Source organism: Pseudomonas sp. NFX71 (assembly GCF_048079215.1).
GTDB lineage: Bacteria > Pseudomonadota > Gammaproteobacteria > Pseudomonadales > Pseudomonadaceae > Aquipseudomonas > Aquipseudomonas fluorescens_B.
On sequence record NZ_CP182230.1, the window covers coordinates 4,135,394 to 4,192,349 of the forward strand.

52 protein-coding genes and 4 tRNA genes (1 of these 56 only partly in view) are annotated in these 56,956 nt (G+C 60.2%); 42 read left to right on the forward strand and 14 right to left on the reverse strand.

The window, feature by feature from the left end:
- Positions 1-68: 68 nt before the first annotated feature.
- Both ACM1ZW_RS19170 and ACM1ZW_RS19175 read right to left on the reverse strand, forming a co-directional pair.
- Complete coding sequence (locus ACM1ZW_RS19170) at positions 69-3,347, reverse strand: PAS domain S-box protein (RefSeq protein ID WP_017337627.1); 3,279 nt, start codon at positions 3,345-3,347, stop codon at positions 69-71.
- Positions 3,348-3,413: 66 nt separating this feature from the next.
- On the reverse strand, positions 3,414-4,304 hold the full coding sequence (locus ACM1ZW_RS19175; protein WP_017337628.1) for a LysR family transcriptional regulator: 891 nt from the start codon (positions 4,302-4,304) through the stop codon (positions 3,414-3,416).
- Positions 4,305-4,451: 147 nt separating this feature from the next.
- Here ACM1ZW_RS19175 and leuC point away from each other — a divergent pair, with 147 nt between their 5' ends.
- The 22 genes from leuC to ACM1ZW_RS19285 all read left to right on the forward strand — a co-directional run bounded on the left by leuC (position 4,452) and on the right by ACM1ZW_RS19285 (position 27,680).
- Positions 4,452-5,870 carry a 3-isopropylmalate dehydratase large subunit gene (leuC, locus tag ACM1ZW_RS19180; RefSeq protein ID WP_414878700.1) on the forward strand — a complete coding sequence of 473 codons (1,419 nt, stop codon included), beginning with the start codon at positions 4,452-4,454 and terminating at the stop codon, positions 5,868-5,870.
- A 10-nt stretch (positions 5,871-5,880) separates the two neighbouring features.
- A complete protein-coding gene (gene leuD / locus ACM1ZW_RS19185; protein WP_414884669.1) occupies positions 5,881-6,525 on the forward strand; it encodes a 3-isopropylmalate dehydratase small subunit in 645 nt (214 codons plus the stop codon).
- Positions 6,526-6,660: 135 nt separating this feature from the next.
- Entirely contained in the window at positions 6,661-7,428 is a 768-nt protein-coding gene (locus tag ACM1ZW_RS19190; protein ID WP_017337631.1) for a class I SAM-dependent methyltransferase, read from the forward strand.
- 51 nt (positions 7,429-7,479) lie between these two features.
- A complete protein-coding gene (gene leuB, locus ACM1ZW_RS19195; protein WP_017337632.1) occupies positions 7,480-8,562 on the forward strand; it encodes a 3-isopropylmalate dehydrogenase in 1,083 nt (360 codons plus the stop codon).
- A gap of 68 nt (positions 8,563-8,630) precedes the next feature.
- Positions 8,631-9,743 (forward strand): aspartate-semialdehyde dehydrogenase, encoded by a 1,113-nt coding sequence (gene asd, locus ACM1ZW_RS19200; RefSeq protein WP_414878702.1) that lies wholly within the window; start codon positions 8,631-8,633, stop codon positions 9,741-9,743.
- A gap of 244 nt (positions 9,744-9,987) precedes the next feature.
- Positions 9,988-10,998: an aspartate-semialdehyde dehydrogenase gene (locus ACM1ZW_RS19205; protein ID WP_017337634.1), complete on the forward strand. Its 1,011-nt coding sequence runs from the start codon at positions 9,988-9,990 to the stop codon at positions 10,996-10,998.
- A 206-nt stretch (positions 10,999-11,204) separates the two neighbouring features.
- Entirely contained in the window at positions 11,205-13,841 is a 2,637-nt protein-coding gene (locus ACM1ZW_RS19210; protein ID WP_416739036.1) for a FimV/HubP family polar landmark protein, read from the forward strand.
- Positions 13,842-14,150: 309 nt separating this feature from the next.
- A complete protein-coding gene (truA, locus tag ACM1ZW_RS19215; protein ID WP_031318628.1) occupies positions 14,151-14,975 on the forward strand; it encodes a tRNA pseudouridine(38-40) synthase TruA in 825 nt (274 codons plus the stop codon).
- A 63-nt stretch (positions 14,976-15,038) separates the two neighbouring features.
- Positions 15,039-15,662, forward strand: a complete 624-nt coding sequence (locus ACM1ZW_RS19220; protein WP_416739037.1) for a phosphoribosylanthranilate isomerase — start codon at positions 15,039-15,041, stop codon at positions 15,660-15,662.
- A 209-nt stretch (positions 15,663-15,871) separates the two neighbouring features.
- Positions 15,872-16,792: an acetyl-CoA carboxylase, carboxyltransferase subunit beta gene (gene accD / locus ACM1ZW_RS19225; RefSeq protein ID WP_008028281.1), complete on the forward strand. Its 921-nt coding sequence runs from the start codon at positions 15,872-15,874 to the stop codon at positions 16,790-16,792.
- Entirely contained in the window at positions 16,789-18,096 is a 1,308-nt protein-coding gene (gene folC, locus ACM1ZW_RS19230) for a bifunctional tetrahydrofolate synthase/dihydrofolate synthase (protein ID WP_416739038.1), read from the forward strand. Before accD ends, folC begins: the two co-directional genes overlap by 4 nt.
- Positions 18,080-18,751: an SPOR domain-containing protein gene (locus ACM1ZW_RS19235; protein WP_414878705.1), complete on the forward strand. Its 672-nt coding sequence runs from the start codon at positions 18,080-18,082 to the stop codon at positions 18,749-18,751. The genes folC and ACM1ZW_RS19235 overlap by 17 nt, the downstream gene beginning before the upstream one ends.
- A 99-nt stretch (positions 18,752-18,850) precedes the next feature.
- Positions 18,851-19,411, forward strand: a complete 561-nt coding sequence (locus tag ACM1ZW_RS19240) for a CvpA family protein (protein ID WP_017337640.1) — start codon at positions 18,851-18,853, stop codon at positions 19,409-19,411.
- A gap of 41 nt (positions 19,412-19,452) precedes the next feature.
- Positions 19,453-20,958, forward strand: coding sequence for an amidophosphoribosyltransferase (gene purF / locus ACM1ZW_RS19245; RefSeq protein WP_007905939.1), 1,506 nt, complete (start codon positions 19,453-19,455; stop codon positions 20,956-20,958).
- A gap of 64 nt (positions 20,959-21,022) precedes the next feature.
- Positions 21,023-22,234: an O-succinylhomoserine sulfhydrylase gene (locus ACM1ZW_RS19250; protein ID WP_017337641.1), complete on the forward strand. Its 1,212-nt coding sequence runs from the start codon at positions 21,023-21,025 to the stop codon at positions 22,232-22,234.
- Positions 22,231-23,007 carry an SDR family oxidoreductase gene (locus ACM1ZW_RS19255; protein ID WP_017337642.1) on the forward strand — a complete coding sequence of 259 codons (777 nt, stop codon included), beginning with the start codon at positions 22,231-22,233 and terminating at the stop codon, positions 23,005-23,007. The genes ACM1ZW_RS19250 and ACM1ZW_RS19255 overlap by 4 nt, the downstream gene beginning before the upstream one ends.
- Positions 23,008-23,122: 115 nt before the next feature.
- Positions 23,123-23,198: transfer RNA gene (locus ACM1ZW_RS19260), tRNA-Val, on the forward strand.
- A gap of 54 nt (positions 23,199-23,252) precedes the next feature.
- Positions 23,253-23,329 (forward strand) — tRNA-Asp (locus ACM1ZW_RS19265).
- A gap of 88 nt (positions 23,330-23,417) precedes the next feature.
- Positions 23,418-23,494 (forward strand) — tRNA-Asp (locus ACM1ZW_RS19270).
- Positions 23,495-23,744: 250 nt separating this feature from the next.
- Positions 23,745-24,254 carry a sigma-70 family RNA polymerase sigma factor gene (locus ACM1ZW_RS19275; protein ID WP_017337643.1) on the forward strand — a complete coding sequence of 170 codons (510 nt, stop codon included), beginning with the start codon at positions 23,745-23,747 and terminating at the stop codon, positions 24,252-24,254.
- Positions 24,251-25,195 carry a FecR domain-containing protein gene (locus ACM1ZW_RS19280; protein WP_416739039.1) on the forward strand — a complete coding sequence of 315 codons (945 nt, stop codon included), beginning with the start codon at positions 24,251-24,253 and terminating at the stop codon, positions 25,193-25,195. Before ACM1ZW_RS19275 ends, ACM1ZW_RS19280 begins: the two co-directional genes overlap by 4 nt.
- A 67-nt stretch (positions 25,196-25,262) precedes the next feature.
- The gene (locus ACM1ZW_RS19285; RefSeq protein ID WP_416739040.1) at positions 25,263-27,680 is read left to right on the forward strand and encodes a TonB-dependent siderophore receptor; all 2,418 of its coding nucleotides are present in this window, start codon (positions 25,263-25,265) and stop codon (positions 27,678-27,680) included.
- 118 nt (positions 27,681-27,798) lie between these two features.
- On the opposite strand, the gene aldA is transcribed toward ACM1ZW_RS19285, so the two are convergent.
- The 4 genes from aldA to ACM1ZW_RS19305 are packed head-to-tail and all read right to left on the reverse strand — an operon-like array spanning position 27,799 to position 32,552.
- The gene (aldA, locus tag ACM1ZW_RS19290; RefSeq protein ID WP_416739041.1) at positions 27,799-29,223 is read right to left on the reverse strand and encodes an aldehyde dehydrogenase; all 1,425 of its coding nucleotides are present in this window, start codon (positions 29,221-29,223) and stop codon (positions 27,799-27,801) included.
- Between the two features lie 16 nt (positions 29,224-29,239).
- Entirely contained in the window at positions 29,240-30,040 is an 801-nt protein-coding gene (locus tag ACM1ZW_RS19295; protein ID WP_416739042.1) for an aldolase/citrate lyase family protein, read from the reverse strand.
- Positions 30,041-30,054: 14 nt separating this feature from the next.
- Positions 30,055-31,239 (reverse strand): L-rhamnonate dehydratase, encoded by a 1,185-nt coding sequence (rhmD, locus tag ACM1ZW_RS19300; protein ID WP_414878710.1) that lies wholly within the window; start codon positions 31,237-31,239, stop codon positions 30,055-30,057.
- A 17-nt stretch (positions 31,240-31,256) separates the two neighbouring features.
- A complete protein-coding gene (locus tag ACM1ZW_RS19305; protein ID WP_017337648.1) occupies positions 31,257-32,552 on the reverse strand; it encodes an MFS transporter in 1,296 nt (431 codons plus the stop codon).
- A 124-nt stretch (positions 32,553-32,676) separates the two neighbouring features.
- Here ACM1ZW_RS19305 and ACM1ZW_RS19310 point away from each other — a divergent pair, with 124 nt between their 5' ends.
- From ACM1ZW_RS19310 to ACM1ZW_RS19330, 5 genes are all read left to right on the forward strand, one after another.
- Positions 32,677-33,618: a LysR family transcriptional regulator gene (locus ACM1ZW_RS19310; protein ID WP_414878711.1), complete on the forward strand. Its 942-nt coding sequence runs from the start codon at positions 32,677-32,679 to the stop codon at positions 33,616-33,618.
- 184 nt (positions 33,619-33,802) lie between these two features.
- On the forward strand, positions 33,803-36,634 hold the full coding sequence (locus ACM1ZW_RS19315) for a xanthine dehydrogenase family protein molybdopterin-binding subunit (RefSeq protein ID WP_416739043.1): 2,832 nt from the start codon (positions 33,803-33,805) through the stop codon (positions 36,632-36,634).
- A complete protein-coding gene (locus ACM1ZW_RS19320) occupies positions 36,627-37,166 on the forward strand; it encodes a (2Fe-2S)-binding protein (RefSeq protein ID WP_414878713.1) in 540 nt (179 codons plus the stop codon). Before ACM1ZW_RS19315 ends, ACM1ZW_RS19320 begins: the two co-directional genes overlap by 8 nt.
- Before the next feature lie 2 nt (positions 37,167-37,168).
- Complete coding sequence (locus ACM1ZW_RS19325) at positions 37,169-38,404, forward strand: c-type cytochrome (RefSeq protein ID WP_414878714.1); 1,236 nt, start codon at positions 37,169-37,171, stop codon at positions 38,402-38,404.
- Between the two features lies 1 nt (position 38,405).
- Positions 38,406-39,377 (forward strand): XdhC family protein, encoded by a 972-nt coding sequence (locus tag ACM1ZW_RS19330; RefSeq protein WP_416739044.1) that lies wholly within the window; start codon positions 38,406-38,408, stop codon positions 39,375-39,377.
- A 119-nt stretch (positions 39,378-39,496) separates the two neighbouring features.
- On the opposite strand, the gene ACM1ZW_RS19335 is transcribed toward ACM1ZW_RS19330, so the two are convergent.
- The gene (locus ACM1ZW_RS19335; RefSeq protein WP_416739045.1) at positions 39,497-40,780 is read right to left on the reverse strand and encodes an NAD(P)/FAD-dependent oxidoreductase; all 1,284 of its coding nucleotides are present in this window, start codon (positions 40,778-40,780) and stop codon (positions 39,497-39,499) included.
- 183 nt (positions 40,781-40,963) lie between these two features.
- On the opposite strand from ACM1ZW_RS19335, the gene ACM1ZW_RS19340 reads away from it, so the two are divergent.
- The 3 genes from ACM1ZW_RS19340 (at position 40,964) to ACM1ZW_RS19350 (ending at position 42,272) form a co-directional block, all read left to right on the forward strand.
- Positions 40,964-41,040 (forward strand) — tRNA-Val (locus ACM1ZW_RS19340).
- 262 nt (positions 41,041-41,302) lie between these two features.
- Positions 41,303-41,638 (forward strand): hypothetical protein, encoded by a 336-nt coding sequence (locus ACM1ZW_RS19345; protein ID WP_416739046.1) that lies wholly within the window; start codon positions 41,303-41,305, stop codon positions 41,636-41,638.
- 178 nt (positions 41,639-41,816) lie between these two features.
- Positions 41,817-42,272: a DUF2214 family protein gene (locus ACM1ZW_RS19350; protein WP_414878721.1), complete on the forward strand. Its 456-nt coding sequence runs from the start codon at positions 41,817-41,819 to the stop codon at positions 42,270-42,272.
- Between the two features lie 177 nt (positions 42,273-42,449).
- Here ACM1ZW_RS19350 and csrA read toward each other — a convergent pair whose 3' ends face one another.
- Positions 42,450-42,641, reverse strand: coding sequence for a carbon storage regulator CsrA (csrA, locus tag ACM1ZW_RS19355; protein ID WP_017337657.1), 192 nt, complete (start codon positions 42,639-42,641; stop codon positions 42,450-42,452).
- Positions 42,642-42,891: 250 nt separating this feature from the next.
- Between csrA and ACM1ZW_RS19360 the strand changes: the two genes are divergently transcribed.
- Positions 42,892-43,257 (forward strand): SPOR domain-containing protein, encoded by a 366-nt coding sequence (locus ACM1ZW_RS19360; protein ID WP_416739047.1) that lies wholly within the window; start codon positions 42,892-42,894, stop codon positions 43,255-43,257.
- 93 nt (positions 43,258-43,350) lie between these two features.
- On the opposite strand, the gene ACM1ZW_RS19365 is transcribed toward ACM1ZW_RS19360, so the two are convergent.
- The 3 genes from ACM1ZW_RS19365 to ACM1ZW_RS19375 form a co-directional block, all read right to left on the reverse strand.
- Positions 43,351-44,040 carry an endonuclease gene (locus tag ACM1ZW_RS19365; protein ID WP_017337659.1) on the reverse strand — a complete coding sequence of 230 codons (690 nt, stop codon included), beginning with the start codon at positions 44,038-44,040 and terminating at the stop codon, positions 43,351-43,353.
- A gap of 4 nt (positions 44,041-44,044) precedes the next feature.
- Positions 44,045-44,314 carry a DUF1654 domain-containing protein gene (locus tag ACM1ZW_RS19370; protein WP_416739048.1) on the reverse strand — a complete coding sequence of 90 codons (270 nt, stop codon included), beginning with the start codon at positions 44,312-44,314 and terminating at the stop codon, positions 44,045-44,047.
- A gap of 176 nt (positions 44,315-44,490) precedes the next feature.
- On the reverse strand, positions 44,491-45,579 hold the full coding sequence (locus ACM1ZW_RS19375) for an asparaginase (protein ID WP_414884597.1): 1,089 nt from the start codon (positions 45,577-45,579) through the stop codon (positions 44,491-44,493).
- Positions 45,580-45,930: 351 nt separating this feature from the next.
- On the opposite strand from ACM1ZW_RS19375, the gene ACM1ZW_RS19380 reads away from it, so the two are divergent.
- The 8 genes from ACM1ZW_RS19380 (at position 45,931) to ACM1ZW_RS19415 (ending at position 53,576) form a co-directional block, all read left to right on the forward strand.
- Entirely contained in the window at positions 45,931-46,380 is a 450-nt protein-coding gene (locus ACM1ZW_RS19380; RefSeq protein WP_017337662.1) for a hypothetical protein, read from the forward strand.
- A 184-nt stretch (positions 46,381-46,564) separates the two neighbouring features.
- Positions 46,565-47,521: a sugar ABC transporter substrate-binding protein gene (locus ACM1ZW_RS19385; protein ID WP_084317971.1), complete on the forward strand. Its 957-nt coding sequence runs from the start codon at positions 46,565-46,567 to the stop codon at positions 47,519-47,521.
- Between the two features lie 55 nt (positions 47,522-47,576).
- Complete coding sequence (locus ACM1ZW_RS19390; protein WP_416739049.1) at positions 47,577-49,130, forward strand: sugar ABC transporter ATP-binding protein; 1,554 nt, start codon at positions 47,577-47,579, stop codon at positions 49,128-49,130.
- Positions 49,127-50,104 (forward strand): ABC transporter permease, encoded by a 978-nt coding sequence (locus ACM1ZW_RS19395; protein ID WP_416739050.1) that lies wholly within the window; start codon positions 49,127-49,129, stop codon positions 50,102-50,104. The genes ACM1ZW_RS19390 and ACM1ZW_RS19395 overlap by 4 nt, the downstream gene beginning before the upstream one ends.
- A gap of 3 nt (positions 50,105-50,107) precedes the next feature.
- Positions 50,108-51,127 (forward strand): LacI family DNA-binding transcriptional regulator, encoded by a 1,020-nt coding sequence (locus tag ACM1ZW_RS19400; protein ID WP_017337665.1) that lies wholly within the window; start codon positions 50,108-50,110, stop codon positions 51,125-51,127.
- Between the two features lie 58 nt (positions 51,128-51,185).
- The gene (gene rbsK, locus ACM1ZW_RS19405; RefSeq protein ID WP_416739051.1) at positions 51,186-52,103 is read left to right on the forward strand and encodes a ribokinase; all 918 of its coding nucleotides are present in this window, start codon (positions 51,186-51,188) and stop codon (positions 52,101-52,103) included.
- Positions 52,100-52,504 (forward strand): D-ribose pyranase, encoded by a 405-nt coding sequence (gene rbsD / locus ACM1ZW_RS19410; RefSeq protein WP_017337667.1) that lies wholly within the window; start codon positions 52,100-52,102, stop codon positions 52,502-52,504. Before rbsK ends, rbsD begins: the two co-directional genes overlap by 4 nt.
- A 43-nt stretch (positions 52,505-52,547) precedes the next feature.
- Positions 52,548-53,576 (forward strand): nucleoside hydrolase, encoded by a 1,029-nt coding sequence (locus ACM1ZW_RS19415; RefSeq protein ID WP_414884594.1) that lies wholly within the window; start codon positions 52,548-52,550, stop codon positions 53,574-53,576.
- Between the two features lie 32 nt (positions 53,577-53,608).
- On the opposite strand, the gene ACM1ZW_RS19420 is transcribed toward ACM1ZW_RS19415, so the two are convergent.
- Entirely contained in the window at positions 53,609-53,821 is a 213-nt protein-coding gene (locus ACM1ZW_RS19420; protein ID WP_017337669.1) for a hypothetical protein, read from the reverse strand.
- A 131-nt stretch (positions 53,822-53,952) separates the two neighbouring features.
- Between ACM1ZW_RS19420 and ACM1ZW_RS19425 the strand changes: the two genes are divergently transcribed.
- Both ACM1ZW_RS19425 and ACM1ZW_RS19430 read left to right on the forward strand, forming a co-directional pair.
- On the forward strand, positions 53,953-54,258 hold the full coding sequence (locus tag ACM1ZW_RS19425; protein WP_017337670.1) for a hypothetical protein: 306 nt from the start codon (positions 53,953-53,955) through the stop codon (positions 54,256-54,258).
- Between the two features lie 165 nt (positions 54,259-54,423).
- Positions 54,424-54,744: an I78 family peptidase inhibitor gene (locus ACM1ZW_RS19430; protein WP_416739052.1), complete on the forward strand. Its 321-nt coding sequence runs from the start codon at positions 54,424-54,426 to the stop codon at positions 54,742-54,744.
- Positions 54,745-54,816: 72 nt separating this feature from the next.
- Here the strand turns inward: ACM1ZW_RS19430 and ACM1ZW_RS19435 are convergent, their stop codons facing one another.
- On the reverse strand, positions 54,817-55,029 hold the full coding sequence (locus tag ACM1ZW_RS19435; RefSeq protein WP_003179963.1) for a cold-shock protein: 213 nt from the start codon (positions 55,027-55,029) through the stop codon (positions 54,817-54,819).
- A gap of 291 nt (positions 55,030-55,320) precedes the next feature.
- Positions 55,321-55,623: a hypothetical protein gene (locus ACM1ZW_RS19440; protein ID WP_416739053.1), complete on the reverse strand. Its 303-nt coding sequence runs from the start codon at positions 55,621-55,623 to the stop codon at positions 55,321-55,323.
- Positions 55,624-55,995: 372 nt separating this feature from the next.
- Here ACM1ZW_RS19440 and thrS point away from each other — a divergent pair, with 372 nt between their 5' ends.
- Positions 55,996-56,956, forward strand: partial view of a threonine--tRNA ligase gene (gene thrS / locus ACM1ZW_RS19445; RefSeq protein ID WP_008023971.1) — the start only. Its footprint extends 962 nt past the window's final position; 961 of the gene's 1,923 nt are visible here — the first part of the coding sequence; the start codon lies at positions 55,996-55,998; its stop codon lies off the right edge, out of view.

The window sequence follows — 56,956 nt, forward strand, 5'->3', positions numbered from 1 at the left end:
GCCAATGGCGCCCTTTTTTTTCTTTTTCCATGTAGGAGCTGCCGAAGGCAGCTCCTACACCGTCCGCTTTATTTCAGAAGCTTCTGAAACGCCTCCACCGGCAGCGGCGAACTGTGCAAATACCCTTGATAAAAATGGCAACCCAGCCCCTGCAAGAACTCAAGCTGCTCCGGGGTTTCCACCCCTTCGGCAATCACTTTCAATTGCAGGCTGCGAGCCATGGCGACGATGGCGCGGATGATTTCGGCATCGTTGGGGTCGGTGGTGGCGTCGCGGATGAATGACTGGTCGATTTTCAGCGTGTCCACCGGCAGTCGCTTGAGGTAGGTCAGCGAGGAATAACCGGTGCCGAAGTCGTCCATGGCGAAGCTCACGCCGATTTTTTTCAAGCGACGCATTTTGCTGATGGTGTCTTCCAGATTCTGGATGACGATGCCTTCGGTGATTTCCAGTTTCAGCAGCGAGCAGGGGAGGCCGTGGCTGAAGAGGCTGTGCTCGATGCGCTCGACGAAGTCGTTCTGGCGGAATTGCCGCGGGCTGATGTTCACGCACAGGCTGAAATTCAATGGGTCGATCAGGCCCTTGGCGATCAACTTTTTAAAGGCCGCGCACACTTCGTCGACGATCCAGGTGCCGACCTCCAGAATCAACCCGCTGTCTTCCAGCACCTTGATGAATTCGGTCGGCGATTGGGCGCCGAGTTCCGGGTGGCACCAGCGCACCAGCGCTTCGGCGCCGACGATACGGTTGTCGCGAGCATCCACTTGAGGCTGGTAATGCACCTCGAACTCGCCCCGGGAAAGGGCCAGGCGCAAGTCGGTTTCCATGCGCAGGCGTTCACTGGCGGCCTTCTGCATGGTGTTGTGGTACATCTGCGTGGTGTTGCGCCCGGAATCCTTGGCCCGATAAAGCGCAATGTCGGCGCGTTTGAGCAGGTCGGTCGGGGTCGAGCCGTGATCGGGAATCAGCGCGATGCCGATACTCGGCGTCACTTGCAGGCGTTGACCATCAAGGAACATCGGTTCGGACAACAGCTCGCGCAAGGTGTCCGCGAGGTCACGGACCTGGGCGCTGACTTCATTACGCGAGCCTTCCAGGCCGCTGAGCAACACCACGAATTCGTCGCCGCCCAGCCGGGCGACGGTGTCTTCCATGCGCACGCTGGCTTCAAGGCGGGCGGTGATGATCTTCAGCACCGTGTCGCCCACCGGGTGGCCGAGCGAATCGTTGATGTGCTTGAAGTGGTCGAGATCGAGAAACATAAGGGCGCCACGCAGGTTGTGGCGTTTGAGTAGGGCGATCTGCTGGCTCAGGCGGTCCATCAACAGTGCGCGGTTCGGCAGGTTGGTCAGCGGGTCGTGGTAGGCCAGGTGACGGATCTGCGCTTCGGCGTTTTTCAGCAGGCTGACGTCCCGCGCGGTCAGCAGCAGGCAAGCGGTTTCGTTGAGCGTGATCGGTTCCACCGACACTTCGACGGTCAGCAGTTCGCCGCGCTTGTTGCGGCCGAGCATTTCCTGGTGATGCACCCGGCCCTTGATCTGTAGCTCGGCCAGCAGCGCCGAGCGTTGTTTTTCTTCGGCCCAGATGCCGACCTGGTAGACCGTGCGGCCGACCACTTCATCGGCGCGATAGCCGGTCAGTCGGCAGAAACCATCATTGACCTCCAGATAACGCCCGGTGTCGCGCTCGGTGATGGTGATGGCGTCAGGGCTGGAGTGGAAGGCCTTGGCGAACTTCTCTTCGCTGGCCTTGAGCGCCGCTTCCGAACGTTGTTGCTGGGTGATGTCGCGCAAGGTGGTGACGATGCACGGCTGGTCGCCGACGCTGATCTGTCGACTGGATATCACGCAGGTCAGCGATTGACCGTCCTTGTGCTGAACGAGGATGGCCACGTTGTTCAGGCCCTGTTCGCGGATGACTTGCTCGATCCGGCGCAGGCTTTTTGCCGACGCGTCCCACAGGCCGATTTCGTCGGCGCTGCGGCCAATCACCTCGACGGTGCTCCAGCCGAAGGTCTGGGTAAAACTGGAGTTGATCTCGATGAACTGGCCGGTGTCCTGGCGAGTGACGCAGATCGGGTCCGGACTGACCTGGAACAGGGTGGCAAACTTTTCTTCGGAGGCGACCAGTTTCTGTTCGCGCTCGACCTGATCGGTGATGTCCAGCAAGGTGCCGGCCATGCGCAATGGGGCGCCGTTTTCATCGCGATAGAGGCGGGCGCGGCTTTCCAGGTAGCGCGAAGTGCCGTCCTCAAGTTGCACGCGGTAGGTCAGCTGATAGTTGCCCGCCGGGCCTTCGCGCAGGCTGCGGTAGGCATCGCGCATGCTGTCGCGCTCTTCGCCGGGCACGCCTTCGAAAAACGCTTCGAACGACTCATGGAACGGTATGGGATCCAGCCCGTGCAGTTGCGCGGCCCGGGCCGAGCCGTAAAGCATGCCGCTGGGAATGTGCCAGTCCCAAGTGCCGAGTTGTGCCGAGTCCAGCGCCAGATCAAGGCGTTCCTGGCTGTCTTTCAGGGCGAGCTCGGCGATCTTGCGCTCAGTGGTGTCGAGGAAGGTGCTGAGCAGAAAGGGCTGGCCCTCGAGTTCGACTTTCTGCGCGCTGAGGATGCCGTCGTGGACCTGGCCATTGCTGGCCCGAAACTGCACTTCCATACTGACCAATTCGCCTTTGGCCTTGGTCGCCTTGACCAGTTTCTCCCGTTGCTCAGGGTGAACCCACAAACCCAGTTCAATGGTGGTGCGGCCAATCGCGTTTTGCACCGGCCAGCCGAACAGGCTTTCGAAATACTGGTTGGCTTCGGTGATCAGGCCGTCTTCCTGGCGGGTCAGCAGCACCATGTTCGGACACAGGTGAAACAGCGTCGCGAAACGTTTTTCCGAGCTGCTCAGGGCCTGTTCACGCTGGCGCTGATGGGTGATTTCGCGGATCACCCCGATCATGCGCGGCCGACCGTGTTTATCCGGTAGCAAACTGCCATTGATCTCCAGCCAGTGCAGGCTGCCATCGGGCCAGCGGATGCGGTGGTGCATCGCCTGCTCCAGCGGGGCGCCGGCAATCACCGCGTGGAACGCGCGAATGGTTTTGGCCCGATCTTCGGGCGGCAGCAGGTCGAGGTATTCCAGGTCGGCCGGCAACGGCTGCCGGGGATCGAAGCCGAACAAAGCCTGCGTGCCCCGCGACCAGCTGATCTGCCCGCGCTCAATGTCCCAATACCAGGCGCCCAGCCGTGCGCCGTTGAGGGCGGCCAGCAACTGCGGCGCGCTTTCCCAGCTCTGCTCGGACCGTTTCGGGTCAAGCGCCTGTATACGTGGCATCGGCGGAATACGGTCAACAGATTTCGGCATTGGCAGGCCTTGGGCTGAATTGGGCGTTAGGCACAGGAATTCGCGGCTCTATAGGCGTAGCACAAGTTAGCCTGGAGTCCCTGGCAAATCGATTTGTGCATCCAGCAAGGCCATGAAGGCCCGTGCTGCGTTCGACAGCGTCCGTTCGGTGTGCAAGATATAGCCTAGCTGGCGAGACAGTTGTATGCCCGGCAAAGGTATTCGTGCAACTTGATCGTCGAGCATGGTGCGCGGCAACACGCTCCAGGCCAGGCCGATCGAGACCATCATCTTGATGGTTTCCAGATAATTCGTGCTCATGGCGATATTCGGCGTCAGGCCTTGCGCTTCGAACAGGCGCTGGACGATGTGGTGAGTAAAGGTGTTGCCGCCGGGGAATACGGCCGGGTGCAGGGCAATGTCCGCCAGGGTCACCGCGCCATTGCTGATCAATGAATGCTCCGGGGCGACCACGAAATCCAGCGGGTCGTCCCACACCGGCGTGGCCTTGACCAGCGCGTGGGGCTCCGGCGCGAGGGTGATGACCGCCAGTTCGGCACGGCCGTGGAGAATTTCTTCGTAGGCCACTTCCGAATCGAGGAACTGAATATCCAGCGCGACTTGCGGGTAACGGCGGGTGAATTCCCTTAATAAGGGCGGCAAACGGTGCAGGCCGATGTGGTGACTGGTGGCCAGGGTCAGGCGGCCGCTGACTTCGCCGGTCAGGTTGGTCAGGGCGCGGCGGGTGTCGTCCAGCACGTTCAGAATCTGATAAGCCCGTGGCAGCAGGGCTCGACCGGCCTCGGTCAGCCCGACTTCGCGGCCCAGGCGGTCAAACAGGCGCACCTTCAACTGCTGCTCCAGCCCGGCAATGCGTTTGCTGATCGCCGGCTGTGTCAGGTGCAGCCGTTCACCGGCGCCGGAGAAGCTTCCGGTCTCGGCGATGGCAATAAAGGCATTGAGGTTGGCGAGGTCCATTGCTGTATTCCAGTTGGTTATCCAAAGCATAAAAAATATGAATTTGAGTTATTTAATGTAACCCCCTAGGATCGACCTCACAAGCCAAAGGGTTATTGAAATTCTCAAGACCCGGGGCATAGAAACAAGCTGATGAGGAACCGTCTGATGGCCGGCAAAACGCTCTACGACAAGCTCTGGGATTCGCATTTGGTCAAGCAGCGCGACGATGGCTCTGCGCTGATCTACATCGATCGTCACATCATCCACGAAGTGACCTCGCCGCAAGCCTTTGAAGGCCTGCGTCTGGCCGGGCGCAAGCCTTGGCGCATCGATGCCAACATCGCGACCCCGGACCACAACGTACCGACCACGCCGGAGCGCAAGGGCGGCATTGACGCCATTGTCGACCAGGTCTCGCGTTTGCAGGTCCAGACCCTCGACGACAACTGCGATGAATATGGCATCGTCGAATTCAAGATGAATGATGTGCGTCAAGGCATCGTGCACGTGATCGGCCCGGAGCAGGGCGCGACCTTGCCGGGCATGACCGTGGTTTGCGGCGACTCCCACACCTCGACCCACGGCGCATTCGGTGCTCTGGCTCACGGTATCGGCACTTCCGAGGTCGAGCACGTACTCGCCACCCAGTGCCTGGTCGCCAAGAAAATGAAGAACATGCTGGTGTCCGTCGAAGGCAAATTGCCGTTCGGCGTGACGGCCAAGGACATCGTTCTCGCGGTCATTGGCAAGATCGGCACCGCCGGCGGTAACGGCCATGCGATCGAGTTCGCCGGTAGCGCGATTCGCGATCTGTCGGTCGAAGGCCGCATGACCATCTGCAACATGTCCATCGAGGCCGGCGCTCGCGTAGGCCTGGTGGCAGCGGATGAAAAAACCGTGGCTTATGTGAAGGGTCGTCCATTTGCCCCGAAAGGCGCGGAATGGGACTTGGCTGTCGAAGCCTGGAAAGACCTGGTGACGGATAAAGACGCCACGTTCGACACCATCGTCGAGCTCGACGCGACCCAGATCAAGCCGCAAGTCAGCTGGGGCACCTCGCCCGAGATGGTGTTGGCCGTTGACCAGAACGTTCCCGATCCTGCGAAGGAAATGGACCTGGTCAAGCGTGGCTCCATCGAACGCGCTTTGAAATACATGGGTTTGACCGCCAATCAGGCGATCACCGACATCCAGCTCGACCGTGTTTTCATTGGCTCCTGCACCAACTCGCGGATCGAAGACCTGCGCGCTGCAGCTGTCATCGCCAAGGGCCGCAAAGTGGCTTCGACCATCAAGCAGGCCATTGTGGTGCCGGGTTCGGGCCTGGTGAAGGCGCAGGCCGAGTCGGAAGGCCTGGACAAGATTTTCCTCGACGCCGGTTTTGAATGGCGCGAGCCGGGTTGCTCGATGTGCCTGGCGATGAACCCGGACCGTTTGGAGTCGGGCGAGCATTGCGCATCGACCTCCAACCGTAACTTTGAAGGCCGTCAGGGCGCCGGTGGTCGTACCCACCTCGTGAGCCCGGCCATGGCCGCCGCCGCCGCTGTGAACGGTCGTTTTGTCGACGTCCGTGAATTGATCTAAGGAGCGCAGCATGAAAGCTTTTACCCAGCACACTGGTCTTGTCGCGCCTCTGGATCGTGCCAACGTCGACACCGACCAGATCATTCCGAAGCAGTTCCTGAAGTCGATCAAGCGCACCGGTTTTGGCCCGAACCTGTTCGATGAGTGGCGTTATCTGGATGTGGGCCAGCCGTATCAGGACAACTCCAAGCGTCCGCTGAACAAGGACTTTGTCCTCAATGCCGAGCGTTATCAAGGCGCCAGCGTGTTGCTGGCCCGCGAAAACTTCGGTTGCGGTTCCAGTCGTGAACACGCGCCGTGGGCGCTGGAAGAGTACGGTTTCCGCAGCATCATTGCGCCGAGCTACGCCGACATCTTCTTCAACAACAGCTTCAAGAACGGCTTGCTGCCGATCATCTTGAGCGACGCTGAGGTGGATGAGCTGTTCCAGCAGGTTGAAGCGAATCCTGGCTACCAGTTGCAGGTGGATCTCGAAGCTCAGACCGTGACCCGGCCAGATGGCAAAGTGTTGAGCTTCGAAATCGACGCATTCCGTAAGCATTGCCTGCTCAATGGCCTGGACGACATTGGTTTGACCTTGCAGGACCACGAGGCGATTGCGACGTTTGAAGCCAAGCACCGGGCGAGCCAGCCCTGGTTGTTTCGCGACGCGTAAGTTTGCGTAAGGCGTGATGACGCCATCGCCAGCAGGCTGGCCCCACATTGATTTGCGGCGTTCACAAAACCCTGTGGGAACGAGCTTTCTGGCGATGACGACAGTTCAGACAACACACATATCAAGGATATGACTATGACCAGCACCGCCCAGCACACTCAGGTTGTACAAAAGCAATTCGGTGAACAGGCCGCAGCCTATCTGAGCAGCGCCGTGCACGCTCAAGGCACCGAATTCGCACTGCTACAAGCCGAAGTGGCCGGGCAGGGCGATGCCCGAGTGCTGGACCTGGGTTGCGGCGCCGGCCACGTGAGTTTTCACGTGGCCCCGCTGGTCAAGGAAGTGGTGGCCTACGACCTGTCCCAGCAAATGCTCGACGTGGTCGCCGCCGCCGCCGTTGACCGCGGTTTGAGTAACGTGACCACGGCCCTAGGCGCCGCCGAACGCCTGCCGTTCGCCGATGGCGAGTTCGACTTCGTGTTCAGCCGTTATTCGGCGCACCATTGGAGTGATCTCGGCCTGGCCCTGCGCGAAGTCCGTCGGGTACTGAAGCCGGGCGGCGTGGCGGCGTTCGTCGATGTGTTGTCACCGGGCAGTCCGTTGTTCGACACTTATCTGCAAAGCGTCGAAGTGCTGCGCGACACCAGCCATGTGCGCGATTATTCCGCCGGCGAGTGGTTGCGCCAGGTCAGCGAGGCGGGGCTGCACACTCGCAGCACCACGCGCCAGCGCCTGCGTCTGGAGTACAACAGCTGGGTCGAGCGCATGCGCACGCCACAGGTGATGCGCGCCGCGATCCGCGAGTTGCAGCAGTCGATGGGCAATGAAGTGCGCGAATATTTTGAGATTGAACCCGATGGTTCATTCAGTACCGATGTGCTTGTGCTGATGGCCGAGCGATAGAATTTTTCCGGGTGTGCTCAAGGGCACACCGACTGAAGACATGAGGAAAGCATGAGCAAGCAGATTCTGATTCTCCCGGGTGACGGCATTGGTCCGGAAATCATGGCCGAAGCGGTCAAGGTGCTGGAACTGGCCAACGACAAGTACAACCTGGGCTTCGAGCTGAGCCACGACGTGATCGGCGGCGCCGCCATCGACAAGCACGGCGTGCCACTGGCCGACGAAACCCTGGAACGTGCCCGCGCAGCCGACGCTGTCTTGCTGGGCGCCGTGGGCGGTCCGAAATGGGACGCCATCGAGCGTGACATCCGTCCTGAGCGCGGCCTGCTGAAAATTCGTGCGCAACTGGGCCTGTTCGGCAACCTGCGCCCGGCGATCCTGTACCCGCAACTGGCCGAGGCTTCCAGCCTGAAAGCCGAAATCGTTTCCGGTCTGGACATCCTGATCGTTCGCGAACTGACCGGCGGTATCTACTTCGGCGCGCCACGCGGCACCCGTACCCTGGAAAACGGCGAGCGTCAGTCCTACGACACGCTGCCGTACAGCGAAAGCGAAATCCGCCGCATCGCCCGTGTCGGTTTCGACATGGCCATGGTGCGTGGCAAGAAGCTGTGCTCGGTGGACAAGGCCAACGTCCTGGCTTCCAGCCAGTTGTGGCGTGAAATCGTCGAGGAAGTGGCCAAGGATTACCCGGAAGTCGAACTGAGCCACATGTACGTCGACAACGCCGCCATGCAACTGGTGCGTGCACCGAAGCAGTTCGACGTGATCGTCACCGACAACATGTTTGGCGACATTCTGTCCGACCAGGCGTCGATGCTCACAGGTTCCATCGGCATGCTGCCCTCGGCGTCCCTGGACACCCACAACAAGGGCATGTACGAGCCGTGCCACGGCTCTGCGCCGGACATCGCGGGCAAAGGCATCGCCAACCCGCTGGCGACCATTTTGTCGGTGTCGATGATGTTGCGCTACAGCTTCAACCAGCAGGGCGCGGCGGATGCGATCGAGAAAGCCGTCAGTCTGGTTCTGGACCAAGGCCTGCGTACGGGTGACATCTGGTCGACCGGTTGCACTAAAGTCGGTACGCAGGAAATGGGTGACGCAGTAGTCGCCGCGCTGCGGAATCTGTAATCTCTCGGGCCCGCTGCAACTTTCACTCTTGAAAGCAGCGGCCCACTTTTTAAGAAGGTGTAGTTGCGATGAAACGTGTAGGTCTGATCGGTTGGCGCGGTATGGTCGGTTCCGTGCTCATGCAGCGGATGCTGGAAGAGCAGGATTTCGATCTTATCGAGCCGGTGTTTTTCACCACTTCCAATGTCGGTGGCCAAGGCCCGTCCGTGGGCAAGGACATTGCTCCGCTCAAGGACGCTTACAGCATTGAAGAGCTGAAAACCCTCGACGTGATTCTGACCTGCCAGGGTGGCGACTACACCAGCGAAGTCTTCCCGAAACTGCGCGAAGCCGGCTGGCAGGGTTACTGGATCGACGCCGCTTCCAGCCTGCGCATGCAGGATGACGCGGTGATCGTGCTGGACCCGGTGAACCGCAAGGTCATCGATCAGCAGCTTGACGCGGGCACCAAGAACTACATCGGCGGCAACTGCACCGTCAGCCTGATGCTGATGGGCCTGGGCGGTCTGTTCGAGGCCGGTCTGGTCGAGTGGATGAGCGCTATGACTTATCAGGCGGCCTCCGGTGGCGGCGCGCAGCACATGCGTGAACTGATCAAGCAAATGGGTGTGACTCACGCCGCTGTCGCCGATCAACTGGCCGACCCGGCCAGTGCCATCCTCGACATCGACCGCCGTGTCGCCGAAGCCATGCGCAGCGACGCGTACCCGACCGAAAACTTCGGTGTACCGTTGGCCGGCAGCCTGATCCCGTGGATCGACAAGGAACTGCCGAACGGTCAGAGCCGCGAAGAGTGGAAAGCCCAGGCCGAGACCAACAAGATCCTCGGTCGCTTCAAGAGCCCGATCCCGGTGGATGGCATCTGCGTACGCATCGGCGCCATGCGTTGCCACAGCCAGGCGCTGACCATCAAGCTGAACAAAGATGTGCCGATCGCCGACATCGAAGGGCTGATCAGCCAGCACAACCCATGGGTCAAGCTGGTGCCGAACAACCGCGACATCAGCATGCAGGAGCTGAGCCCGACCAAGGTCACCGGCACCCTGAATGTTCCGGTGGGTCGTCTGCGCAAGCTGAACATGGGTTCGCAGTTCGTCGGCGCGTTCACCGTCGGCGACCAGCTGCTGTGGGGCGCGGCCGAGCCGCTGCGTCGCATGCTGCGGATTCTGCTTGAGCGTTGATTGATTGAAGCAATGAAAGAGCCCGTGCCTTGAAAGAGGTGCGGGTTTTTTTATTCCCGGTAGTCTGACATTGATCAGGTGCTTGCCATCCACCCCTCTCACCCCAGGGTTTATCCCTAGGCCTAGACACAAGCGGGCTTGCTCGCGAAGGGGCCGGAACAGACGCCGCAGACCCAGGCCGAATTGCCTGCACGCCACCCACCCGGTAAAGTGCCGCTCCCCCCGTTTCGCCAGAGGTAGAACCATGAGCCAGTCCTTTGATATTGCCGTGATCGGCGCCACCGGTACTGTTGGCGAAACGCTGGTGCAGATACTCGAAGAACGCGACTTTCCGGTCGGCAATTTGCACCTGCTGGCCAGTAGCGAATCCGCCGGGCATTCGGTGCCGTTTCGCGGCAAGAACGTGCGGGTGCGGGAAGTCGATGAGTTCGACTTCAGCAAAGTGCAGTTGGTGTTTTTCGCCGCAGGCCCGGCGGTGACCTTGAGTTTCGCCTCGCGCGCCACGGCCGCCGGGTGCTCGCTGATCGATCTGTCCGGCGCCTTGCCGGCCGATCAGGCGCCGCAAGTGGTGCCGGAAGCCAATGCCCGGGTGTTGGCCGGCCTGAAAAAGCCATTCCAGGTCAGCAGCCCAAGCCCGTCGGCCACCACATTGGCCGTGGTGCTCGCACCGTTGCTGGGTCTGCTCGACTTGCAACGCGTCAATGTGACCGCCAGTCTGGCCGTTTCTGCCCAGGGCCGCGAAGCCGTTACTGAGCTGGCACGCCAAACCGCCGAACTGCTCAATGTGCGTCCGCTGGAGCCGACTTTTTTCGATCGGCAGATGGCTTTCAACCTGCTGGCGCAAGTCGGCAAGCCGGATGATCAAGGCCATACGCTGCTGGAAAAACGTCTGGTGCGTGAGCTGCGTCAGGTCATGGCTTTGCCTTTATTAAAGATTTCCGTCACTTGCATTCAAGCCCCGGTGTTTTTTGGCGATAGCTTTAGTGTGACCTTGCAGTCAGCAAGCGTCGTGGACCTGGCAAAAATCAACGAAGCGCTGGAAGACGCACCCGGTGTAGAGCTGGTGGAAGCCGGTGATTACCCGACCGCTGTCGGCGATGCGGTAGGGCAGGATGTGGTCTACGTCGGTCGGGTTCGCGCTGGAATCGACGACCCGTCGGAACTTAATTTGTGGCTGACGTCAGATAACGTACGCAAAGGCGCGGCGCTCAATGCTGTGCAGGTGGCTGAATTGTTGATAAAAGACCTGCTGTAAAAGATACTTGGCAACAAATTACAGAATGATTCTAGCCGGGCGATGCCTGGCCGGATTGCTGAAGGCGAGCTACCCTGCGGGGCTTTCCGGGGCATGCAAGAAAAGTTCGCGCGCGACGACACTTCGCCGTCGCGCGCAATGCCTTGCGGCAGCGACTATCAACACCTTCTCGCTGGCCGAGGAATGTTCAAACAAAGGATGAGGCTATGGTTCAAGTTCGCAAACTGGTGTTAGCAATAGCGGCCGCCTCGGCGCTGTCCTCCGGTATGGCGCATGCCCTCGGACTCGGGGAGCTGACCCTGAAGTCGTCGGTGAACCAGCCGCTGGTGGCGGAAATCGAATTGCTCGACGTCAAGGAACTCACCGCTGCCGAAGTGGTGCCGAGCCTGGCGTCGCCCGAAGATTTCGCCAAGGCCGGTGTCGACCGCCAGGCATTCCTCAATGACCTGAGCTTCACCCCGGTGCTCAACGCCAGTGGTAAAAGCGTCCTGCGTGTGACCTCCAGCAAGCCGCTGTCCGAACCGATGGTGAAATTCCTGGTTCAGGTGATGTGGCCCAATGGTCGCCTGCTGCGCGATTACAGCGTGCTGCTCGATCCATCCAAATTCTCGCCGCAAACCGCTGAAGCGGCTGCGCAACCGGCGCCGACCCAGGCGGTCACTGCCCCCGTGACGGGCGCCGCCAAACCGACCGAATACACCACCACGCCGCGCGATACCCTGTGGGAAATCGCTGCGAAGGCGCGTAATGGCGGCTCGGTTCAGCAAACCATGCTGGCCATCCAGGCGCTGAATCCGGATGCGTTCATCAACGGCAACATCAACCTGCTGAAGACCGGTCAGGTCCTGCGCCTGCCGGATCAGGCGCAGGCCACCAGTGTGCCGCAACCCAAAGCCATTGCTGAAGTCGCCGCGCAGAACACCGCGTGGCGTCAGGGCCGTCGCTATGTAGCCAAGCCTGGAACAGGGCAGCAGCAACTCGACGCGACCAAACGCGCTCGCGGTGAAGGCACTCCTGCGCAGGCTGCCAAGGACAATTTGAGCCTGGTGTCCGCCGAGTCCGGCAAGGCCGGTGGCAAAGGTGCGGGCGGCGACGCCAAAGCCTTGAACAACAAGCTGGCCGTGACCCAGGAAAGCCTCGACACGACCCGTCGTGACAACGCTGAACTGAAAAGCCGCATGACCGATCTGCAAAGCCAGCTGGACAAGCTGCAACGCCTGATCGAGCTGAAGAACAATCAACTGGCCAAGTTACAGGCTGAAGGTGCTGCGGGTGCGCCGGCTGCTGCGACGACGGCGCCGGCCATCTCGGCCGAATTGAGCCCGACCCCTGCGCCTGTCGAAGGCGCGCCGGCGACGCCAGCCCCTTCGGCGACGGCCCCTGAAGCAACGCCGGCCCCGGCCGAGACGCCTGCCGAGCCAGCGCCTGCAACATCTGACGACCAGAAGTTTAATGAACTGCTGACCAATCCGTGGTTGCTGGGCATGGTCGGTGGCGGGGCGGTGGTTCTGCTGCTGTTGCTGCTATTGCTGGCCCGTCGCCGCAAAGCCCAGCAGGAAGCCGAGAAGCACCTGCGCATGGCGCGTGCGTTGTCCGAGGAGCAGGAGTTCTCTGCTGATCTGGACTTGCCTGAAAGCAGCTTTGAAGGTCTGGAAGTGCCGCCGCCAAGCGTGAAGCTCGCGACTGCACCGGCTCCTGCACCAGCGCCGACCCCGGCACCGGCTCCAGTGATTGCACCAGTGGTGGTAACGCCACCGATCGCCGCGCCATTGGTCGCGCCTGCCGCTGATCGCGATGACGACGTGCTGACCAAGGCGCAGTCGCACATGGCTGCCGGTCGCCTGAATCAGGCGGCTGCGTTGCTGGAAGACGGCATCAAACAAGAACCTCAGCGCAGTGACCTGCGTCTGAAGCTGATGGAAGTCTACGGTCAGCAGGGCGATCGCGATGCGTTCGTGGCCCAGGAGCGTCAGCTCGTGGCCAACGGCGAAAACTTTGCCCGTGTCGAAGAGCTGAAAAGCCGCTTCCCGGCCATGGCGGTCGTCGTGGCGGGTGGCCTGGCGGCTGCGGCTGTCGCCGCCGAACTGGACGCCCAGTACGTCAAAGACCTGCTGATGGACGAGCCCGAAGCCCCGGCCCCGGCCCCGGCACTGGCTGATGACGATTTCGATAGCGCGTTTGATCTGAGTCTGGATGATCTGGAAAATGCTTCTCCGGCGGTGGCTGCGCCTGAGCCGACGCCTTCGCCAGAGGCTTTGGCCGAACTGGATGAATTCCCGCTGGACGACGACCTGAGCTTTGAGTCGGTGCTGCAGCAGCAGACTGAAATCAAGGAAAATCTCGACGACCTGTCGGACTTCGACCTGGACATGGACCTCGGTGGCGACGCGTCGCCAGCGACCCTCGCTGAAGACGATTTCCTGTTGAGCCTGGATGACGACGTCAAGGACCTGCCTGCCGCTGAAGCGCCAGTCGTTCCTGAGGTGGCGCTGGACGATCTGGAGCTGCCGGCTGATTTCGATCTGTCGCTGGCCGATGAAATGGATGCTCCGGACGCCTTCGCGGCAGAGCTGGATGACGTCAACGCCGAGCTGGATCGTCTGTCCCAGAGCATCAGCGAGCCGACCTTCACCGCGGAAGACGCATTGGCCTCCGCCGCAGACGAGCCGGAATTCGATTTCCTCTCGGGCACCGACGAAGTCGCCACCAAACTCGACCTGGCCCAGGCCTACATCGACATGGGCGACGCCGACGGCGCACGCGACATCCTCAACGAGGTTGTGACCGAGGGAGATGCGGGTCAGAAGAGCGAAGCCAAGGAAATGCTTGCGCGTCTGGCTTGATTGATCGGTAAAGCGTAAACAAAACGGCAGCCCTTTGAGGCTGCCGTTTTTGTTTCTTGGGAGTGGCGAAATTCAATGTGCGAGCCGGCAAGCCCGCACCGACATTTGATTTTCTTAAGCCAGCAAATCCTCATAAAACGCACCGAACGGCCGGGAAGGCTATCTATATAAAGAGGTCGGCATGGGCGCTGCAACGGCACAAACGGCACGCGCCTCTGGCGTCCCGGTCCGACGGCCTTATAATGCCCGCCTTTGCGTTGATCAGCAGGCTGTTACTCCTTGGCAAATATAGATAACCCGGCTGCCGAAATGGCGGCTGACGGCTTTTTCCGCATCGCCTTGGGCGTTGAATACAAAGGCTCGCGTTTTCGCGGCTGGCAGCGTCAGGCGTCCGGTGTGCTCACAGTGCAGGAGACCCTGGAAAAGGCCTTGTCCAAAGTCGCCGACTCACCTGTGTCGCTGCTCTGCGCCGGGCGCACGGATGCGGGCGTGCATGCCTGCGGTCAGGTGGTGCATTTCGACACGCAAGTCGAGCGTTCGATGAAAGCCTGGGTCATGGGCGCCAACATCAACTTGCCCCACGACGTCAGCGTCAGTTGGGCCAAGGTCATGCCCGCGCATTTCCATGCTCGGTTCAAGGCCATCGCCCGGCGCTATCGCTACGTGATCTACAACGACCAGATCCGCCCGGCGCACCTGAACGAAGAAATCACCTGGAATCACCGCCCCCTCGACGCCGAGCGCATGGCCGAGGCCGCGCAGTACCTGGTCGGCACCCACGACTTCAGTGCTTTTCGTGCGGGTCAGTGCCAGGCCAAGTCGCCGATCAAGGAATTGCATCACCTGCGTGTCACGCGCCACGGCAAGATGATCGTGCTGGATATTCGCGCCAGCGCTTTCCTGCACCACATGGTGCGCAACATTGCCGGAGTGCTGATGACCATCGGTGCCGGCGAGCGTCCGGTGGAGTGGATGAAGGAAGTGCTGGAGAGCCGGATTCGCCGTTCCGGCGGGGTGACGGCGCATCCATTCGGCCTGTACCTGGTGCAGGTCGAGTACCGCGACGAGTTCGAATTGCCCGAGCGTTACATCGGTCCACACTTCTTGACCGGTTTCGCCGAACTTGACGGCTGACGCCCTCGAACGCATTTGTTACCATCCGGGACTTTCCCGGATTTGCCCTGAGGTTTTATCGACATGTCAGCCGTTCGCAGCAAGATTTGCGGGATTACCCGCATAGAAGATGCGTTGGCGGCAGTCGAGGCCGGGGCTGATGCCATCGGGTTTGTGTTTTACGCCAAGAGCCCACGGGCCGTGACGTTTCAGCAGGCGCGCGACATCATCAGGGCGCTGCCGCCGTTCGTGACCACTGTGGGGTTGTTCGTCAACGTCAGCCGTTGCGAGTTGGGCGAACTGCTCGATGCCGTGCCGCTGGACTTGCTGCAGTTCCATGGCGACGAAACCGCTGCCGATTGTGAGGGGTGGCACCGGCCGTACATCAAGGCGCTGCGGGTCAAGGCCGGCGACGACATTGCCGCGGCATGCAATGCGTTCCCAAGTGCCAGCGGTATCCTGCTCGACGCTTACGTTGAAGGCGTACCCGGCGGAACCGGCGAAGCATTCGACTGGTCTCTGATACCTCAAGGCTTGAGCAAACCGATCATCCTGGCGGGCGGCTTGACGCCGGATAACGTCGCCGAGGCGATTGCCCGGGTTCGGCCTTACGCCGTGGACGTCAGCGGTGGCGTGGAGGCGAGCAGGGGCATCAAGGATCACGCAAAGATTCAGGCATTCATCAAGGCTGTACGCAGTAGCGCGTAGTTGATGTGACGGCTGGCAGACTGCCGCCGTCCCAAAATGCACTGCGCTGCACAAAGCAGGCACGGCTGAGGATTGATGGGTTGTACGCAGGTCATGCTTCACTGACCCGGCTATCCACCGATCATCGCCACACACATGAATTTAGCTCAAGGGCATACGCGGGGCTGCGAACCAGAGCGTTCGGGCCGCCGGTACTGGAGAAAGAAAGCATGAGCAACTGGTTAGTAGACAAACTGATCCCTTCGATCATGCGTTCCGAGGTCAAGAAGAGCTCGGTGCCTGAAGGTCTGTGGCACAAATGCCCGTCTTGCGAGGCTGTGCTGTATCGTCCGGAGCTGGAAAAAACCCTGGACGTTTGCCCCAAGTGCAACCATCACATGCGTATCGGCGCGCGCGCCCGTATCGACATTTTCCTCGACGCCGAAGGCCGCAGCGAGCTGGGTGCGGACCTGGAGCCGGTCGACCGCCTGAAATTCCGTGACGGCAAGAAGTACAAGGACCGTCTGACCGCAGCGCAAAAGCAGACGGGCGAGAAAGACGCACTGATCTCCATGAGCGGCACGCTGCTGGGTATGCCGGTGGTGGTTTCGGCTTTTGAATTCTCCTTCATGGGCGGTTCCATGGGTGCCATCGTCGGTGAGCGCTTCGTGCGCGCCGCCAACTACGCCCTGGAAAACAAATGCCCGATGATCTGCTTCGCCGCTTCCGGTGGTGCGCGGATGCAGGAAGCCCTGATTTCCCTGATGCAAATGGCCAAGACCTCCGCGGTGCTGGCGCGTCTGCGTGAAGAAGGCATTCCGTTCATCTCCGTGCTGACCGATCCGGTCTACGGCGGCGTTTCCGCCAGCCTGGCGATGCTCGGCGACGTGATCGTCGGCGAGCCGAAAGCCCTGATCGGCTTCGCCGGTCCGCGTGTGATCGAGCAAACCGTTCGCGAAAAACTGCCGGAAGGCTTCCAGCGCAGTGAATTCCTGCTGGAGCACGGTGCGATCGACATGATCATTCATCGTCAGGAACTGCGTCCGCGTCTGGGCAACCTGTTGGCGCAACTGACCGGCAAGCCGACGCCGAAATTCGTTGCTGCACCCATCGAGCCGATCGTGGTTCCACCGGTGCCAGCCAACATATGACTGAACGTACCCTTGGCGAGTGGCTCGCCTACCTTGAGCAGTTGCACCCTTCGGCCATCGACATGGGCCTTGAGCGCTCGCAACAGGTAGCGTCCCGCATGGGGCTGGGCAAGCCGGCGCCTCGGGTGATCACGGTCACTGGCACCAACGGCAAGGGTTCTACCTGCGCATTCGTGGCTTCGTTGCTGCGGGCGCAGGGTCTGAAAGTCGGTGTCTACAGTTCCCCGCATCTGCTGCGTTACAACGAGCGGGTGCAGGTCAACGGCGTCGAAGCGACTGACGCTGAGCTGTGCGAGGCCTTTGCTGCGGTAGAGGCGGGGCGTGGCGAGACTTCCCTGACCTATTTCGAAATGGGCACCCTGGCGGCGTTCTGGCTGTTTCAACGGTTCGGGCTTGATGCCGTGGTGCTGGAAGTCGGCCTGGGCGGACGTCTGGACACGGTCAACGTGGTGGATGCCGACATGGCGCTGGTGACCAGCATCGGCGTTGATCACGCCGATTATCTGGGCGACACCCGTGAATCCGTGGCTTTTGAGAAAGCCGGTATCTTCCGCCAGGGCGCGCCTGCGCTCTGTGGCGATCTGAATCCTCCTCAACCTCTGCTGGACAAGGCGCGCGAGCTGGCCTGCCCGTTTTTCCTGCGAGGGCGTGATTTTGACCTCGGCGTTACCGATCACAACTGGCAATGGCGCGGTCTCGACGCTCAGGGGCGAGTAGTCGAGTTGCATGATCTGCCACTGCTCGATCTGCCGATGGAAAATGCCGCACTGGCGCTGCAGGCTTATCTGTTGCTCGGTTTGCCTTGGGTGGACGCGCAGATTATTGCTGCGCTGAAAGCCACGCGGGTTGTCGGTCGTCTCGATCGCCGCCAGTTTGACTGGCAAGGCAAGCGCCTGAACCTGTTGCTGGATGTGGGGCATAACCCCCACGCAGCCGAATACCTGGCCCGCCGTCTGGCCAGTCGTCCACCGGTCGGCAGGCGTCTGGCGGTGTTCGGGTTGTTGGCGGACAAGGATCTGGATGGTGTTGTCAGCGAATTGAATGCTAGTGTCCAGCACTGGGCTGTTGCACCGCTGGATTCACCGCGGGCGCGGCCGGTTGCCGATTTGCATGGGTCGTTGCAGAACCTTGGTGCTTCGGTAACGTCCTATGACAGCGTGGCCGCTGCCCTGGAAGGGCAGTGCGCGCAAGCGACGAGCGACGACGAGATTCTGTTGTTCGGATCATTTTATTGTGTCGCCGAGGCCCTTGAATGGCTGGCCCGGCGCTCCACGGAGGAAGCGGCAAATGGCATTGCTGGATAAGGCCTACAAACAGCGCATGGTCGGCGCCCTGGTGCTGGTGGCACTGGCAGTGATTTTCCTGCCGATGCTGTTTTCCCGTCAGGATGAGCAGCGTCAGGTCACGGTCGAAGCGCCGGCTGCGCCGCAAGTGCCTGCGGTGCCGCAGGTTCAGGTTGAGCCGGTGGTCGTGCCTGAGCCTCAAGCCTTGCCGCAAGAGCCTGTGCCGAGTGATGACGAGATCGCCCAGCAGGAAGAGCCAGAGATGCCGATCGCACCGACGGCTCCCGTTGCACCTGCGCCTGCGCCCGCCGCCAAGCCGGTTACACCGCCTCCGGCACCGGCTCCGGTCAACAAACCAACGACTGCGCCAAGCCAGCCGATCACTGCCGCACCGGGTAAACCGGACACGACGCAAAGCCGCGTCGACGCCAATGGCCTGTCGGTCAGCTGGTCCGTGCAACTGGCCAGCCTGTCGAATCGTGCCAGCGCTGAAAATCTGCAAAAAACCCTGCGCAGCCAGGGTTACAACGCCTACATTCGCACGGCTGACGGCAAGAATCGGGTATTCGTCGGGCCGCTGATCGAGCGGGCAGAAGCCGATCGTCTGCGTGACTTGTTGAACCGTCAGCAGAACCTCAAGGGTTTTGTGGTGCGCTTCCAGCCTGAGCGCGGTTAAAAACTATCGCCCCGATTTGAAATGCACTGACAATCGCAGCTTACCGATAAGCATGGGCTCTGCTAAAATGCGCCGCCTTATCCGTCTGTAGGCTGCACTGTGCCATTTACCTGGGTTGACTGGGCGATCGTTGCAATCATCGCCATCTCCGCATTGATCAGTCTGAGCCGCGGCTTCGTCAAGGAAGCATTATCGCTGGTGACCTGGATCATCGCAGGAGTCGTTGCCTGGATGTTCGGTGGTGCATTGTCCGAGTACCTCGCCGGATACATCGAAACGCCATCGGCTCGCGTGATCGCGGGCTGCGCAATAATGTTTGTCGCCACGCTGATCGTAGGCGCAATGATCAATTATCTTATCGGCGAGTTGGTTCGCGTTACCGGGTTGTCCGGGACCGATCGATTCCTCGGCATGGCCTTCGGCGCTGCGCGTGGCGTGTTGCTGGTGGTCGTGGCGGTCGGGCTGTTGAGCCTGGGGCCGGTACAGCAGGACGGGTGGTGGCAACAGTCGCAGCTCGTGCCAAAATTTCTATTGGTCGCAGACTGGTCCAAAAACCTGATCCTCGGGTGGAGCAGTCAGTGGCTTGCCAGCGGTATCAGCGTACCCGCTGAAATACCGTTCAAGGAGCACCTCTTGCCGACGGCCAAAACGCCTCAGTGAGTTGTGTTCAGTTCAGATCCATTAAGTAGGGGTTGCGTCGCATGTGTGGCATCGTCGGTATCGTCGGTAAGTCGAACGTCAATCAGGCGCTGTATGACGCGCTAACCGTCCTCCAGCACCGCGGCCAGGACGCTGCCGGTATCGTGACCAGCCATGACGGCCGGTTATTCCTGCGCAAGGACAATGGCCTGGTGCGTGACGTGTTCCATCAGCGTCACATGCAGCGTCTGGTCGGCCACATGGGCATTGGCCATGTGCGCTATCCGACCGCGGGCAGCTCGACCTCGGCCGAAGCTCAACCGTTTTACGTCAACTCGCCTTACGGCATCACCCTGGCGCACAACGGTAACCTGACCAACGTTGAACAGCTGGCCAAGGAGATTTACGAATCTGACCTTCGCCACGTCAACACCAACTCCGATTCGGAAGTGCTGCTGAACGTGTTCGCGCACGAACTGGCCCAGCGCGGCAAGCTGCAGCCGACCGAAGAAGACGTGTTCGCTGCCGTCACTGACGTGCACAACCGCTGCGTCGGTGGTTACGCCGTCGTGGCGATGGTGACCGGCTACGGCATCGTCGGTTTCCGCGACCCGCACGGCATCCGCCCGATCGTCTTCGGCCAGCGTCACACCGACGAAGGCGTCGAGTACATGATCGCCTCCGAAAGCGTGTCCCTGGACGTGCTCGGTTTCACCCTGATTCGCGACCTGGCACCAGGCGAAGCGGTCTACATCACTGAAGACGGCAAGCTGCACACCCGTCAGTGCGCGACCAACCCGTCCCTGACCCCGTGCATCTTCGAGCACGTCTACCTGGCGCGCCCGGACTCGATCATCGACGGCGTGTCGGTCTATAAAGCCCGTCTGCGCATGGGTGAGAAGCTCGCCGAGAAGATCCTGCGCGAGCGTCCGGATCACGACATCGACGTGGTCATCCCGATTCCGGACACCAGCCGCACCGCAGCGCTGGAGCTGGCGAACCACCTGGGCGTCAAGTTCCGCGAAGGCTTCGTGAAGAACCGCTACATCGGCCGTACTTTCATCATGCCGGGCCAGGCCGCACGGAAAAAGTCGGTACGCCAGAAGCTCAACGCCATCGAGCTGGAGTTCCGCGGCAAGAACGTGATGCTGGTGGACGACTCGATCGTTCGCGGCACGACTTGCAAGCAGATCATCCAGATGGCCCGCGAAGCCGGCGCCAAGAACGTCTACTTCTGCTCCGCGGCGCCGGCCGTTCGCTACCCGAACGTCTACGGCATCGACATGCCGAGCGCTCACGAGCTGATCGCGCATAACCGTTCGACTCAGGACGTAGCGGATCTGATCGGCGCAGACTGGCTGATCTATCAGGATTTGCCTGACTTGATCGAAGCGGTGGGTGGCGGCAAGATCAAGATCGAGAAGTTCGATTGTGCGGTGTTCGACGGCCAGTACGTGACCGGCGACGTCGACGAGGCTTACCTGAACAAGATCGAGCAGGCACGTAACGATGCCTCCAAGGTCAAGACGCAGGCAGTCAGCGCGATCATCGATCTGTACAACAACTGAGTAACTACCGGCCCTGAGGGGCCGGTTTTGTATCTACTAGAAGAGCAAGGCAAGGAGTGACAGCATGAGTCAGGATTGGGATGCCGGTCGGCTGGACAGCGACCTCGAAGGCGTAGCGTTCGATACCCTGGCCGTACGCGCCGGTCAGCACCGCACGCCGGAAGGCGAACACGGTGATCCGATGTTCTTCACTTCCAGCTACGTCTTCCGTACCGCCGCCGACGCGGCCGCGCGCTTCGCCGGGGAAGTGCCGGGCAACGTTTACTCGCGTTACACCAACCCGACCGTTCGCGCGTTCGAAGAGCGCATTGCCGCGCTGGAAAGCGCTGAGCAGGCCGTAGCGACCGCCACCGGCATGGCCGCGATCATGGCGGTGGTGATGAGCCTGTGCAGTGCTGGCGATCATGTGCTGGTGTCGCGCAGCGTGTTCGGTTCGACCATCAGCCTGTTCGAGAAGTACTTCAAGCGTTTCGGCATCGAAGTCGATTACGTGCCTCTGGCGGACCTGTCCGGCTGGGATGCGGCAATCAAGGCCAATACCAAATTGCTGTTCGTCGAATCGCCGTCCAACCCGCTGGCGGAGCTGGTGGATATCGCCGAGTTGTCGAAAATCGCTCACGCCAAAGGCGCGATGCTGGTAGTGGACAACTGCTTCTGCACGCCTGCGTTGCAGCAGCCTCTGAAGATGGGCGCGGACATCGTCGTGCACTCGGCGACCAAGTTCATCGACGGCCAGGGTCGTTGCATGGGCGGCGTCGTGGCCGGTCGTAGCGAGCAGATGAAAGAGGTCGTCGGTTTTCTGCGCACTGCCGGGCCAACCTTGAGCCCGTTCAATGCCTGGATTTTCCTCAAGGGCCTGGAAACGCTGAGTCTGCGCATGAAGGCGCACTGCGCCAATGCGCAGCAACTGGCCGAATGGCTGGAGCAGCAGGACGGTGTCGAGAAAGTCCATTACGCTGGCCTGAAAAGCCACCCGCAGCACGCGTTGGCTCAGCGTCAGCAGAAAGGTTTCGGTGCCGTGGTGAGTTTCGAGGTCAAAGGTGGCAAAGAGGGCGCCTGGCGCTTTATCGATGCGACCCGGTTGATTTCGATCACCGCCAACCTCGGTGACAGCAAGACCACCATCACCCACCCGAGCACCACCTCCCACGGCCGTCTGGCGCCGCAGGAGCGTGAAGCGGCGGGCATTCGTGACAGCTTGATCCGAATTGCGGTCGGTCTGGAAGACGTGGCCGACCTGCAGGCCGATCTGGCGCGCGGGTTGGCTGCCTTGTGATCGAGTTGTCCATCCCGACGACCGGTTCCAATGGCCGCGTTGCACTGGTAACCGGTGCCGCACGAGGCATTGGTCTGGGGATTGCGGCCTGGCTGATCAGCGAAGGCTGGCAGGTGGTGTTGACGGACCTGGACCGGGTGCGTGGTTCGAAAGTGGCGAAGGTTCTGGGTGATAACGCCTGGTTCATCGCCATGGACGTCTCGAACGAGGGGCAGGTCGCGCTGGGTGTTGCCGAGGTGCTGGGGCAGTTCGGGCGTCTGGATGCGCTGGTGTGCAATGCGGCAGTGGCCGATCCGCACAACATCACCCTGGAAAGCCTCGATCTGGCTTACTGGAATCGGGTACTGGCGGTGAATCTCAGCGGGCCGATGCTGTTGGCCAAGCACTGTGCGCCGTACCTGCGTGCTCACAGCGGTGCGATCGTCAACCTGGCCTCGACCCGTGCCGGGCAGTCGGAACCCGACACAGAGGCTTACGCAGCGAGCAAGGGCGGGCTGTTGGCCCTGACTCATGCGTTGGCGATCAGCCTGGGTCCGGAAATTCGCGTCAATGCCGTCAGTCCTGGCTGGATCGATGCGCGGGACCCTGCGGTGCGGCGTGCCGAACCCCTCACCGAAGCTGACCACGCGCAGCATCCGGCGGGCAGGGTAGGGACGGTCGAGGACGTGGCGGCGATGGTTGCCTGGCTGCTGTCGAAGAATGCAGGTTTCGTCACGGGCCAGGAATTTGTGGTCGATGGCGGCATGACCAAGAAGATGATTTACAGCGAGTGACAGGGCAGCGGCGTTGGCGCGAATGACACGATTTTGTCTTTTTCAGAAAAACTTCAAGCGGGCTATTGACTTAGCTTCGTTAGGTGCGTAAATTTCGCGGCCTCAGAGAAGCAAAGGGTGATTAGCTCAGCTGGGAGAGCGTCTGCCTTACAAGCAGAATGTCGGCGGTTCGATCCCGTCATCACCCACCACTTCTTGAGAGTCTTGCGAAAGCAAGATGGAAGCTGAAAAGCCTCCACCGACGCGCAGCGGTAGTTCAGTCGGTTAGAATACCGGCCTGTCACGCCGGGGGTCGCGGGTTCGAGTCCCGTCCGCTGCGCCATATTTTCCGGGTCAGGTTTACCTGGCTCGAGATTGAAAGCCTCGAAGCTTTCGATCAGACGAGTTAGGACGCAAGTCCAAAGCGATACGCAGCGGTAGTTCAGTCGGTTAGAATACCGGCCTGTCACGCCGGGGGTCGCGGGTTCGAGTCCCGTCCGCTGCGCCATATCTGCCTCAAGGCCCACTGAACGCCTTGGAGCTACGAAGAAAGCCTTTGGTTTACTTCGAGTCGATAGCAAAGACCCTGGTCGAAAGACCGGGGTTTTTTGTGTCTGAAATTTGGCTTTTTATGCCACTCCAGCCTTTCCAGAGCCAACTTTCTGCCCGTGCGGTGCATAAAGGACTTGGTTCCCGGCTTCGATATTAATTAGAATCACTCTCATTTACGATAACTCCTTGGCACAGGGCTTCTTGAGATGAGTGATGCAGTGATGCCGAAGGAGCAAACCCTTCACGACCTGTACCGCGATCACCGGGGCTGGCTTGAAAGCTGGTTGAGAAGACGCATGGGCAACGGCTGTGATGCGGCGGACCTGAGCCAGGATACGTTCCTGCGTTTGCTGGCCAGCTCCCAGCGGATCGCCGACCTGCAAGAACCCCGTGCCTATCTGCTGACGGTGGGCAAACGCCTACTGAGCAATTTCTACCAGCGTCGAAGTCTGGAGCAGGCCTATCTGGCCGCGTTGGCGTCGATGCCCGAAGAGTGTGCGCCATCACCTGAGCAGCGCTGGTTGCTGCTGGAAACCCTGCAAGCGCTGGATGAACTGCTCGACGGACTGCCGAGGGCAGTGCGACGGGCGTTTCTCTGGAGTCAGCTCGAAGGGTTGAACTACCAGCAAATCGCCGAGCGCCTGGAGGTGTCCGAGCGCACGATCAAACGCTACATGGCGCAAGCCTACGAGCATTGCCTGTTGGTGGACCTGTGAACAGTCAAGCGTCCGATGCCCGTCAGGCTGTCCGTGCTGCGGCGCAGTGGCTTGCGTTGTTGGAATCGGGCGGCGCCAATGAGCAGGACCGGGCGAATTTGCAACGTTGGCGTGAGACCTGCGCCACTCACGAGCACGCCTGGCAGAAGGCGCATGCCTTGCGTCAGCGTTTCACCGACCTGCCTTCAGGGCTGGCGCTGAGCAGTCTGGATCGTCCTGATCCGGGGCGGCGCGTGGTGCTCAAGCGCGCATTGGGCGCCGTGGCGTTGGTGCCGACGGCCTGGCTGATCAGCCGACAATTGCCTCTGGATGTCTGGCGTGCCGATCTGCACACGGCCACTGGCGAGCGCAAAAAAGTGCAGCTCGCCGATGGCAGCTCCTTGCAACTCAACACCGCCAGTGCCGTCGATGTGGATTTGCAGAGCCGCCGTGTGAAACTGATCGAGGGCGAACTGTCGCTGAAGGTGCCGGGGACTGCGCCGCTGACGATCCAGACGAAGTTCGGCAATGTCATCGTCAGTCAAAGCGAAGTCTGCGTTCGCCAGCACGCGCAAGGCTGTCGAGTGTCGGTGTTCAACGGGTCTGTGCAGTTGCAGCCCTTGCAAGGGCCGGCGCTGGCAGTGCGCGGCGGCCAGCAGGTCACCCTGCAAGCGGTGGGTGTCGGAGCGATCACGCCATTCGATGCGCTGGCTCCCGGTTGGCGCGAAGGTGTGCTGATGGCCAGGAACCAGCCGCTGGGGGATTTCCTCCGCGAACTCGGCACTTACCGTCCGGGCGTTCTGCGCTGGGAGCCGGAGCTGGAAACACTGCGCGTCACCGGCAGTTTCCGGCTGGACGACACTGACCGCGTCCTCGCGCTGCTTGCGGCCAGCCTGCCGCTAGAGGTGCATTCCCGAACCCGCTACTGGGTCACGTTGCTGCCGCGCAAAAATAGTGTGTGAAGCCTGTCCCCTTTTTTCGACTCGCTTGTCATTCAAGGCATGTGAACGAATCAAGAGAGCCATTTCAATGTCCGCAACCTGCCATCCACGCCCGGCTTCTTTGCGCCTGCGTCCGTTGTTGCACCTGAGCCTGTTGTTGGGCCTGAGTGCCAGTCCGTTGTTCATCACCTCCAGTTGGGCCGACGACAGTGCCCGGCGCAGTTATCAGGTACCTGCCGGCAGCCTGAGCGATGCGCTGACCCGTTTCGCCGGGTTGGCTGGCGTCAATCTCTCGGTAGACCCTGCGTTGGTGAGCGGTCGCAACAGCACCGGTCTTTCCGGCGAATATGCCGTGGAGGAGGGCTTTGCGCGACTGTTGCAAGGCTCCGGTCTGCAACTGCAACCGGTGGGCGAACAGGCTTACATCCTGACTCCGGCGCCAGAAGGCAGCAGCCTGCAGCTGGCCCCCACCTCGATTCTTGGCGCCACAGGCGGGGCCGACGGCGAGGTGTATGCCGGCGGCCAGGTCGCGCGCCGCGGTTCCCAGGGCTTGCTGGGCTCGAAAGACTTCATGGAAACGCCGTTCAGCATGACCACTTACACCAGTGAGGTGGTCAAGAATGTGCAGGCGCGTACCCTGGGCGAACTGATCGCCAGCGATCCTTCGGTTCGCGCCACCAACCCGGCCGGTGGGCGCTATGAGCAGTTCACCATTCGCGGGTTCAGCCTGTTCAACAGTGATGTCGCCTATAACGGTCTCTACGGCGTTCTGCCGACCTACACGATCGACATGGAAATGGCCGACCGCGTCGACATTCTCAAAGGCCCGAGCCAGCTCATCAACGGCATCTCGCCGCGAGGCGCCGTGGGTGGCGGGATCAACGTGGTGCCCAAGCGCGCGACGGACAAGCCGATCACTTCGTTCACCGGCAACTACGCGTCCGACAGCCAGACCGGCGGTGCCGTGGATATTGGCAGGCGCTTCGGTGAAGACAACAAGTTCGGGATTCGTTTCAACGGCGTGAAGCAGTCCGGCGACACCGAATGGGATCACCAGAATGTCGACCGCGAGATGGCCGTACTGGGCCTGGATTTTCGCGGTGAACGCCTGCGACTCTCGACCGACCTGGGGCGCACCGAGCGTGATACCGACGCACCGCAAGAGCGCGTGCAAGTCGGCGCCAACGCACAGGTTCCGCACGCCAGCGACGTACGTCACAACTATGCGCAACCCTGGAGCAAGGCGAGTACCAACGATACGTTCGGCACGGTGAACGGCGAATTCGATGTCAGCGATAACGTCATGTTGTACGGCGGCGTAGGCGCGCGTGAAAGCAATCATGACTTCCTCCGTCACGCCGTTTCAGTCACCAACAACAAGGGCGACTTCACCGTTCAGCCCCGTGACTTCACCCGAGACGAAAGTGTCCGCACGGCTACCGCCGGGGTGCGCAACTGGTTCCACACCGGCCCGGTGAGCCATGAGGTCAACCTGGCGGCCAGCTATTTCTACATGGACTTCGAAAATGGAGGCGCCCGGTATGCCAATGCCAACAGCAACCTCTACAACCCCGTGGAAACGCGCACGCCGGTCACGCCCACTCGACTCGATTCGAAGGTCTACACCGAGAATCGCTCTACCGGTGTGGCGTTGTCCGACACCCTGGGTTTCTTCGATGACCGGCTGCTGCTGACCCTCGGCGCTCGATGGCAGCGTGTGAAGGTCGACGACTGGACGGCTGATGTCAAAGGTGACACCGCCTACGATGAGGAAAAGGTCTCGCCGTCGGGCGGTATCCTGTTCAAGGCGACCGATAAGCTGTCGCTGTATGCCAACTACATGGAAGGCCTGAGCCAGGGCAAGATCGCCCCGTCGACCTCGATCAACGAGGACGAGATCTTCCCGCCGTTCGTCAGTCGTCAGGTCGAGGTCGGCGCCAAGTATGATGCGGGTCAGTTTGCGGTGACCGCTGCGGTGTTCCGGATTAAGCAGCCGGCCTATGAAACCAACGCCACGACGCGCGTCTTTGGCCCGAATGGCAAACGTCAGAACGACGGTGTGGAGCTGAGTGTTTTCGGTGAGCCGCTCAAAGGTTTCCGCTTGCTCGGCGGTGTCATGTACATCGACAGTGAGTTGACCAATACCACCAATGGCACCTTCGACGGCAACCGCGCGCCGGCAACGCCCAAATACAACTTCAACCTCGGCGCCGAGTGGGACGTGCCGACCGTACAGGGCTTGACCTTGACCAGCCGCGGCATCTATTCCAGCTCGCAGTTCCTGGACCAGTCCAACAACAAGGAAATCGATTCGTGGGAGCGTTTCGACGTGGGCGCACGTTATGCGTTCAAGGTCGAGGACAAGAACATCACCCTGCGGGCCAATGTCGAGAACGTGGCGGACAAGCGCTACTGGAGTTCGGCCGGGGCTTCGGATGACAGCGAGCCGGGGTTGACGCTGTCGACGCCGCGAACCTACCTCCTTTCGGCGACTGTGGACTTTTAAGCAGTCAGCAAATTGTGGCGAGGGAGCTTGCTCCCGCTGGACTGCGTAGCCGTCCCCTCTGTGGGTGCTTCGCACCCGGACGGGAGCAAGCTCCCTCGCCACAGGTTCATTGCCAGTTTCAGCCTTGCAAATACACCGCATGCGTATGGGTGTACTCATACAACCCGTGCTTGCCATCCGCACCGCCAATCCCGGATTTACGCACCCCGGCATGGAAGCCCTGCATGGCCTCGAAATTCTCCCGATTCACGTAGGTTTCGCCAAAATCCAGCTCGCGCATCGCGTGCATGGTTTTGCTCAGGTCGCGGGTGTAGATCGACGACGTCAGGCCGTATTCGCAGTCGTTGGCCAGGGCGATGGCTTCGTCGAGGTCATCGATGATCTGAATCGGCAGCACCGGGCCGAAAATCTCTTCGCGCATGATGTCCATCGTAGCGTTGCAACCGGCGAGCACGGTGGGCTGGAAGTGGAAACCGTTCGGCAGATCGGCAATCTGCCCACCGCTGATCAAACTCGCACCCTGGCTCAACGCCGTGCGGACTTTACGGTTGACGCTGTCCAGGCCCTGACGGTTAATCAGCGGCCCCATTTCCACATCCGGCTGGGCGATCGGGTCGCCGAAGCGGGTAGCGCTCATGGCTGCCGCGATACGCTCGATAAACTGGTCCGCGACCCTGCGCTCGACATACACCCGCTCGGCGCAGTTGCACACCTGACCGCTGTTGATAATCCGCGAATCGCGGATGGCCTTCACCGCCAGATCCAGATCGGCATCCGCCAACACAATCGCCGGCGCCTTGCCGCCCAGTTCCAGATTGAGTTTGGTGATGTTCGGCGCGGCGGCGGCCATGATTCGCGAGCCGGTATCCACGCTGCCGGTGAAGCTGATCATGTCCACGCCCTTGTGCGCGCTGAGCGCCGCGCCGACTCGACCGTCGCCGCAGACCACATTGAACACGCCGGGCGGCAGGTCGGTTTTCGCCACCAGTCGGGCGAATTCGAAGCAGTTGTTCGGGGTTTCTTCGCTGGGCTTGATCACGATGGTGTTGCCGGTCAGCAGTGCCGGCGCCATTTTGCGGGCGATCAGGAAGAACGGAAAATTCCACGGCAGAATCCCGGCGACTACGCCTAGCGGCTTACGGAACAGAAAGATGTTTTCGTTCTGGCGGTCGCTGGTGATGATTTCGCCTTCGATGCGTCTGGCCCATTCGGCCATGTAGTCGAGGTAATCGGCGGTGAAGTTGACTTCGACTTCCGCCAGGGCGCTGATTTTGCCCTGTTCCAGCGTGATGGTGCGCGCCAGGTGCGCGACGTTTTCCCGCAGCTTGGCGGCGATGCGACGCAGATGCCCGGCGCGCTCAATCGCCGGTTTGCGCGACCAGTCTTTTTGCGCGGCGCGGGCGGCGGCGAGGGCGCGGTCTACGTCTTCGGCAGTCGAGGCCGGGACTTTCGACAGCACCGCGCCGGTGGCCGGGTTGATCACGTCGAGATGAGCAGCGCTGGCCACAAACCGGCCGTTGATGAAGTTTTCGTAGACAGGCATGGAGACGACTCCTTGATCAGTAGGTACGCGATGGCGCTTGAGCGGTGGCCGGTGTGCGATAACGCGCCAGGGTGGCCATGGCGCTCTGACGCAGCAGGCTGATATCGATGGCCACCGCAATGAACTGACAACCCCAGCTCTGATAGCGGCGCGCGTCCTCTTCGTTCGGCGCAAGAATGCCGCAGGCCTTGCCGGCCGCCAGCGTGGCGTTCACCGCGTGTTGAATCCGCTCCTGGACGTCCGGGTGACCGGGATTGCCGGCGTGACCAAGCCCGATGGACAGATCCGCCGGGCCGATAAACACCGCATCGACGCCTTCGACGGAGGCAATCGCTTCGACGTTTTCAACACCCGTGCGCGATTCCACCTGAACGATCAGGCACAGCTGCTCATGGGCGGTGTTCAGGTAATCCGGTACACCATCCCAGCGTGTAGCGCGGGTCAAACCGCCGCCGACGCCGCGAATACCGTGCGGCGGATAACGCATGGCGCGGACCAGTGCCGCTGCCTGCTCAGCGGTTTCGACCATCGGAATCATCAGCGTCTGCGCGCCGATATCCAGCAGTTGCTTGATCAGGTTGGCGTCGCCCGTCACCGCACGCACCACCGGCGCGGTGGCGTAGGGCGCCACCGCCTGCAGTTGCGCCAGCACGCCGGGCACGGTGTTCGGCGCGTGTTCGCCGTCGATCAGCATCCAGTCGTAACCGGTGGTGGCGACGATCTCGGCGGCGTAGCCCGTGGCGAAACCGGCCCAGATTCCATATTGGGTTGCCGGGTTTTTCAGGGCGGCCTTGAAAGCGTTGTGAGGCATGTTCATGACGGGGTCCTTACTCAGCGGTTGTACGGCCGATGCAGTTGGCATTCCGGGTTGAGCGTTACGCCAAAGCCGGGCTGGTCGAGTGCGGACAGGCGCATGCGGCCGTTCACCGGCACCGGTTCGCCGAGCAATTGCGGGTGGAACATCGGTACCACTTCGTCAGCCTTGGGCGCCATCATCAGGAACTCGGCGAACGGACTGTTATGCCGAGTGGCGACGAAGTGATAGCTGTAAACCGACGAGCCGTGAGGAATGACCAGCGCGTTGTGGGCGTCGGCCAGGGCGGAAATTTTCACCAGTTCAGTGATCCCGCCACACCAGCCGACATCCGGCTGGATGATGTCGCAGCAGCCCATCTCCAGCAGCATGCGGAAACCCCAGCGGGTCGCTTCATGTTCACCGGTGGTCACCAGCATGCCCTTGGGCACGTTGTTGCGCAGGGCGGCGTAACCCCAATAGTCGTCCGGCGGCAGGGCTTCTTCGATCCACTTCAAGCCATAGTCGTGGGCGCCGACTGCGAGTTTGGTGGCGTAGTTGAGGTCCAGGCTCATCCAGCAATCGAGCATCAGCCAGAAGTCCGGGCCGACCCGTTCGCGCATGGTCGCCAGTTCTTCGAGGTTCTTGCGCAGGCCTTCCTCGCCTTCGGCCGGGCCGTGGTGCAACGGCATCTTGCCGCCGATGAACCCCATTTTCTGCGCCAGGTCCGGACGGGCGCCGGTGGCGTAGAACTGCAATTCGTCGCGGACCGCGCCGCCGAGCAACTGATGCACCGGCTCCTGGCGGATCTTGCCGAGCAAGTCCCACAACGCCAGGTCGACGCCGGAAATCGTATTGATGACGATGCCTTTGCGCCCGTAATACAGGGTCGACTGGTACATCTGGTCCCAGATTTTTTCGATGTCGGTGACCCGTGCACCTTCGAGAAAACGTGCCAGATGTTTTTCGACGATGTAGGCAGCGGGCTCGCCGCCCGTGGTCACCGCGAAACCGACAGTGCCGTCGCTGGCCTCGATCTCCACCACCAGCGTGCCAAGCACGTTGATGCCGAAGGTGCGGCGGCTCTGGCGGTATTCGGGGTACTTGCTCATCGGCGTGGCAATGTGATCGTCGATCCAGTGGCCGTCCGCCTGATCGTGATAGTCCGCGCCGCCGCCTCTCAATGTGAAGGCGCGGACGTGTTTGATGGTTGGAATGCCCATGGTGTGACTCCTCAGGTTTAAACGGTGGCCGGTTTGCTGGAAGGCTTCTGGACGGGTGAACGGATACCCAGGACCAGCAATGCGGCAATGACAGTGGTGCCGGCCAACACGTACAGACCGGCGGCCGGTGAATGGAAGGCGCCTTCGGCCCAGTTCTTCAGCACCGGGGCGATGAAGCCGCCAAGGGCGCCGAACGAGTTGATCAGGGCGATCCCGGCCGCCGCAGCGCTGCCGGCGAGGTAACTGGAAGGGAAGGTCCAGAACACCGGTTGCACGGCGATGAACCCGGAAGCGGCGAAGCACAGGGCGACGATGCCGAGGAACGGGCTGGCGAAGGTCACCGAGCAGGCGATCCCGGCTGCCGACATCAGCAAAGTCAGGCAAGCGGTGCGTCGACGTTCGCCGGTGCGGTCGCTGTAGCCGGGGATCAGGTACGCCGCGACTATCGCGCAGATCCACGGAATCGCCGTGACAAGTCCGACCATCAGTCCGACCTTGGTGCCCAGCAGTCCGCCGACCTGGGTGGGCAGATAGAACACCACGCCGTAGACACTGGCCTGAATCAGCAGATAAATCAGGCACAGGTACAGCACCGACGGCTGGCACAGGACGTTGAGCAGGCTGCGGCCGTGGTTCTGTTTGTGGCTGTCTTCTTGATCGAGGATGCCTTGCACTTGCTGGCGTTCTTCAACGGTCAGCCACTTTGCATCGGCCGGGCGATTGTCCAGGTACCAATAGGCCCAGACACCTACCGCCGTGGCCATCAGGCCTTCAACTGCGAACAGCCATTGCCAGCCGTGGACACCGGCAAACCCGTCCATCTCCAGTAACAGGCCGGACAACGGGCTGCCGAAGATGAACGCCAGGGGTGCACCGAAGTAGAAGAAGCCCATGGCTTTGCCGCGCGCGGCGCTGGGGAACCAGTAGGTGAGGTAAAGGATGACGCCGGGGAAGAAACCGGCTTCGGCCACGCCCAGCAAGAAGCGCAGAACGTAGAAGCTGGTTTCGGTGTGGGCGAAGACCATCGCGGCGGAGACCAGGCCCCAGGTGACCATGATCCGGCACATCCACAGACGGGCGCCGACGCGGTGCAGTATCAGGTTGCTCGGCACTTCGAGCAGCGCGTACCCGACGAAGAACACCCCGGCGCCGAAGGCGAACGCGGCGTCACTGATGTTGGTGTCGGCTTGAAAAGCTTGCTTGGCGAACCCGACGTTGGCGCGGTCGAGAAAAGCCATGATGTACATCAGCAGGAGAAACGGGAGCAGCCGCCAGGAAATTTTGGCGAGCAGAGGCGCAGGTAGAGTCTTCATCGCAGTTTTCCTTTGGTAGGGCATTTGTTCTTATGGGAAAGACTGTACGGCTGCGGATCGATGCGTTACAAATCGAATCTAGCTAACAACTGATACCCTCAGGGTATCGATAAAAAGGCCCGCCATGACGACACCCACCGTTTCCCGCAGCCTGCTCAACCGTCTGCGCTACAAGCATCTGCACATGCTGGTGGCGCTGAGTAGCAGTCTGAACCTGCACCGCGCCTCGCAAAACCTGAACATGTCGCAACCGGCCGCCACCCGCATGCTGCATGAGATTGAAGACATGTTCGGTTGCGACCTGTTCGAGCGCCTGCCGCGCGGGATGCGGCCGACGGCACTGGGCGCCGAGTTGATCCGCTTCGCCGAGTCAGCCATCAGCGGCCTCGATCGCTGCGCCGAAGACCTGATTGCACGGCAGCAGGGCGGCTACGGCTACCTCTCCATCGGCACCATCATGGGCGCGGCACCGGACCTGGTGATGGATTCGATTGCCGAGATCAAGTCGCTGAATCCGCAACTGCGAATCCGCATCATGGGCGACACCAGCGACCAGGTGATTCAACTGCTGGAGCAGGGTCGCATCGACCTCGCCATCGCTCGACGCAATGCGGCCACTGACAGCGAGCACTACGCGTTCGAGCAACTGGGCAACGAACGATTGCTGGTGGTGGTGCATGCCGGTCATCCACTGGCCAGGCGCAAAAAACTCGAGCTGTCGGAACTGGTCAGCGGCTGGCCGTGGATCCTGCAACCGGAAACCAGTCCGGCGCGCATTGGGCTTGACCAGGCCTTGCAGCGCCTGGCCTTGCCGACACCTGCCGACATCATCGAATGCAGCTCGGTGTATTCCATGCAGCAGCTGATCCAGCTGACCGACGCCATCATGGTGTTGTCGGAAACCGCATTGCGCGACTACCTGAAAATGGGTCTGGTGGTGGCGCTGCCGGTAGAGCTGGACGTGCAATTGGCGCCGTTCGGATTGCTGTTGCGCAAGGGTGAACACATCAGTCGGGAGTTGGGTTTGTTCATCGATTTGCTTCGCCGCAAAGCAGCGGTTTTTTGATTCTTCGGTCAGATTTTTGTAACCAGTTGTTTTCTATAGACGCATAAATCTATAAAGTTAACCTTTCGGTCAGCTTTGCACTGTCAACACAGCCCTTTGCAACGTCAAAAAGGGCTTCTGCAAGACTCGAGATTTCCAGAACATAACCAGAAGGGCGGGCCCATAACCGCCCAGAGGATGATCCATGTCCAACCGTGAAATATCCCGGCGCTCGTTCCTTCAGGGCGGGCTGGTGGCGGGTGTGAGCGTGACGCTGACACCGCTCGGCAGTCCGGCGCTGGCAGCCTTGATGGAAAACAGCGTGACCGTGCCGTCCGAGCAATGGCTCGGCAACAACGGCAAGGCGCGCTCGCGTAACGATGCCTTGTCCAAGGTCTGCGGCAGCAAAGTCTTTGCCCGCGACATCCGCGCCAAGGACATGCCCGACTGGCCGCAGCAGCAGGGCCACGCCATGTTGCTGAAAACCATCAAGGCCGACCGCATCTATGCGGGCTACGACCTGTCGTGGCTTGGTGCGGACTTGCAGCCCGATCGCATCGTCACCGCCGCGGACCTGGACAAGGACGGCATCGTTTTCCCGGAAGAGCACGCACCCGATCCGCTGCTGCCCGAAGGCAAGGTGCCGATGTTCATCGGCCACCCGGTGGCGATCCTGATCTGGAACGACTTCGAGCGCTTCCGTCAGGCCAAGGCGCAACTCAAATTCAATGACAAAGCGATTCGTTACGGTGCCCAGGTGCCGTTCTACGAAGGCGATCCCTACGGCAGTTTCCGCTACGTACGCGTCGGCGGCGCCACTTCGGCGGACGAAGACGAATTCGCCAGTCTCAAGGATTCGATCCTGTTCCCGATGCTGAAAAACCGTCGCCCGGTATGGAATTCCCAGCCGGACCTGCACGGCAACCTGACCGAGCGCGGTCTGTTTTACGCCGAGCGCATGAAGCAGCAGATCGATACGCCGCCAGACAACTGGCTGGTGTTCGACGAGCGCTACAAAACCCCGTCGATCGAACCGGCCGCAATGGAGCCGGACAACGGCAACGGCTGGTACGACCCGGCGACCAAGACCCTGCATTTTGTCGTCGCCACCCAGTGCCCGCTGGAAACCGCGACCGAGACCGCGAAGATGATCGCGCCGTCGCGTTTCGGCCTGGCCAACCTGCACATGCATCCGGGCTACACCGTCGGCTATGGCTCCAAAGACCACAACATTTTCGTCTACTACGCGGCCCTTGCGGCGTTGTACGGCGCCGGTGTGCCGGTGCGTCTGGCCAATGATCGCTACGAGCAATTCCAGAGCGGCATCAAGCGTCACCCGTTCGACATTCGCTACCAGCTGGCGGTGGACAAGACCGATCACAGCTTCAAGATTTTCCGCGCCGAGATGAGCGTCGATGGTGGCGGGCGGATCAACTACAGCCCATCGGTGGCGGCGGTTGGCGCCACGGCGGCGCAGTCGATCTACTACATGCCGCAGAACGATTTGCAGGTCACGGCTTATCACTCGCGTGCCGTTGAAGCGGGCTCGATGCGTGGCTACGGCACGCTGCAAAGCATGGCCTCCACCGAAATGATGGTGGATGAAATTGCCGGTCGCCTCGGCATCGACGCCATCGACCTGCGCAAGAAAAACGCCATGGTCTCGGGCATGAAAAACACCCAGGGCGCGGTGCCGGCGGGTGCCTTGCGTCTGCATGAAATTCTCGACAAGGCCGCCGTTCACGAGGTCTGGAAAAACCGCGACGCAATCAAACGGCAGCGCGAATCCGCAGACCCGGATAACTGGTATGGCGTCGGTTTTGCCATTTGCCAGAAAGACTTCGGCACCGGCTCCGAAGCACCGATGGCCAGCGTCGAATTCACCGCTGAAGGCCGCATCCATCTGCGCCACATCGGCATTGAAATCGGTACCGGCATGTCCACTTCGCAAGCACTGGTCGTGGCCGATTTCCTCGGCAACCCGGCGCACGAAGTGAAGACCGGCGAGACCGAATGGAAAGAGTTGCAACTGATCACCGGCGGCAACCCGTACATCATGAGTCAGGCCGAGCAGGACAACTTTCTGCGCAACCCGCGCTGGGTCGGCAAAGTGGCTTCGGCCTCGTCGGCGACCAACTCCGCGTACTACTTCAGCCACGCCACCCGTGAAGCGGCGCGCGTGCTGTTCAACCACGGTTTGTGGCCGGCAGCGTTGCAGATCTGGGGGCAGGGCCCTTACGGCGGCCAGGCCAATCCTTATGTGGTTCGTCGTGAAGACGCGCATTGGGTCGACGGCAAACTCACGGCCAACGGCATGCAGCCACTGAGCTTCGAGCAATTGGCGAAACACGCTCACGAAAAAGGGTTGGTGACCGGCGCAACCGTGCACGGTTTCAACCGCTGGAGCTGGGCCGAGGCCGAGTTCAGCATCGACGGCGTGCGTGAGCGTCTGCCGCTCGACGGCCTGGCGGTGAAGTACGGCGATGGCGCACCGAACGTGAAAAAGGCGCAGATGAACAGCGCCGGTTTCCATCTGCTCGATCGCCAGAACGTGCATTACCCGGACACCCAGTTGAACAACGCGGCGGTGACTTACTACAGCCCGGTGGCGACGCTGGTGGAATTGAAAGTGAACAAGGGTTCGGCCGAAGTGCAGGTGCTCAACCATCACTCGTGGGTCGAGTGTGGTCGGGTACTGGTGGAGGAGCTGGTCAAGGGCCAGGTCGAAGGCGGGATCGCCATGGGCATCGGCCACGCGTTGATGGAAGAAATGCCGCTGTACGAAGGCGGGCCGGGGGAGGGTGACTGGAACTTCAACCGTTACCGCTTACCGATGGCGCGCCACGTTGCGGTCTGGAAGCAGACGGCGGAAATCCTGCCGCCGCTGTCGCCGAGTGATCCATCGAAGGGCATCGCCGAAGTGGTGATGATCCCGGTGGTCGGTGCCATCGGTAACGCCGTGGCCCATGCCATCGGCAAACGGGTCCGCGACCTGCCCATCACTTCTGCCCGCATCAAGGAGGCCCTCAATGGCTGACCGTCCGCTTCAACTGACCCTCAACGGTCAATCCGTCGGCCCGGTGGCCATCCCTGATGACCTGCCGATGATCGACTACCTGCACGAATACAGAAACCTCACCGGCTCACGCCTCGGCTGCGGCCAGGGCATTTGCCACGCCTGTGTGGTGATCGTCGACCACCCCGACGGCACCAGCGAAGAAGTGCGCACCTGCATCACGGGCGCGCACTACTTCGAAGGAAAGAAAGTACGGACCATCGAAGGCCACGCGACCCGTGACGAACAGGGCAAGGTCACCGAACTGAACCCGATCCAGCAGCGCTTCGTCGATGAATTCGCCTTCCAGTGCAGCTACTGCGCCCCGGGTTTCGTGAATGCCGCGACCGTGTTGGTGGAGAAGCTGCAACGTCAGCCGATCGTCAAAAGCCAGCTGGAACAAGTGATCGAGGACAGCCTCGGTCACCACGTCTGTCGCTGCACCGGCTACGTGCGCTACTACAGTGCGACGCGCAACGTGCTGACCGATCTCGGCCTGGTCAAGGAGGGTTAAGCATGAAGCCTCTATTTTCCCGTCTGGCATTGGCGGTTGGCCTGGCTGCGCCGGTGTTGCTGGCGCAGGCGGATGATCAGGTTGTCCGCGGTGCCTATCTCGCTCGCGCCGCTGACTGCATGGCGTGTCACACCGCACCGGGTGGCGCGCCGTATGCGGGTGGCCTGCCGATCGTCTCGCCGTTCGGCACGATCTACGGCACCAACATCACGCCAAGCAAAGAGCACGGTATCGGCCTCTACAGCGATGATGAATTCTTCGCCGCGCTCACCGAAGGCAAGCGTCGCGATGGCGCGAACCTGTACCCCGCGATGCCCTACACCTCGTATCACTTGATGCCGCGTGAAGACTCCGACGCGATTCACGCGTACCTGAAAACGGTCGAGCCGATTGAGCGTGCAGCGCCGGTCACCAGCCTGAGCTTCCCGTTCAATGTGCGCCTGGGTTTGATGGGCTGGAACCTGCTCTATGGCAAGGACGTGAAACTGTCGTCGACCGAGGGCAAAAGCGAAGCCTTCAAGCGCGGCCAATACATGGTCGACGTGCTTGGCCACTGCGGCGAATGCCACACGCCGCGCGGTTTGCCCGGTGCGATGCAGCAAGACAAACGTATGACCGGCGGCCTGCTCAACGGCTATCTGGCGCCGAGCCTGCTGGCCGACGATCTGGCTGCACGTGGCTGGAATCATCAGGACCTGAGCTCGTTCCTCAAGCACGGCATGAGCGCCCAAGGCACGATGTTCAACGAGATGTTCCCGGTGTTCCACAACAGCACCCAGGGCCTCAATGAACCGGACCTGGCGGCCATGGCGACCTTCTTGCTCGGCGATCAGCCACCGACGGCAAAAGTGCTGAACGAAGTGCCGTTCGAGAAACTGAGCGCCAGTGCCCAGCGCGGTCGACAGGATTACCTCAATGTTTGCGCCGGTTGCCACGCGGTCAACGGCGAAGGCAAGCCGCACATCGCGGTCGCCATGCGCGGCAACACCACGCTGCGTCTGGAAGATCCACGCAACCTGGTGCGGGTGATCGACGATGGCATCGGTGAGCAGAAGTTTGCCGGGTTCGAACACATGCAACCGATGCCCGGTTTCGCGGAGAAGCTCAGCCACGAGCAACTCACCGATCTGTTGAACTACCTGCGTCAGGGCTGGGGAGGTCAGTCGGAAGACCTGGCGGTGGGGGATGTGCAGGCGCTGCGGGCTGATGCACCGCCGCTCGAGCACAAGGCGCACTGACATGCAGCATCTCGATCTGCAAGTGGTGCGCCGGGCGCTGGACTGGTCGACGGCCGGCCAGCGCCTCTGGTTGTGCACCGTGCTGGCCACCTATGGTTCAGCGCCCCGCGCGCCTGGATCGCTGCTGGCGGTGAATGCTCAGGGACAATGGATCGGCTCGCTGTCCGGCGGCTGCGTCGAGGAAGATTTCCTTGAGCGCGTCGCCGAGGGCGTATTTGATCAAGCCGTCAGCGTCGTGCGTTATGGCGAGGGCGATGATCCGCGTTCCCGGGTGAGCCTGCCCTGCGGCGGCGTGCTCGATGTACTGGTGGAGAGGCTGAACCCTGATTGCGAGGTTCAGGCGCATTTGCGGGAACTGGAGTCGGCGTTGTTGGGGCAGCGTCGGTTGATCCGCGAAGTCGATCTTGCCAGCGGCGCGCGCAGCGTGTTCGCCGATCGCGAGCAGGGCGTGCGCGTCGAGCGCGAGATCGACCGGGTTCGACTGCGGATCGGCGCAGCTCAGCGCTTGTTGCTCGCGGGATACTCCAGCGTCGCCCAGGCGTGTGCGGAGTTGGCGGTGGGCCTGGGTTTCGAGGTGATCCTGTGCGATCCCCGCGACGAAGTGCTGGAAGGCGTGGTGCTGGAAAATGTCGAGGTCCGCCGTCAGTTGCCCTCGGTGTTCATCGCCGACGGTGGCTGTCACCGCGACACGGCGGTGGTTGCGCTGACCCACGATCCACGCATCGACGATTTGGCGATGATGGAAGCGGTCCGCACCGAGGTCTTTTACATCGGCGTGATGGGATCGATGCAGACGTCGCAGAAACGTTTCGAGCGGTTGCGCAGGATTGGTGGTTTGGGAGATGCGGAGTTGGCGCGGATTCATGCGCCGATCGGACTGAACCTGGGCAGCAAGACCCCTGCGGAAATTGCCCTCGCCGTACTCGCCGACATCATTCGGATCCGCAGCGGCATCCCACGAGATCGGCTCTGACCCCAAATCAATGTGGGAGCAAGCCTGCTCGCGAAGAGGCCGGCACATTCAACATTCATGTTGACTGTCTGGCCGCCTTCGCGAGCAGGTTCGCTCCCACAATGGTTTTGCCGTGTCGGTCAGTACCCGAACTTGTCCCGCAACCCGTAATACCAAGCCCCCAGCGCCGCAAACGGCGTGCGCAGCAGTTGTCCACCGGGGAACGGATAGTGCGGCAAGCCAGCAAACGCATCAAAACGCTCAGCCTGACCGCGCAACGCTTCAGCCAGCACCTTGCCCGCCAGATGCGTGTACGTCACACCGTGACCGCTGCAACCCTGGGAATAGTAGATGTTATCGCCCAGGCGCCCGACCTGCGGAAGACGCGACAGGGTCAGCAGGAAATTGCCGGTCCACGCGTAGTCGATCTTCACATCTTTGAGCTGAGGGAACGCCTTGAGCATCTTCGGCCGGATGATCGCCTCGATGTTCGCCGGGTCCCGCGCGCCGTACACCACGCCGCCGCCGAAAATCAGGCGCTTGTCACCGCTCAGGCGATAGTAGTCGAGCAGGTAATTGCAGTCTTCGACGCAATAATCCTGTGGCAGCAGGCTTTTCGCCAATTCATCACTCAACGGTTCGGTAGTGATGACCTGAGTGCCGCAAGGCATCGACTTGGCGGCAAGCTCCGGCACCAGATTGCCGAGATAAGCGTTGCCCGCGACGATGATGAACCTGGCCCGGACCTTACCCTGAGGCGTATGCACCACCGGGTTCGCGCCGCGTTCGATGCGCACTGCCGGCGATTGCTCATAAATAGTGCCGCCCAATGACTCGACCGCCGCTGCTTCGCCGAGTGCCAGGTTCAGCGGATGAATGTGCCCGCCACTCATGTCGAGCATGCCGCCGATGTATTGCTCGCAGTTCACCACTTCACGAATGCGTTTCTGATCCAGCAGCTCGAGCTGCGTGTGACCGAAACGCTCCCACAGGCGCTTCTGCGATTCCAGATGGCCCATCTGCTTGGCGGTGATCGCGGCGAACACACCACCGTCCTTCAGGTCACACTGGATGTTGTATTTGGCGACCCGCTCACGAATGATCCGCCCGCCCTCGAACGCCATCTGCCCCAACAACTGTGCCTGCTTGGGGCCAACGGTGCGTTCGATCACATCGATGTCGCGGCTGTAGCTGTTAACGATCTGGCCACCGTTGCGGCCCGACGCGCCAAAACCCACCTTGGCGGCTTCCAGCACCGTGACCTTGAAACCGTGCTCCAGCAGAAACAGGGCAGAGGACAGACCGGTGTAACCGGCACCGATCACACAGACATCAGTCTCTACATCACCCTGCAAGGCCGAGCGTGGCGGAACCGAATGGGCCGATGCGGCGTAATAGGACTCTGGGTAGGGGGTGTTCGCCATCCTGCAGCCTCTGTTTAATATATTTTACGAGTGCCCCGATCCTACCCGAGTTAAAAATCGACCGCCAGCCACCACAAAATCTTCTTCGCAGACGCAAAATTAAATATTTTGCATATTCATAGGGTTAGCTCGAAAAAAGGTGTTGACACCCCTCCGGAATTCCGTAGAATGCCGCCTCACAGCAGGCACGTAGCTCAGTTGGTTAGAGCACCACCTTGACATGGTGGGGGTCGTTGGTTCGAGTCCAATCGCGCCTACCAAACAAAATCCGCTCTGCTGGGCGGTCTAGAAGGGCTCACCGAAAGGTGGGCCCTTTTTTGTTGCTTCGAGTTTCATGCAGAACGTTTGCAACACCCCGCTCAAAACGCCGATCAGCGCCCATCTGCAGTTTATCACCTCAAGGCAATCGCCGAGATATCATCCTGCGCAACCGGATGCGATTCTGAGGTGATGGCAATTTGGCATTGCTGAGATTTACGGGTATCGTAGCGCCCAATCTTTTACAGGCAATGGACGGCAGTAATGACAACAGGGACTTCAATCGTTACGAAGCAAGAGACTTACTCAGGTTACGAGATCCTTGTTGCTACAGTCGGCCCCATCAAAACAAATCCAGACGAACCAGAAAATCTGCAAACGCATCACGCGACAAAAATTTCGATTTGGTTCGACGGAAAAGAAGTCAGAGGGGCCAGTGAAGCGCCTTCGATGCTTTTTGTATCCCGTGAAGATGCAGCCGAGTTTGGCTTCGAAATTGGCCGAATGATTGTCACCCAGCGTCGCAAGTCAGCTGCTTTCAAGCGGATAGTTCGCACCAGCGAGCTCTTTAAGCTACCGCGATTGCTTTTCCGTTATTAAGAATTCAGGTCGCGAAGCGGGTGAACTCATCCGTAATCATTGAACTGCCGGGCTGGCACTCCATGACGTGCCGGATAGCGCAGGTAGCCTCTGTCGCAGATGCTTGAAGCGGGCAATGCGATGCTTTTTGGGCTACTACTTCAGGCCAATCCGAACGTTGGCCTGAGGGAGTATATCGATGCTTGTGCACTGGTTTCTTGCTGCGATCCATCTCTTGGCGTTTGCTCTGGGTTTCTGGGCAGTCCTGTCTCGCGGTACGGCCTTTCGGCGCCTGGCTACAGGCGTGGGGGAAGCGCGCAGCGTATTGATCGCGGATAACCTGTGGGGGATTTCTGCAGTCCTCCTGTTGGTCACCGGTGGGATGCGCGCCTTTGCCGGGTACGAAAAGGGCGCGGACTACTATCTTCACCAGCCGCTGTTCCACCTCAAGATGACGCTTTTCGTCCTCATTCTGCTGCTTGAAGTTGCGCCAATGGTGACGCTGATCAAATGGCGGATTGCACAGGCAAGGGGGGCGGCCATCAATACCGGCCGTGCAGCGCTGTTTGCACGGATCAGTCACATCGAAGCGCTGCTGGTTCTGTTGATGGTCGTGGCGGCTACCGGCATGGCGCGGGGTGTGACGTTTGGTTAGTCGAGTGCGGTTGCGCACTTCCCCGGGATTTATCCGAAACGTCCGACAGCCATGACGTGAGACATGCCGCTAGTATCGGCTTCACGTTCCGGGTGGCTGCGGTGGTGATAGCGACGCTTGAATCTTAGCCAGCCGTGGTTCCGGGGCGAACGGGCTGGCTACTGACTGCAGCAGGATTCAGGGTTGTGGCTTGTCCGGGGCGGTCAGGCCGGCCTGAATGCGCTGATAAATTTCTTCGCGGTGCACCGCAACGTCTTTCGGGGCGTTGATGCCGATTCTGACTTGCTGGCCGCTTACGCCCAGAATGGTGATCGTAATGTCATCGCCAATGTTTATGCTTTCACCGACTTTGCGGGTGAGTATCAGCATGGTCTTCTCCTTGATTGCTTTATAGGGCACCTGATTCGGACAGTGCAGAGGTCGGTGGTATGTATAGATTAGTGCGAAGTCTCACGGTTTGGGTGCCTCTTTCTGACGCGCAGATGCTGCATTAATTCCCAAGGCGTAACTATACAGAGGCCGCATCCATCATTCTCGTTGTTTTGAGCCCATTTTGCGGCACTCGGGAAGTATTCATGAATGTTAAAATCCCTGCTTTCAGCATTCAGAGGGAAGCGTTGTGCGCAAAATGGCCTTGGTAATCGCAGTACTGGCATTGGCGGGATGTGGTGAAGGCAAGAGCGTAGAGGCGCAAAAACCGCAGCCAGCGGCGATTGCCGCCCCAGTGGTGGCCGCCGCACCCCAGTGGGATCTGGAAGTACGAGGTGAAATAACCCAGGCGGTCAGCGATCTTAGCGGCTGGCTGATCGAGCACAGTTTTGTTGCCAGCGTGGTCAAGGAAAATGGCAAGACCCGCATCCTGATGGGCCCATACAATTCGAAAGCCGAAGCTGAAGCCAAGCAGACGGAGGTTCGCGCGGCGCTGACCCGGGCGAAAAAACAGAACATCGAATTGCTGGTCATCGAGCGTCCGGTGACTCAGTAACGGCGATTGACCACCCTGGTAAAGCGAGGGCGGTTAAAAACAAAAAAGGCCTTGGGCATTCAACCCAAGGCCTTTTTTGCGTTCAGTCAGCGTTCAACCGCACGCTTTCAAGTCAACCGGCCCGACAAACTCGTTTCCACGACCCATCACGCACGCCACACTTTGATTGCGTTGCCGTTCCCAGGCTTGCACCGGATAGGTTTTGTTCCAGGCCTCGTACAGTTGCCGATCCTGTTTTGACAGGCGCAAGCCGTACTGCTTGCTCATGTAGAAGTAAGTCCGGGCGATCATGCCGCGAATGGAAGGGCGAGGCATGACCTTCTTTGCCTTGAAATCAACCTGGGTCAGGCACGAGCCATATTGCCCGGATTGCTCAGGCAGCCAGCCAAAACTGAAGTTGCTGCGATCGCCGTTTACTTCGCCGATGCTCGGCACCAGATTGTGCAAGTCGGCCTCGGCTTTCTGATAGGTCGGGTCGTAGCGCGTGCAATTCTTGCGTCCGCCTTCCTGCCAGCACTGACGCTGGTGACCGATCTGCCAGGCAGGGACGATGTGCTCCCATTCGATGCGAGCAGCACGCTTGGCATTTTTGCGCGGCACATAACCACAGGCGGAGAGGTTCACCTTGTTGCCGGTGTACTTGCACCCGCAGTAGAACTCGGTGGATTGCGGCGCATACAACTTCCAGGCGACTTTCTTGGCTTCGCTGAAGGTGCGCGGAGCGTCAGCCTGGGCACCCATCGCGAAGAGCAGAAACAGCAAAGCAAAACAACGGACACTCATTGACTCAATCTTCCTTCGGCACAACCCAGAAAATCTGCACACCGCCATCGTCGCGATAGGCGAGGGTGACGTTGTCGTTCTCGTCGATTTCTTCGAGCAACTGTTCCCACTCATCCACGGGCTCGTCCGGAAGACGAAAGATCAGCGCAGCTTTGGCTTTTTGAGCGGTGGGGGAATTGATGATTTTCTGGACGCGCATGCCCATGCGTTCATAGGCGTCAGGAGAGGCAGGGGTGGTGGCCACGGAATTATCCTTATTAAGCTGTACGTGCATACAGTATTTAACTGTAGGCAATTTCGCAACTGCTTAAAATTCAAGAAAATCCTCTGACAGCGGTTTTTTCCGTTTGGTGTAGGAAGAGGCGAATTTTTTTATCGGATAAGAAACCACTCGCCGGGGATGGCGAGTGGCAACAGGTGCCCGACCGGGACCGGTCGGGCGAGGGTGAATCAGTATTCCCAGAACATCCGCTGCAGCTCTTTGCTGTCATTGGTCTTGGTCAGTGCGACCATGGCCAGGATGCGTGCTTTCTGTGGATTCAAGTCATGCGCAACGACCCAGTCGTACTTGTCGTCAGGTTGTTCAGCGTTACGCAGTACGAAACCGCCAGCGTTGACATGGGAGGACCGAATGATCTGCACGCCGTCCTTGCGCAGGGCCTGCAAGGTTGGAACGACCCGCGAAGACACGGATCCATTACCGGTGCCGGCGTGGATGATGGCTTTGGCGCCGGACTGAGCCAGCGCTTTGTAGGCAGTGTCACTCACGTTGCCGTAGGAATAGGCGATTTCGACGTCAGGCAGACTCTTGATGTTCTTGATGTCGAATTCCGAATCCATGGTGTGGCGCTTGGCTGGCAGGCGGAACCAGTAGGATTTGCCTTCGACCACCATGCCGAGTGGGCCCCAGGCACTTTTAAACGCCTCGGTCTTGATGTTGATCATCTTGCTGACGTCACGACCTGACTGGATTTCATCGTTCATGGTCACCAGCACGCCTTTGCCACGAGCATCTTTACTGCTGGCTACAGCGACGGCGTTGTACAGGTTCAGCATGCCGTCGGCGGACATCGCGGTGCCCGGGCGCATGGAGCCCACGACGATGATCGGCTTGTCGGTCTTTTCGACCAGGTTCAGGAAGTAGGCGGTCTCTTCCAGGGTGTCGGTGCCGTGGGTGATGACGATGCCATCGACGTCTTTGCTGTCGGCCAGTTCGGCCACACGGCGGCCCAGTTGCAGCAGGTTGTCGTTGGTGATGCTTTCTGACGCAATCTGCATGACCTGTTCACCGCGAACGTTAGCCAGCTGGCTCAGTTCCGGAACGCCGGCGATCAATTGTTCGATGCCGACTTTCGCCGCTTGATACGTCGCGCTGTTGGCGGCGCTGGCGCCTGCGCCGGCAATGGTGCCGCCGGTGGCGAGGATCACCACGTTCGCCAGTTTTTGTTGGGTTTCGGCTTCTTTTGCCTGAAGGGCGGTCGGAAGGAGCAGCAGGAGGGCCAAAGCGCCCGGAACGAAAGTCTTGAAAGCAGATGTCATTATTTTTCTCTCTAGTTGTGAGACGGTGCTGATGCAGGTTCATCTAGATGCGCCCCAGGTTGATCTGAGCGCCTGGGGTGGGGGAGAGGGAGCAGGATCTGTACCAGTCATATCCAGAATTGAAAAAATGCCTTTAACCTAATGATTTGTATCAATTATGTGGTTTTTGTCAAGGGGGCCTTAAACAGCTTGTTGTCCGGGTTTCCGAATATGTTTGGCATTTACGTTCGGCTCTCCGAAAAGGGCTACGGTCACTTTTAAACAACTTGTCATGCCAGTTGCCAATCAGTGCTAAAGAAACCCGTGCACAGGTCGATGCCCTTCAAAGGATCTTTTTCTCCAGGAGTTCACATGTCATTTTCGGTTGGCTTTCCCAATGCGGGCGCGATCACCATTGGTGGCAAGTCCACGGCGACGATCAACGCTTTGAGCGAATCGACTTCCGAAGCGTCGGCGCCGGCGTTGGGTAACGAGGAATCGGCTGACAAAACCAAGGTTCGCACCGGTGGCGGCACCCCGGCCGAAGCCAAAGCAGAAAGCGGCAGCGACCAAAGCATCGCAGTAAAGATGTTGCTCAAACGCATGCAGGAACTGCAGCAGCAACTGCGCGAGCAACAGCAGCAATTGGCGGCAGCCCAGGCTGCGACTTACCCGACACCGGAAGCCAAGGCTGCAGTGGTCATGTCGATTCAGGGACAGGTCGCCGACACCAACGGCGCGCTATTGGAAGTAACCGGCAATCTGGTCAAGGAACTGGCCAAGGGTTCCAGCGCGGGTGGTATTGTCAGCACCACGGCATAAAAAGAGACACCCGCCGAAGTACAAAACGTTTTTTCGGTCGTTGACAAATGACCACAGGGTTCGCATAGTTCGGTCTACGCAAACGTTTGCGCGGCGCCGCCGATGGCTTGTTCCTCGGCGAATGCAGTGAAGCTTATGCCAGCGCAAGCGTTGCTCAGAATAATCATAAGATCGGAGTGAACCCATGAAGCTGCCATTCGCTGGACGTCTTCTCGCTGTCGCTATGCTGGCTGCCGCATCCGCCGCGTTGCCTGTCTCCTCGGCTTTCGCCGAATCCCCTGAAAAACCCAAAGTCGCGCTGGTCATGAAATCCCTGGCCAACGAATTCTTCCTGACCATGGAAGACGGCGCCAAGGCCTACCAGAAAGACCACTCCGGCGATTTCGAACTGATCTCCAACGGCATCAAGGACGAAACGGACACGGCCAACCAGATCCGCATCGTCGAGCAGATGATCGTCTCCAAGGTCAATGCGCTGGTCATCGCGCCGGCTGATTCCAAAGCCATGGTGCCAGTGATCAAGAAAGCGGTGGATGCCGGCATCACCGTGATCAACATCGATAACCAGCTGGATCCAGCCGTCGTCAAAAGCAAGAACATCACCGTCCCGTTTGTAGGTCCGGACAACCGCAAAGGCGCGCGGCTGGTGGGCGAATACCTGGCCAAGCAGCTGAAGGCCGGTGACGAAGTCGGCATCATCGAAGGCGTGTCCACCACCACCAATGCCCAGGCCCGTACTGCCGGCTTCAAGGATGCGATGGAAGCGGCGCAGATCAAGGTCGTATCCCTGCAATCCGGCGACTGGGAAATCAACAAGGGCAACCAGGTTGCCTCGTCCATGCTCAGCGAATACCCGAACATCAAGGCTCTGCTGGCCGGCAACGACAGCATGGCCGTAGGCGCCGTGTCTGCAGTTCGTGCCGCGGGCAAGGCCGGCAAGGTGCAAGTGGTCGGTTACGACAACATCAATGCCATCAAGCCGATGCTCAAGGATGGCCGTGTCCTGGCTACCGCTGACCAGTTTGCCGCCCGCCAAGCCGTGTTCGGTATCGAGACGGCGCTGAAAATCATCAAGGGCGAGAAGGTCGACAGCGGCACTAACGGTGTGATCGAAACGCCGGTAGAGCTGGTTACCAAGTAGTCCTTCCGGCGATACAACGGTGCTCGCCCGTCCGGGCGAGCACATGGAGATTCTTATGTCAGTTTCCGCTCCGAACGCTGTCCTCTCGGTCAGCGGTATCGGTAAGACCTATGCGCAGCCAGTCCTTGCCGGCATCGACCTGACGTTGATGCGTGGTGAGGTGCTGGCGCTGACCGGCGAGAACGGCGCGGGCAAAAGCACGCTGTCGAAGATCATCGGCGGGCTGGTCACGCCGACCACCGGCCAGATGCAATTCCAGGGGCAGGATTACCGCCCCGGCAGCCGCACCCAGGCTGAAGACCTGGGCATTCGCATGGTCATGCAAGAACTCAATCTGCTGCCGACCCTGTCGGTGGCGGAAAACCTGTTTCTCGACAACCTGCCCAGCAATGCGGGCTGGATCAGTCGCAAGCAACTGCGCAAGGCCGCGATCGAGGCTATGGCCCAGGTTGGGCTCGACGCGATCGACCCGGACACCCTGGTCGGCGAACTGGGCATCGGTCACCAGCAAATGGTCGAAATCGCCCGGAACCTTATCGGCGATTGTCATGTGCTGATCCTCGATGAACCGACCGCAATGCTGACGGCCCGTGAAGTCGAGATGCTGTTCGAGCAGATCACCCGTCTGCAGGCGCGCGGCGTGTCGATCATCTATATCTCGCACCGCCTCGAAGAGCTGGCCCGTGTCGCCCAGCGCATTGCGGTGTTGCGCGACGGCAATCTGGTCTGCGTCGAACCGATGGCCAATTACAACAGCGAGCAACTGGTAACCCTGATGGTCGGCCGTGAGCTCGGTGAACACATCGACATGGGCCCACGCAAGATTGGCGCTCCGGCGTTGACGGTCAAGGGGCTGACTCGCTCGGACAAGGTGCGCGACGTGTCGTTCGAAGTGCGCGCTGGCGAGATTTTCGGGATTTCCGGTTTGATCGGGGCAGGGCGTACCGAGTTGCTGCGCCTGATCTTCGGCGCCGACCCGGCGGACAGCGGCACGGTCGCACTGGGATCGCCCGCACAGGTCGTGAGTATTCGTTCACCGGTTGATGCAGTTGATCATGGCATTGCCCTGATCACTGAAGACCGCAAGGGCGAGGGCTTGCTGCTGACGCAATCGATCAGCGCGAATATTGCCCTGGGCAACATGCCAGAGATTTCCAGTGGTGGTTTCGTCAACACCGGTGACGAGATGTCCCTGGCCCAGCGTCAGATCGACGCCATGCGCATCCGCAGTTCCAGCCCGACGCAATTGGTCTCGGAGCTGTCCGGCGGCAACCAGCAGAAAGTCGTGATCGGCCGTTGGCTGGAGCGCGATTGTTCGGTGTTGCTGTTCGACGAGCCGACTCGCGGCATCGACGTCGGCGCCAAATTCGACATCTATGCACTGCTCGGCGAACTGACCCGTCAGGGCAAGGCGCTGGTGGTGGTGTCCAGCGACCTGCGCGAACTGATGCTGATCTGCGACCGCATCGGCGTGCTGTCGGCGGGGCGCCTGATCGAGACGTTCGAACGCGATAGCTGGACCCAGGATGACTTGCTTGCCGCCGCTTTCGCCGGTTACCAAAAACATGATGCGTTGCTCAATGAAGCAGCGCCTAGGGACCCTCAATGAAAACTGCAACGTCCGCCGGTAAACGTAGTGGCAATTTTTACGGCCTCGGCACCTATCTGGGCCTGGCCGGTGCCTTGCTGGCGATGGTCGCGCTGTTCTCTGTCCTGAGCAGCCATTTCCTGTCTTACGACACCTTCAGCACACTCGCCAACCAGATTCCGGACTTGATGGTGCTCGCGGTCGGCATGACATTCGTGTTGATCATCGGCGGCATCGACCTGTCGGTGGGCTCGGTGCTGGCGCTTGCAGCGTCGACGGTCAGCGTGGCGATTCTCGGCTGGGGCTGGAGCGTACTGCCGGCGGCGCTACTCGGCATGGCGGCGGCTGCGTTGGCCGGGACCATCACCGGTTCGATCACCGTAGCCTGGCGTATTCCATCGTTCATCGTGTCCCTCGGCGTGCTGGAAATGGCGCGCGGCGTGGCGTATCAGATGACCGGTTCGCGCACGGCCTACATCGGTGATGCCTTTGCCTGGCTGTCCAACCCGATCGCCTTCGGTATCTCGCCATCGTTCATCATTGCCTTGCTGATCATCTTCATTGCGCAGGCGGTGTTGACCCGCACGGTGTTCGGTCGTTACCTGATCGGCATCGGCACCAATGAAGAAGCGGTACGTCTGGCAGGGATCAATCCAAAGCCCTACAAGATCCTGGTGTTCAGCCTGATGGGACTGCTGGCGGGTATCGCCGCGCTGTTCCAGGTTTCGCGCCTGGAAGCGGCGGACCCGAATGCCGGGTCGGGCCTGGAGCTGCAAGTGATTGCCGCCGTGGTGATCGGCGGAACCAGCCTGATGGGCGGCCGCGGTTCGGTCATCAGCACCTTTTTCGGGGTCCTGATCATTTCCGTACTGGCGGCCGGCCTGGCGCAGATCGGCGCAACCGAACCGACCAAACGCATCATCACCGGCGCGGTCATCGTGGTGGCGGTGGTGCTTGATACCTATCGCAGTCAGCGCGCAAGCCGGCGGACCTGAGTCATGGCAACAATCAAGGATGTGGCAGCGCTCGCGGGGATTTCCTACACCACGGTGTCCCACGTGGTGAACAAGACCCGGCCGGTCAGTGAGGAGGTGCGGATCAAGGTCGAGGCCGCGATCAAAACTCTCGACTACGTGCCCAGCGCCGTGGCCCGCTCATTGAAGGCCAAGACCACGGCGACCATCGGTCTGCTGGTGCCCAACAGTCTCAACCCGTACTTTGCCGAACTGGCTCGCGGCATCGAGGATTACTGCGAGCGTAATGGCTATTGCGTGATCCTCTGCAACTCCGACGACAACCCGGAAAAGCAGCGCAGCTACCTGCGCGTGCTACTGGAAAAGCGCATCGACGGGCTGATCGTGGCATCGGCCGGTGGCGACGCGGGGCTGGCAGAAGGTCTGGCAGGCGTGCGCACGCCGATGGTCATCGTCGACCGCGGGCTGGAAGGGGTGAATGCCGATCTGGTGCGCATCGATCATGAGTACGGCGCTTATCTGGCGACCCGACACCTTCTGGAGCTGGGGCATCGGGACATCGCCACCATTGGCGGGCCTGCCAGTACCAGCGTGGCGCAGATGCGTCTTGCAGGTTTTTGCCGCGCCTTGAAAGAGGCGGGCGTCGAAGTGCCTGACGAACGCATGCTGGAAAGCGATTTCACCAGCACCGGCGGTTACAGCGCCGCCGCCATCCTGTTGGAGAAGAACCCGCCCAGCGCGATTTTTGCCGGCAACGACATGATCGGCATCGGCGTGCTGCGAGCCGCCGCCGAGCGCAATATTCGTGTGCCGAGCGAGCTGTCGGTAATCGGTTTCGACGATATCCAGATGAGCCGTTATGTCTATCCGGCGTTGACCACCGTGGGCCAGTCGATCCTGCAACTCGGCGAGATGGCGGCCGGCGTGCTTTTGCGCAGGATCGCCACACCGGACATGGCCACCGATCAACGGATCGTGACGCCCAGTATCGTCCTGCGGGAATCGACCGCGCCGCTGGCCGGTGTGTTTGACCACTTCCGTTGAATATGGAAAGCCGTTAAATCAAAAGCGCCGTTGAAACAGCATTTATGAGTAGTGATGTATGCCAGCAAAAGTAGTGGTGATAGGCAGTCTGAACATGGACTTGGTGACCCGCGCGTCGCGGTTGCCCCGCGGCGGTGAAACGCTGATCGGCGAGTCGTTTGCCACGGTCTCCGGCGGCAAGGGTGCCAATCAGGCGGTTGCGGCAGCGCGACTGGGGGCGCAGGTGTCGATGGTCGGTTGCGTGGGCAGCGATGCCTACGGCGAGGAACTGCGCGGGGCGTTGTTGGCCGACCGTATCGATTGCCAGGCGGTCAGCACCGTCGACGGTGCCAGCGGCGTGGCGTTGATCGTGGTGGATGACAACAGCCAGAACGCGATCGTTATCGTCGCCGGTGCCAATGGCGCGCTGACGCCAGAAGTGATCGATCGCTTTGACGCGGTATTGCAGGCGGCAGATGTGATCATTTGTCAGCTGGAAGTGCCGGATGCCACGGTCGGACATGCGCTCAAGCGCGGTCGTGAGCTAGGAAAAACCGTGATTCTCAACCCGGCGCCAGCCAGTCGTCCACTGCCGGCAGACTGGTATGCCGCCATTGATTACCTGATTCCGAACGAGAGCGAAGCCTCGGCACTGAGCGGTTTGCCGGTGGACTCCCTGGCAACCGCCGAAATCGCTGCGACCCGGTTGATTGCCATGGGGGCAGGCAAGGTCATCATTACCCTGGGGGCCCAAGGCTCGCTGTTTGCCAATGGCAAAAGCTTCGAACACTTTCCGGCGCCAAAGGTAAAAGCTGTGGATACCACGGCGGCAGGCGACACCTTTGTCGGTGGTTTCGCCGCCGCGTTGGCTGCCGGCAAAAACGAGGGCGACGCGATTCGTTTCGGCCAGGTGGCCGCCGCGCTGTCGGTGACCCGTGCCGGCGCGCAGCCCTCGATTCCCGATTTGTCCGATGTACAGGGCTTTAAAACACCATGAAGAAAACACCATTGCTCAACGTCGCGTTGTCGCGACTGATCGCTTCCCTGGGCCACGGCGACAAGGTCGTGATTGGCGATGCCGGTCTGCCGGTGCCGCCGGGCGTCGAGCTGATCGATCTGGCCCTGACCCACGGCATTCCTGATTTCATCAGCACGTTGAAAGTCGTACTCAGCGAAATGCAGGTCGAAAGCCACGTGTTGGCCCAGGAGATCCTGGACAAGCAACCGTCGGCGCTGTCCACACTGGACGAACTGAATGCCGAAGGTGCGCTGGGTCAGCGTGAGTTGCTCAGTCATGACCAATTCAAGGTCTTGAGCCGACAGGCGCGGGCGATTGTTCGTACAGGCGAATGTCAGCCGTACTGCAACATCGTGCTGGTGGCCGGGGTCACGTTCTGATTCGCCATTGTCTCTCTGTTTTCCCACGCACAAGGAGTGCGCCATGCACCGCTATGCTCAGAAACTGCACCACCTGCTCCGGAGTTTGCTGCTTTTGTCCTTGATAACCGCAACAAGCGCCCAGGCGGCGGAAAAGATCGACTTGATCATCGACACCGACCCGGGTGCCGATGACGTGGTGGCCTTGCTGTTTGCCCTGGCATCACCGGAAGAGTTGAACATCCGCGCGCTGACCACCGTCGCCGGTAACGTTCGCCTGGACAAGACCTCGCGTAATGCGCGGCTGGCCCGCGAGTGGGCAGGGCGCGAAGACGTTCCGGTGTATGCCGGTGCGCCGAAGCCGCTGATGCGCACGCCCATCTATGCCGAGAACATTCATGGCAAGGAAGGCCTGTCGGGTGTGACCGTGCATGAACCGAAGAAAGGCCTGGCCAAGGGCAATGCGGTCAATTACCTGATCGATACCTTGAAAACCGCCAAGCCCCACAGCATCACCATCGCCATGCTCGGTCCACAGACCAACCTGGCCCTGGCGCTGATCCAGGAACCTGAAATCGTTCAGGGCATCAAGGAAGTGGTGATCATGGGTGGTGCGCACTTCAATGGCGGCAACATCACCCCGGTGGCGGAATTCAACCTGTTCGCTGACCCGCAAGCGGCGGAAGTGGTGCTGAAAAGTGGCGTCAAGCTGACGTATCTGCCCCTGGACGTAACCCACAAGATCCTCACCAGCGAGGCGCGCCTGAAGCAGATCGCCGCGCTGAACAACAACGCCAGCAAGCTGGTGGGCGATATTCTCAATGAATACGTCAAAGGCGACATGGAGCACTACGGTCTTCCGGGAGGCCCGGTACATGACGCTACGGTCATTGCCTACCTGCTCAAGCCCGAGTTGTTCACTGGTCGTTCGGTCAATGTGGTGGTTGATAGCGATGAGGGCCCGACATTCGGTCAAACCATCGTCGACTGGTATGACGGCCTGAAAGCGCCGAAGAACGCTTTCTGGGTTGAAAGTGGCGACGCTCAGGGTTTCTTCGACCTGCTGACCCAGCGTCTGGCGCGTCTGAAGTAAGTTTCACACCCGCAGGTGCCCGCCTGCGGGTTTCACTCCCTTTCGTTGTATTCGGCGCCCTTGTAGTCGGTCGGGTACTTCTCGAACACCTGCGCGATGAAGGATTGCGCCGCTTCAGTTCCCAGCTCCTTGACCAATAGATCGATACCAATGATTGCCAACTCTTCCGGGCTGCCCGGGCTGTATGAACTATGACCTTGCGGCCATTTGGCTTTGATATCGGCGTCGATGCTTACGGTGGTCATGATGGGGCTCGTGAATTCGGGAAAGTCTGAGTGTGAGTTAACCATTTTGCCGGACGTTTGGCACTCCGACTTAGGCATGAGGGGAGGGCTATGCGACACTTGGTCTTTGAAGATTTATCAAGGACCGTGCTGTGCAGATCGATTTGAACTCTCCTGACGGCTTGACGCTTGAGGCCGTGCGCCAGCTGCTAGCCTCTGCCAGTGATGATGAGCACGCCCAATTGCGAGTGACCAAGGGCGGCATCGCTTACATTTCATCGGGCGTCGTGGGCGGCACCGACATCGACGGTCTCCTGTTTCGTCTGGAGACGTGGGCCAAAGGCTCCGGGTATGTGGGATTGGTCGCGGCCAGTGACGAAGTCTGGGTCATGCAGATTTTCAATGCGTTGAAAGGCAACTGGCCAACGCCACCGTTCGATTACATCGACATTTATTGAGCGCAGGTCATATAAAGTCACGATTGCGGGGTGAACGACCGGGAATGCTCAGGCAAACTCGCCGATTGTCCGGATCGAGGGCAGGGTGAAAGCGCTGCCTGTGAAACCAAACGCCAGATTGGCGGTCGCACGATCTCAGCTTAACTATTGAAAAAAGGAGGCTTCATGCCTTGGAAGCTCGCGTCATTGGGTACTTTGTTGGCCGCTAGCCTGCTGGCCGGTTGCAGTAGTACGTCCACCGAATCGGCAACAGACCCTGTCACGACGACTGATACCGGTCACAGCCGTTGCGAAGCAAAGGCTGCCGAATTCACCATTGGCAAAAAGGCTTCGCCCGAATTGCTCGAACAGGCGCGTGTCCGCGCCGGCGCGCAGAATGCCCGTATCCTCAAGCCTAACGATATGGTGACCCTGGAGTACCGTTCCGATCGCCTGAACCTGAACACCGATGACAAGCTGGTGATCACGCGCATCAACTGCGGCTGACAGCGTCAGGCTTTTGCTTCACCCATAAAAAACCCCGTCACATGGACGGGGTTTTTTTAGTGCGCCTGGAAATTACTCTGGGCGAACTTGAGCAGCTTGCATACCCTTTTGGCCTTTCTCAGCCACGAAGGAAACGGTCTGGCCTTCTTTCAGGCTTTTGAAACCGTCGCTTTCGATAGCTTTGAAGTGTACGAACAGGTCGTCACCGCCACCTTGAGGAGTGATGAAGCCGAAGCCTTTTTCATCGTTGAACCATTTAACGGTGCCGGTTTGGCGATTAGACATGGTGTATCTCCAAGAAACATATATTTTCAGTAGTACTGTGCTGCTCAGGCCAACTGGGCACACCGGGGTATCATAGTCGAAATGTTCGCTTTGGGAGCCCCCCGGACGTGCTGTTTGCCCTACAGTCACGCTTGCTTTGTTGCTTGATGTGGCTGAAAGCCCCGATTTAAAAGGCTTTCAGCCGAAAGTAAAGACGATAAAAAAAGCTGTAAAACCTGCATAAATTGTCGAAAAAAGTGGTTTTTACGACCTTTTCACCGTCGGAAAACCGAATGCGGGGTTCGTTCCGACTTATTTTTTGGTCGCATTACTGGCTTTGCATTTAGCGATCTGGCCCAGCGCTTTCTGTTGCAGTTCCGGGCTGGCTTTGTTGTCCATCAACGATTGAATGTCGCTGGCCGGGTACGACTTGATCGCATCGGCGCCACAAGCGCAGTGGGATTTTGCCGCGGCTGCACCGATCTGCGGAGTCGCTGCCTGGGTGCATTGAGCCATGTATTTCTCGCGCTCGCCCTTCGGCCAATCGGCATGGGCGGCCAGTGGCAGCAGCAGGACGATAGGGGCGACTACTGCGAACAAACGATTCAGACGCATGCTGGGATGCTCCTTGTGGGTCAATGTCTTGTTATCTGAGGGGTAAAACCGGGTTCAGTTCAGCACTCTGGCATAAAAACAGCTGATTTGCCCTTGCAGAAAAGCCGGCACCGCGACGACCGTTCATCTGTGCTAGCATGCCTCGCTCGGGCGTTTGCAGGCTCCGGATGACCTTCAGTCCCGGTGGCGGCAGATGTTCGAATAACCCTGATTTGAATCCCAGTCACTCTGGTTCGGTTTTCCGGTTGGCCGCAAGGCTCCTGCCGCTGTAAGGCAGGCGTTCGTCATTGAATGGCCTGGACCGGATCTTGTACTGGCTCATCCCAACCCACGTGACCTTTGGTAGGGGTCACCACTAGGAGAGGAGGCGCCATGCCAACTATTACTCTTCCCGACGGCAGTCAACGTTCATTCGATCACCCGGTTTCCGTAGCCGAGGTCGCCGCATCCATTGGTGCAGGTCTGGCCAAGGCCACCGTGGCCGGCAAGGTCGATGGCAAGCTGGTCGACGCCAGTGACATCATTAGCGCCGACGCGACGCTGCAAATCATTACGCCAAAGGATGAAGAGGGGCTGGAGATCATTCGCCACTCTTGCGCCCACCTGGTTGGTCACGCGGTCAAGCAGCTGTACCCGACGGCCAAAATGGTCATCGGCCCGGTCATCGACGAAGGTTTCTATTACGACATCGCCTTCGAACGTCCCTTCACTCCGGACGACCTGGCTGCCATCGAACAGCGCATGCAGCAGCTGATCGAAAAAGATTACGACGTGATCAAGAAAGTCACTCCGCGCGCCGAAGTGATCGAAGTGTTCAAGGCCCGCGGCGAAGACTACAAGCTGCGCCTGGTCGAGGACATGCCGAACGAACAGGCCATGGGCCTGTACTATCACGAAGAATACGTCGACATGTGCCGCGGTCCGCACGTGCCGAACACGCGTTTCCTGAAATCCTTCAAACTGACCAAGTTGTCCGGCGCCTACTGGCGCGGCGATGCCAAGAACGAGCAATTGCAGCGCGTTTACGGCACCGCGTGGGCTGACAAGAAGCAGCTGGCGGCTTACATCCAGCGCATCGAAGAAGCTGAAAAGCGCGATCACCGCAAGATCGGCAAGCGCCTGGGCCTGTTCCACACCCAGGAAGAGTCGCCGGGCATGGTGTTCTGGCACCCGAACGGCTGGACGTTGTACCAGGTGCTCGAGCAGTACATGCGCAAGGTTCAGCGCGACAACGGCTACCTGGAGATCAAGACTCCGCAAGTCGTTGACCGCAGCCTGTGGGAGAAATCCGGGCACTGGGCCAACTACGCCGACAACATGTTCACCACCCAGT

Coding starts and splice junctions, on each gene's coding strand:
- ACM1ZW_RS19320 (WP_414878713.1), top strand. CDS start 36,627: ATGGCTGACCGTCCGCTTCAACTGACCCTCAACGGTCAATCCGTCGGC.
- purF (WP_007905939.1), top strand. CDS start 19,453: ATGTGTGGCATCGTCGGTATCGTCGGTAAGTCGAACGTCAATCAGGCG.
- ACM1ZW_RS19235 (WP_414878705.1), top strand. CDS start 18,080: ATGGCATTGCTGGATAAGGCCTACAAACAGCGCATGGTCGGCGCCCTG.
- ACM1ZW_RS19350 (WP_414878721.1), top strand. CDS start 41,817: ATGCTTGTGCACTGGTTTCTTGCTGCGATCCATCTCTTGGCGTTTGCT.
- ACM1ZW_RS19275 (WP_017337643.1), top strand. CDS start 23,745: ATGAGTGATGCAGTGATGCCGAAGGAGCAAACCCTTCACGACCTGTAC.
- ACM1ZW_RS19250 (WP_017337641.1), top strand. CDS start 21,023: ATGAGTCAGGATTGGGATGCCGGTCGGCTGGACAGCGACCTCGAAGGC.
- ACM1ZW_RS19430 (WP_416739052.1), top strand. CDS start 54,424: ATGCCTTGGAAGCTCGCGTCATTGGGTACTTTGTTGGCCGCTAGCCTG.
- ACM1ZW_RS19310 (WP_414878711.1), top strand. CDS start 32,677: ATGACGACACCCACCGTTTCCCGCAGCCTGCTCAACCGTCTGCGCTAC.
- ACM1ZW_RS19295 (WP_416739042.1), bottom strand. CDS start 30,040: ATGAACATGCCTCACAACGCTTTCAAGGCCGCCCTGAAAAACCCGGCA.
- aldA (WP_416739041.1), bottom strand. CDS start 29,223: ATGCCTGTCTACGAAAACTTCATCAACGGCCGGTTTGTGGCCAGCGCT.
- ACM1ZW_RS19315 (WP_416739043.1), top strand. CDS start 33,803: ATGTCCAACCGTGAAATATCCCGGCGCTCGTTCCTTCAGGGCGGGCTG.
- ACM1ZW_RS19380 (WP_017337662.1), top strand. CDS start 45,931: ATGTCATTTTCGGTTGGCTTTCCCAATGCGGGCGCGATCACCATTGGT.
- accD (WP_008028281.1), top strand. CDS start 15,872: ATGAGCAACTGGTTAGTAGACAAACTGATCCCTTCGATCATGCGTTCC.
- ACM1ZW_RS19190 (WP_017337631.1), top strand. CDS start 6,661: ATGACCAGCACCGCCCAGCACACTCAGGTTGTACAAAAGCAATTCGGT.
- ACM1ZW_RS19395 (WP_416739050.1), top strand. CDS start 49,127: ATGAAAACTGCAACGTCCGCCGGTAAACGTAGTGGCAATTTTTACGGC.
- ACM1ZW_RS19335 (WP_416739045.1), bottom strand. CDS start 40,780: ATGGCGAACACCCCCTACCCAGAGTCCTATTACGCCGCATCGGCCCAT.
- leuD (WP_414884669.1), top strand. CDS start 5,881: ATGAAAGCTTTTACCCAGCACACTGGTCTTGTCGCGCCTCTGGATCGT.
- ACM1ZW_RS19415 (WP_414884594.1), top strand. CDS start 52,548: ATGCACCGCTATGCTCAGAAACTGCACCACCTGCTCCGGAGTTTGCTG.
- ACM1ZW_RS19220 (WP_416739037.1), top strand. CDS start 15,039: ATGTCAGCCGTTCGCAGCAAGATTTGCGGGATTACCCGCATAGAAGAT.
- csrA (WP_017337657.1), bottom strand. CDS start 42,641: ATGCTGATACTCACCCGCAAAGTCGGTGAAAGCATAAACATTGGCGAT.
- ACM1ZW_RS19365 (WP_017337659.1), bottom strand. CDS start 44,040: ATGAGTGTCCGTTGTTTTGCTTTGCTGTTTCTGCTCTTCGCGATGGGT.
- truA (WP_031318628.1), top strand. CDS start 14,151: ATGGCGGCTGACGGCTTTTTCCGCATCGCCTTGGGCGTTGAATACAAA.
- ACM1ZW_RS19205 (WP_017337634.1), top strand. CDS start 9,988: ATGAGCCAGTCCTTTGATATTGCCGTGATCGGCGCCACCGGTACTGTT.
- folC (WP_416739038.1), top strand. CDS start 16,789: ATGACTGAACGTACCCTTGGCGAGTGGCTCGCCTACCTTGAGCAGTTG.
- ACM1ZW_RS19440 (WP_416739053.1), bottom strand. CDS start 55,623: ATGCGTCTGAATCGTTTGTTCGCAGTAGTCGCCCCTATCGTCCTGCTG.
- ACM1ZW_RS19210 (WP_416739036.1), top strand. CDS start 11,205: ATGGTTCAAGTTCGCAAACTGGTGTTAGCAATAGCGGCCGCCTCGGCG.
- asd (WP_414878702.1), top strand. CDS start 8,631: ATGAAACGTGTAGGTCTGATCGGTTGGCGCGGTATGGTCGGTTCCGTG.
- ACM1ZW_RS19370 (WP_416739048.1), bottom strand. CDS start 44,314: ATGCACGTACAGCTTAATAAGGATAATTCCGTGGCCACCACCCCTGCC.
- ACM1ZW_RS19420 (WP_017337669.1), bottom strand. CDS start 53,821: ATGACCACCGTAAGCATCGACGCCGATATCAAAGCCAAATGGCCGCAA.
- ACM1ZW_RS19385 (WP_084317971.1), top strand. CDS start 46,565: ATGAAGCTGCCATTCGCTGGACGTCTTCTCGCTGTCGCTATGCTGGCT.
- ACM1ZW_RS19375 (WP_414884597.1), bottom strand. CDS start 45,579: ATGACATCTGCTTTCAAGACTTTCGTTCCGGGCGCTTTGGCCCTCCTG.
- ACM1ZW_RS19170 (WP_017337627.1), bottom strand. CDS start 3,347: ATGCCGAAATCTGTTGACCGTATTCCGCCGATGCCACGTATACAGGCG.
- ACM1ZW_RS19305 (WP_017337648.1), bottom strand. CDS start 32,552: ATGAAGACTCTACCTGCGCCTCTGCTCGCCAAAATTTCCTGGCGGCTG.
- ACM1ZW_RS19175 (WP_017337628.1), bottom strand. CDS start 4,304: ATGGACCTCGCCAACCTCAATGCCTTTATTGCCATCGCCGAGACCGGA.
- ACM1ZW_RS19390 (WP_416739049.1), top strand. CDS start 47,577: ATGTCAGTTTCCGCTCCGAACGCTGTCCTCTCGGTCAGCGGTATCGGT.
- ACM1ZW_RS19285 (WP_416739040.1), top strand. CDS start 25,263: ATGTCCGCAACCTGCCATCCACGCCCGGCTTCTTTGCGCCTGCGTCCG.
- ACM1ZW_RS19435 (WP_003179963.1), bottom strand. CDS start 55,029: ATGTCTAATCGCCAAACCGGCACCGTTAAATGGTTCAACGATGAAAAA.
- rbsK (WP_416739051.1), top strand. CDS start 51,186: ATGCCAGCAAAAGTAGTGGTGATAGGCAGTCTGAACATGGACTTGGTG.
- ACM1ZW_RS19325 (WP_414878714.1), top strand. CDS start 37,169: ATGAAGCCTCTATTTTCCCGTCTGGCATTGGCGGTTGGCCTGGCTGCG.
- ACM1ZW_RS19400 (WP_017337665.1), top strand. CDS start 50,108: ATGGCAACAATCAAGGATGTGGCAGCGCTCGCGGGGATTTCCTACACC.
- leuC (WP_414878700.1), top strand. CDS start 4,452: ATGGCCGGCAAAACGCTCTACGACAAGCTCTGGGATTCGCATTTGGTC.
- ACM1ZW_RS19330 (WP_416739044.1), top strand. CDS start 38,406: ATGCAGCATCTCGATCTGCAAGTGGTGCGCCGGGCGCTGGACTGGTCG.
- rhmD (WP_414878710.1), bottom strand. CDS start 31,239: ATGGGCATTCCAACCATCAAACACGTCCGCGCCTTCACATTGAGAGGC.
- ACM1ZW_RS19345 (WP_416739046.1), top strand. CDS start 41,303: ATGACAACAGGGACTTCAATCGTTACGAAGCAAGAGACTTACTCAGGT.
- leuB (WP_017337632.1), top strand. CDS start 7,480: ATGAGCAAGCAGATTCTGATTCTCCCGGGTGACGGCATTGGTCCGGAA.
- rbsD (WP_017337667.1), top strand. CDS start 52,100: ATGAAGAAAACACCATTGCTCAACGTCGCGTTGTCGCGACTGATCGCT.